The sequence below is a fragment of the Brachybacterium massiliense genome (genome assembly GCF_900184245.1).
Lineage (GTDB): Bacteria > Actinomycetota > Actinomycetes > Actinomycetales > Dermabacteraceae > Brachybacterium > Brachybacterium massiliense.
Map to the genome: position 1 here is coordinate 171,174 of NZ_FXXB01000005.1, position 55,883 is coordinate 227,056.

At 72.2% G+C, this 55,883-nt stretch carries 49 protein-coding genes, 1 tRNA gene and 1 pseudogene (2 of these 51 cut by a window edge); 24 read left to right on the forward strand and 27 right to left on the reverse strand.

Annotation, left to right across the window (positions count from 1 at the left end; translation table 11 throughout):
- Window positions 1–880 carry the 5' portion of a hypothetical protein gene (locus tag BN4251_RS03750; protein WP_087483798.1) on the reverse strand. Its footprint begins 50 nt before the window's first position, so 880 of the gene's 930 nt are visible here — the first part of the coding sequence; it begins with the start codon at window positions 878–880; the stop codon falls past the left edge of the window.
- Window positions 881–926: 46 nt separating this feature from the next.
- On the opposite strand from BN4251_RS03750, the gene BN4251_RS03755 reads away from it, so the two are divergent.
- The gene (locus tag BN4251_RS03755) at window positions 927–1,490 is read left to right on the forward strand and encodes a DUF421 domain-containing protein (protein ID WP_087483799.1); all 564 of its coding nucleotides are present in this window, start codon (window positions 927–929) and stop codon (window positions 1,488–1,490) included.
- A 134-nt stretch (window positions 1,491–1,624) separates the two neighbouring features.
- Here BN4251_RS03755 and BN4251_RS03760 read toward each other — a convergent pair whose 3' ends face one another.
- Window positions 1,625–3,556, reverse strand: coding sequence for a solute carrier family 23 protein (locus BN4251_RS03760; RefSeq protein WP_087483800.1), 1,932 nt, complete (start codon window positions 3,554–3,556; stop codon window positions 1,625–1,627).
- 179 nt (window positions 3,557–3,735) lie between these two features.
- Here BN4251_RS03760 and BN4251_RS03765 point away from each other — a divergent pair, with 179 nt between their 5' ends.
- From BN4251_RS03765 to BN4251_RS03775, 3 genes are read left to right on the forward strand one after another with little or no spacing between them, the layout of a single operon-like run.
- Window positions 3,736–4,974 carry an MFS transporter gene (locus BN4251_RS03765; RefSeq protein ID WP_140398382.1) on the forward strand — a complete coding sequence of 413 codons (1,239 nt, stop codon included), beginning with the start codon at window positions 3,736–3,738 and terminating at the stop codon, window positions 4,972–4,974.
- 43 nt (window positions 4,975–5,017) lie between these two features.
- Entirely contained in the window at window positions 5,018–5,848 is an 831-nt protein-coding gene (locus tag BN4251_RS03770; RefSeq protein ID WP_087483801.1) for an alpha/beta hydrolase, read from the forward strand.
- Window positions 5,849–5,876: 28 nt separating this feature from the next.
- Window positions 5,877–6,428: a hypothetical protein gene (locus BN4251_RS03775; RefSeq protein ID WP_140398383.1), complete on the forward strand. Its 552-nt coding sequence runs from the start codon at window positions 5,877–5,879 to the stop codon at window positions 6,426–6,428.
- A gap of 57 nt (window positions 6,429–6,485) precedes the next feature.
- On the opposite strand, the gene BN4251_RS03780 is transcribed toward BN4251_RS03775, so the two are convergent.
- A complete protein-coding gene (locus tag BN4251_RS03780) occupies window positions 6,486–7,760 on the reverse strand; it encodes a phosphodiesterase (RefSeq protein ID WP_087483803.1) in 1,275 nt (424 codons plus the stop codon).
- 167 nt (window positions 7,761–7,927) lie between these two features.
- Window positions 7,928–8,263 carry a hypothetical protein gene (locus tag BN4251_RS03785; RefSeq protein ID WP_245810183.1) on the reverse strand — a complete coding sequence of 112 codons (336 nt, stop codon included), beginning with the start codon at window positions 8,261–8,263 and terminating at the stop codon, window positions 7,928–7,930.
- Window positions 8,264–8,301: 38 nt separating this feature from the next.
- On the opposite strand from BN4251_RS03785, the gene BN4251_RS03790 reads away from it, so the two are divergent.
- Entirely contained in the window at window positions 8,302–9,639 is a 1,338-nt protein-coding gene (locus BN4251_RS03790; protein ID WP_087483804.1) for a serine/threonine-protein kinase, read from the forward strand.
- Between the two features lie 52 nt (window positions 9,640–9,691).
- Here the strand turns inward: BN4251_RS03790 and BN4251_RS03795 are convergent, their stop codons facing one another.
- The 4 genes from BN4251_RS03795 to BN4251_RS03810 form a co-directional block, all read right to left on the reverse strand.
- Entirely contained in the window at window positions 9,692–11,245 is a 1,554-nt protein-coding gene (locus tag BN4251_RS03795) for a serine hydrolase domain-containing protein (RefSeq protein ID WP_087483805.1), read from the reverse strand.
- Window positions 11,246–11,250: 5 nt separating this feature from the next.
- A complete protein-coding gene (locus tag BN4251_RS03800; RefSeq protein WP_087483806.1) occupies window positions 11,251–12,006 on the reverse strand; it encodes an SWIM zinc finger family protein in 756 nt (251 codons plus the stop codon).
- Between the two features lie 105 nt (window positions 12,007–12,111).
- Window positions 12,112–15,144, reverse strand: coding sequence for a DEAD/DEAH box helicase (locus BN4251_RS03805; protein WP_087483807.1), 3,033 nt, complete (start codon window positions 15,142–15,144; stop codon window positions 12,112–12,114).
- A 29-nt stretch (window positions 15,145–15,173) separates the two neighbouring features.
- Window positions 15,174–16,940 carry a MinD/ParA family ATP-binding protein gene (locus tag BN4251_RS03810; protein WP_087483808.1) on the reverse strand — a complete coding sequence of 589 codons (1,767 nt, stop codon included), beginning with the start codon at window positions 16,938–16,940 and terminating at the stop codon, window positions 15,174–15,176.
- A gap of 116 nt (window positions 16,941–17,056) precedes the next feature.
- Here BN4251_RS03810 and BN4251_RS03815 point away from each other — a divergent pair, with 116 nt between their 5' ends.
- Window positions 17,057–17,815 carry a protein phosphatase 2C domain-containing protein gene (locus BN4251_RS03815; protein WP_087483809.1) on the forward strand — a complete coding sequence of 253 codons (759 nt, stop codon included), beginning with the start codon at window positions 17,057–17,059 and terminating at the stop codon, window positions 17,813–17,815.
- Window positions 17,816–18,623: 808 nt separating this feature from the next.
- Here the strand turns inward: BN4251_RS03815 and BN4251_RS03820 are convergent.
- Window positions 18,624–19,403, reverse strand: coding sequence for a winged helix-turn-helix domain-containing protein (locus tag BN4251_RS03820; protein WP_087483810.1), 780 nt, complete (start codon window positions 19,401–19,403; stop codon window positions 18,624–18,626).
- A 405-nt stretch (window positions 19,404–19,808) separates the two neighbouring features.
- Window positions 19,809–20,447, reverse strand: coding sequence for a uracil phosphoribosyltransferase (gene upp / locus BN4251_RS03825; RefSeq protein WP_087483811.1), 639 nt, complete (start codon window positions 20,445–20,447; stop codon window positions 19,809–19,811).
- Between the two features lie 92 nt (window positions 20,448–20,539).
- On the opposite strand from upp, the gene tadA reads away from it, so the two are divergent.
- The 4 genes from tadA (at window position 20,540) to BN4251_RS03845 (ending at window position 23,803) form a co-directional block, all read left to right on the forward strand.
- The gene (tadA, locus tag BN4251_RS03830; protein WP_087483812.1) at window positions 20,540–21,007 is read left to right on the forward strand and encodes a tRNA adenosine(34) deaminase TadA; all 468 of its coding nucleotides are present in this window, start codon (window positions 20,540–20,542) and stop codon (window positions 21,005–21,007) included.
- Window positions 21,008–21,079: 72 nt separating this feature from the next.
- Window positions 21,080–21,868, forward strand: coding sequence for an ABC transporter ATP-binding protein (locus BN4251_RS03835; protein WP_087483813.1), 789 nt, complete (start codon window positions 21,080–21,082; stop codon window positions 21,866–21,868).
- Window positions 21,865–22,710: an ABC transporter permease gene (locus BN4251_RS03840; protein ID WP_087483814.1), complete on the forward strand. Its 846-nt coding sequence runs from the start codon at window positions 21,865–21,867 to the stop codon at window positions 22,708–22,710. The genes BN4251_RS03835 and BN4251_RS03840 overlap by 4 nt, the downstream gene beginning before the upstream one ends.
- 67 nt (window positions 22,711–22,777) lie before the next feature.
- Entirely contained in the window at window positions 22,778–23,803 is a 1,026-nt protein-coding gene (locus BN4251_RS03845; RefSeq protein ID WP_087483815.1) for an ABC transporter substrate-binding protein, read from the forward strand.
- A 3-nt stretch (window positions 23,804–23,806) separates the two neighbouring features.
- On the opposite strand, the pseudogene BN4251_RS03850 reads toward BN4251_RS03845, so the two are convergent.
- Window positions 23,807–24,196 (reverse strand): annotated as a pseudogene (locus BN4251_RS03850) (response regulator transcription factor); the annotation flags it as partial.
- A gap of 173 nt (window positions 24,197–24,369) precedes the next feature.
- Between BN4251_RS03850 and BN4251_RS03855 the strand changes: the two are divergent.
- The 3 genes from BN4251_RS03855 to BN4251_RS03865 are packed head-to-tail and all read left to right on the forward strand — an operon-like array spanning window position 24,370 to window position 26,957.
- Window positions 24,370–25,386, forward strand: coding sequence for a methionine ABC transporter ATP-binding protein (locus BN4251_RS03855; protein ID WP_170931817.1), 1,017 nt, complete (start codon window positions 24,370–24,372; stop codon window positions 25,384–25,386).
- Window positions 25,386–26,078: a methionine ABC transporter permease gene (locus tag BN4251_RS03860; protein WP_087483817.1), complete on the forward strand. Its 693-nt coding sequence runs from the start codon at window positions 25,386–25,388 to the stop codon at window positions 26,076–26,078. The genes BN4251_RS03855 and BN4251_RS03860 overlap by 1 nt, the downstream gene beginning before the upstream one ends.
- Window positions 26,079–26,111: 33 nt before the next feature.
- A complete protein-coding gene (locus tag BN4251_RS03865; RefSeq protein WP_087483818.1) occupies window positions 26,112–26,957 on the forward strand; it encodes a MetQ/NlpA family ABC transporter substrate-binding protein in 846 nt (281 codons plus the stop codon).
- Between the two features lie 212 nt (window positions 26,958–27,169).
- Here BN4251_RS03865 and BN4251_RS03870 read toward each other — a convergent pair whose 3' ends face one another.
- Complete coding sequence (locus BN4251_RS03870) at window positions 27,170–29,281, reverse strand: S9 family peptidase (RefSeq protein WP_087483819.1); 2,112 nt, start codon at window positions 29,279–29,281, stop codon at window positions 27,170–27,172.
- Complete coding sequence (locus BN4251_RS03875; RefSeq protein WP_245810184.1) at window positions 29,278–29,934, reverse strand: prolyl oligopeptidase family serine peptidase; 657 nt, start codon at window positions 29,932–29,934, stop codon at window positions 29,278–29,280. Before BN4251_RS03875 ends, BN4251_RS03870 begins: the two co-directional genes overlap by 4 nt.
- 102 nt (window positions 29,935–30,036) lie before the next feature.
- Here BN4251_RS03875 and BN4251_RS03880 point away from each other — a divergent pair, with 102 nt between their 5' ends.
- Both BN4251_RS03880 and BN4251_RS03885 read left to right on the forward strand, forming a co-directional pair.
- Window positions 30,037–30,897, forward strand: coding sequence for a universal stress protein (locus BN4251_RS03880; protein WP_087483820.1), 861 nt, complete (start codon window positions 30,037–30,039; stop codon window positions 30,895–30,897).
- 64 nt (window positions 30,898–30,961) lie between these two features.
- Window positions 30,962–31,047, forward strand: a tRNA-Ser gene (locus BN4251_RS03885).
- 104 nt (window positions 31,048–31,151) lie between these two features.
- Here BN4251_RS03885 and BN4251_RS03890 read toward each other — a convergent pair.
- Window positions 31,152–31,433, reverse strand: coding sequence for an HPr family phosphocarrier protein (locus BN4251_RS03890; protein ID WP_087483821.1), 282 nt, complete (start codon window positions 31,431–31,433; stop codon window positions 31,152–31,154).
- A gap of 211 nt (window positions 31,434–31,644) precedes the next feature.
- On the reverse strand, window positions 31,645–32,499 hold the full coding sequence (locus BN4251_RS03895) for a hypothetical protein (RefSeq protein WP_087483822.1): 855 nt from the start codon (window positions 32,497–32,499) through the stop codon (window positions 31,645–31,647).
- A gap of 72 nt (window positions 32,500–32,571) precedes the next feature.
- On the opposite strand from BN4251_RS03895, the gene BN4251_RS03900 reads away from it, so the two are divergent.
- Window positions 32,572–33,255: a TetR/AcrR family transcriptional regulator gene (locus BN4251_RS03900; RefSeq protein WP_087483823.1), complete on the forward strand. Its 684-nt coding sequence runs from the start codon at window positions 32,572–32,574 to the stop codon at window positions 33,253–33,255.
- A gap of 49 nt (window positions 33,256–33,304) precedes the next feature.
- On the opposite strand, the gene BN4251_RS03905 is transcribed toward BN4251_RS03900, so the two are convergent.
- The gene (locus BN4251_RS03905) at window positions 33,305–34,663 is read right to left on the reverse strand and encodes a M20/M25/M40 family metallo-hydrolase (RefSeq protein WP_087483824.1); all 1,359 of its coding nucleotides are present in this window, start codon (window positions 34,661–34,663) and stop codon (window positions 33,305–33,307) included.
- Between the two features lie 95 nt (window positions 34,664–34,758).
- The gene (gene dps, locus BN4251_RS03910) at window positions 34,759–35,241 is read right to left on the reverse strand and encodes a DNA starvation/stationary phase protection protein Dps (RefSeq protein ID WP_087483825.1); all 483 of its coding nucleotides are present in this window, start codon (window positions 35,239–35,241) and stop codon (window positions 34,759–34,761) included.
- Window positions 35,242–35,472: 231 nt separating this feature from the next.
- Here dps and BN4251_RS03915 point away from each other — a divergent pair, with 231 nt between their 5' ends.
- Window positions 35,473–36,309 (forward strand): hypothetical protein, encoded by an 837-nt coding sequence (locus tag BN4251_RS03915; RefSeq protein WP_087483826.1) that lies wholly within the window; start codon window positions 35,473–35,475, stop codon window positions 36,307–36,309.
- An 85-nt stretch (window positions 36,310–36,394) separates the two neighbouring features.
- Here BN4251_RS03915 and BN4251_RS03920 read toward each other — a convergent pair whose 3' ends face one another.
- The gene (locus tag BN4251_RS03920) at window positions 36,395–36,841 is read right to left on the reverse strand and encodes a SufE family protein (protein WP_087483827.1); all 447 of its coding nucleotides are present in this window, start codon (window positions 36,839–36,841) and stop codon (window positions 36,395–36,397) included.
- Window positions 36,838–37,752, reverse strand: coding sequence for a sulfurtransferase (locus BN4251_RS03925; RefSeq protein WP_087483828.1), 915 nt, complete (start codon window positions 37,750–37,752; stop codon window positions 36,838–36,840). Before BN4251_RS03925 ends, BN4251_RS03920 begins: the two co-directional genes overlap by 4 nt.
- 144 nt (window positions 37,753–37,896) lie before the next feature.
- Here BN4251_RS03925 and BN4251_RS03930 point away from each other — a divergent pair, with 144 nt between their 5' ends.
- Together BN4251_RS03930 and BN4251_RS03935 are read left to right on the forward strand one after the other, a co-directional pair.
- Window positions 37,897–38,319 (forward strand): VOC family protein, encoded by a 423-nt coding sequence (locus tag BN4251_RS03930; RefSeq protein ID WP_087483829.1) that lies wholly within the window; start codon window positions 37,897–37,899, stop codon window positions 38,317–38,319.
- 150 nt (window positions 38,320–38,469) lie between these two features.
- Window positions 38,470–39,816: an alkaline phosphatase family protein gene (locus BN4251_RS03935; protein WP_087483830.1), complete on the forward strand. Its 1,347-nt coding sequence runs from the start codon at window positions 38,470–38,472 to the stop codon at window positions 39,814–39,816.
- On the opposite strand, the gene BN4251_RS03940 is transcribed toward BN4251_RS03935, so the two are convergent.
- From BN4251_RS03940 to BN4251_RS03950, 3 genes are read right to left on the reverse strand one after another with little or no spacing between them, the layout of a single operon-like run.
- Window positions 39,804–40,811, reverse strand: coding sequence for an asparaginase (locus BN4251_RS03940; RefSeq protein ID WP_245810185.1), 1,008 nt, complete (start codon window positions 40,809–40,811; stop codon window positions 39,804–39,806). The genes BN4251_RS03935 and BN4251_RS03940 overlap by 13 nt on opposite strands.
- Window positions 40,808–41,440 (reverse strand): SRPBCC domain-containing protein, encoded by a 633-nt coding sequence (locus tag BN4251_RS03945; RefSeq protein WP_087483831.1) that lies wholly within the window; start codon window positions 41,438–41,440, stop codon window positions 40,808–40,810. Before BN4251_RS03945 ends, BN4251_RS03940 begins: the two co-directional genes overlap by 4 nt.
- Before the next feature lie 53 nt (window positions 41,441–41,493).
- Window positions 41,494–42,660: a methyltransferase domain-containing protein gene (locus BN4251_RS03950; protein WP_087483832.1), complete on the reverse strand. Its 1,167-nt coding sequence runs from the start codon at window positions 42,658–42,660 to the stop codon at window positions 41,494–41,496.
- Between the two features lie 92 nt (window positions 42,661–42,752).
- Here BN4251_RS03950 and BN4251_RS03955 point away from each other — a divergent pair, with 92 nt between their 5' ends.
- Window positions 42,753–43,790, forward strand: coding sequence for a hypothetical protein (locus BN4251_RS03955; protein ID WP_087483833.1), 1,038 nt, complete (start codon window positions 42,753–42,755; stop codon window positions 43,788–43,790).
- Between the two features lie 25 nt (window positions 43,791–43,815).
- On the opposite strand, the gene BN4251_RS03960 is transcribed toward BN4251_RS03955, so the two are convergent.
- Window positions 43,816–44,283, reverse strand: a complete 468-nt coding sequence (locus BN4251_RS03960; protein ID WP_087483834.1) for a DUF3817 domain-containing protein — start codon at window positions 44,281–44,283, stop codon at window positions 43,816–43,818.
- Window positions 44,284–44,402: 119 nt separating this feature from the next.
- Here BN4251_RS03960 and BN4251_RS03965 point away from each other — a divergent pair, with 119 nt between their 5' ends.
- Window positions 44,403–45,041 (forward strand): GOLPH3/VPS74 family protein, encoded by a 639-nt coding sequence (locus tag BN4251_RS03965; RefSeq protein WP_087483835.1) that lies wholly within the window; start codon window positions 44,403–44,405, stop codon window positions 45,039–45,041.
- On the opposite strand, the gene hrpB is transcribed toward BN4251_RS03965, so the two are convergent.
- Window positions 45,019–47,640, reverse strand: coding sequence for an ATP-dependent helicase HrpB (gene hrpB / locus BN4251_RS03970; RefSeq protein WP_087483836.1), 2,622 nt, complete (start codon window positions 47,638–47,640; stop codon window positions 45,019–45,021). The genes BN4251_RS03965 and hrpB overlap by 23 nt on opposite strands.
- Before the next feature lie 212 nt (window positions 47,641–47,852).
- Here hrpB and BN4251_RS18860 point away from each other — a divergent pair, with 212 nt between their 5' ends.
- Window positions 47,853–50,420: a lamin tail domain-containing protein gene (locus BN4251_RS18860; protein ID WP_170931818.1), complete on the forward strand. Its 2,568-nt coding sequence runs from the start codon at window positions 47,853–47,855 to the stop codon at window positions 50,418–50,420.
- Window positions 50,421–50,557: 137 nt separating this feature from the next.
- On the opposite strand, the gene BN4251_RS03980 is transcribed toward BN4251_RS18860, so the two are convergent.
- A complete protein-coding gene (locus BN4251_RS03980) occupies window positions 50,558–51,082 on the reverse strand; it encodes a hypothetical protein (RefSeq protein WP_087483838.1) in 525 nt (174 codons plus the stop codon).
- Window positions 51,083–51,187: 105 nt separating this feature from the next.
- Here BN4251_RS03980 and BN4251_RS03985 point away from each other — a divergent pair, with 105 nt between their 5' ends.
- On the forward strand, window positions 51,188–51,955 hold the full coding sequence (locus BN4251_RS03985; protein ID WP_087483839.1) for a hypothetical protein: 768 nt from the start codon (window positions 51,188–51,190) through the stop codon (window positions 51,953–51,955).
- 287 nt (window positions 51,956–52,242) lie between these two features.
- Here the strand turns inward: BN4251_RS03985 and BN4251_RS03990 are convergent, their stop codons facing one another.
- A complete protein-coding gene (locus tag BN4251_RS03990) occupies window positions 52,243–52,929 on the reverse strand; it encodes a DUF4352 domain-containing protein (RefSeq protein WP_087483840.1) in 687 nt (228 codons plus the stop codon).
- Between the two features lie 194 nt (window positions 52,930–53,123).
- Between BN4251_RS03990 and BN4251_RS03995 the strand changes: the two genes are divergently transcribed.
- On the forward strand, window positions 53,124–54,923 hold the full coding sequence (locus BN4251_RS03995; RefSeq protein WP_087483841.1) for a BCCT family transporter: 1,800 nt from the start codon (window positions 53,124–53,126) through the stop codon (window positions 54,921–54,923).
- Window positions 54,924–55,021: 98 nt separating this feature from the next.
- Here BN4251_RS03995 and BN4251_RS04000 read toward each other — a convergent pair whose 3' ends face one another.
- A protein-coding gene (locus BN4251_RS04000) for a bile acid:sodium symporter family protein (protein ID WP_087483842.1) crosses the window boundary here: on the reverse strand, window positions 55,022–55,883 show its 3' portion. The gene runs 143 nt beyond the window's last position; the window shows 862 of its 1,005 coding nt (coding positions 144–1,005); its start codon lies off the right edge, out of view — the gene reads right to left on this strand; it ends in the stop codon at window positions 55,022–55,024.

The window sequence follows — 55,883 nt, forward strand, 5'->3', positions numbered from 1 at the left end:
CGATGATCTGCTGCTCCACGGCCGACGGCGCCGGGCCCGTGCTCGCGAGCAGTCGGCACACCGCCACCTCCGAGGAGGCCTTCCGGTAGCGCTCCACCCAGGCGCGGTGCACCTCGTCCGCTGCGGTGCGGGTGCCGAGGTCCTCGAAGCGGTCCACCTCGATCCGCCACGGCTTCGGAGTCAGGCGCGCCCGGTAGGTGTCATGGACCCGGCACAGGATCATGTACAGCTCATCGCTGTGCACCTGCCCCATCAGCTCGCGCGCCCGCTGGCTCGCGGGACCGGCCCCGGTGCCTGTGATGATCAGGCGGAAGCCGTTGCGCGTGCGGTAGGTGCGCACCCCGAGTTCCGGGTGGCGGGCGGTGAAGTCGTCGATCAGGGCGAGGGTGCGGGCATGGTGCTCGCCGCGTCGTCCCGGGGAGCGCAGACCGAAGGCATCCGGGTCCCGTTCCTGCTCGCCGAGCTCCGCGCCGCGGCCGCCGCCGAACAGACGCGAGAGCAGCCCGCCGCCCGCGGTGACCACATCCTGCGGTGACGGGGCGACCAGGTCGACATCGCTGATCAGCACCGCATCGGTGTTCAGCACCGCGACTCCGTAGCGGTTGCGGGTGATCGCCGCGACCAGCGCGCCGTCGGGAGAGCGCACCTCCTCGAGCAGCTCCTCGGGCAGTCGCCGCAGCGGGTAGTACTCCAGCCCGCTGCGGCGCAGCTGCTCGGGACCGCCCGCCGCGATCAGTCGCTCCATGCGCTGCTCGGCGTCGCGCTGCGCCTCCTGCACGGAGATATCCGAGGCGCCGTGGATCGTCAGCGCGTACTCCTTCGTCTGCGGGAAGGAGACGGTGCGGCGAACGGTGGCCCAGTAGCGGGGGAGCGGCTGCATGCACCGACCGTAGCCTGCCCGCCTTCCGTGCGAGACACTGGGACGTATGACGTTCTGGGAAGGGCTGTGGTGGCAGATCGGCCTCGACCTGCCCGGAGCCGTCGGCGTGCTGCTCGCCTCGATCGTTCTCTACCTGGTTTTCACCACCATCCTGCAGGTGGCCGGGCAGCGGCTGAGTGCGAACCCCTCGGTGCTCTCGGTCGCCGTGATGGCGCTGCTGGGCGCGCTCACCGCCCGCGCGATCCTCGGCAACTCACCCACCCTGGTGGGCGGCCTGATCGCGGTGGCGACGCTGCTGGTGATGGAGTACGCGCTGGGCAGTGTGCGCTTCGGCGCCACCCGCCGCTTCGCGCTGCGCGGCCCGCGCCCCACCGTGGTGATGGTCCACGGGCACATGCTCACCTGGCAGCTGCGCCACGTGGGACTGCTGGAGGTCCAGCTGCTGGCCCAGCTGCGCCGGGCCGGGGTGCGCCACGTGGCGGACGCGGACCTGGTGATCATGGAGCCGCGCGGCGGCCTCACCATCGTGCGCCGCGGGGAGACCATCGACCGGCGCATGGTGCGGGACGTGCGCGGGATCGGGATCGTGCCGCGCTCGATCCTGCGCTGACGCGGTCCGGTCGCGTCGGCCATGCCTTCGCGCCAGGGCCGGCTCCGGCCCTCAACAGCCCGCTCGCGACCCACTTCCCGCGCGAATCTGGTTCGTGAGCAGGCTGTTGCGTGGGGACGGCCGGCGGGGCCCGACTACTGCAGCGACTCGAACTTGCGGATCCAGGCGGAGCCGACGGGGTTCGCGTCGGCCACCATGATCCCGAAGCGGTCCTCGGCGATCTCGGCGACCTCGGTCAGGGCCACGCGCCGCTCGTGCGCGGGGGAGTGGTCCAGGCGACGCACGCCGTCTGCGATGACCTTCGCGAAGGTGTCGGTGCGGCCCAGGAACGCCACGAACGGCATCCCGAACTTCTCCTGGTAGCGGGCGGAGAGGTCGCGCACCGCCTCGAGGTCCTCGTCGGTGAGGTTGTCCAGCGCGAAGGAACCCACGTCCTGGCTGATCGAGCCGGCCTGCTCCTCGTCGGCCGTGAGCAGGGTGGCCATGTCGGGGTAGGCGCGCACCAGGGAGTCCTGCTCGGCCCGCTCGGCGGTCAGCACCGCGTCCTCGATCGCGGCACGCAGGGAGGGGGCGTCGGCGAAAGGTCGCGCCTCCCATGCCCGCTCGAGCGGCCAGGTCGCGCCGTTGAACAGCGAGCCGAAGGTGGCCACGAAGGTCTCGCGGTCCATCTCGCCCACCTCCTCGATGCCGATCCGCTCGCCGCCCGCCGTGGTGGTGACCATCGCGCCGCGCTGACGGCCCAGGTGGAAGAACACCAGGTTCAGCCCGATCGCGCTGATCGCGCCCACGGTCACACCGGAGGAGACGAACACCTGCGCCCAGGAGGGGAACACCCCGGCGATGTCCGGCTTGAAGCTGACGAGCATCGCCAGGCCCAGCGAGGTGCCCACGATGACCGAGTTGCGGTTGTCGGTCAGGTCCACCTTGGACAGGGTCTGGATGCCCACCAGCGCCACCGAGGCGAACAGCGCGAGCGAGGCGCCGCCGAGCACGGGCGAGGGGATCGCGGCGACCACGGCCCCCGCCTTGGGCAGCACGCCGAGCACGATCATGATCACGCCCGCACCGGCGACCACCCAGCGGGACTTCACGCGGGTCAGGCGCACCAGGCCGATGTTCTGTGCGAAGCAGGTGTAGGGGAAGGAGTTGAGCACACCGCCCAGCAGGGTCGAGAGGCCGTCGGCCCGGATCGCCTCGGAGATGTTCTTGGGGCGGATCCGCTTGCCCACGATCTCGCCCGCGGCGAAGACGTCACCGGTGGTCTCCACCATCGTGATCAGCATGACGATGCACATCGAGATGATCGCGGTCAGCGAGAAGGTGGGCACGCCGAAGTAGAACGGGGTGGTGACCCCCAAGGCGGAGGCCTCGGTGACGCCGCTGAAGGAGGTGTCGCCCAGCAGCACCGCCACGCCCGTGCCGATCACCAGGCCCAGCAGCACCGCGATCGTGCCCAGGAAGCCGCGGAAGAACCGCTGCACCAGCACGATGATCGCGAGCGTGCCCAGCGCGTACAGGATGTCGCGCGTGGCGGGGGTGCCCTCGGCGTAGTTGGTGATGTCCCCGGCGGAGACGCCCAGCAGGGTGATGCCCATCGTGGTCAGCACGGTGCCGATCACCACCGGCGGGAAGAACCGCAGGATCTTCGCGAAGTAGGGGGCGACCAGGAAGGTCAGCAGGCCCGCCACGATGATCGAGCCGTAGATCATCGGCAGGCCCTCGGCGCCGCCCTCGCCGCCGGTGGCCGCCAGGCCGATCGCGATGATGGGGCTGACCGCGGTGGTGGTCACGCCCTGGATGATCGGCAGGCGCACGCCCACCTTCCAGAATCCCACCGACTGGATCAGCGTCGCGATGCCGCAGGTGAACAGGTCCGCGTTGATCAGGTGGATGGTCTGCTCGGGAGTGAGGTTCAGCCCTCCCGCGATCAGCAGCGGAACGATCACCGCCCCGGCGTAGAAGGCCAGCACGTGCTGGATCGAGAGCACGCTGAGCTTCCCGGCGGGAGGCACCTGGTCGACGGGGTGCTTGCGAGGTGCGTCGAGCGCGGGGGAGGCGGTGGTCATGGAGGTCCTTGGGATGCGTCGGGCGCGGGGCGCCGACGGGGGTGAGGAGGAGGGGCCGACGAGCGGTCCGCGCACCAGGGTAGGCCTCTGCGGTGCGGCGCGAGCACCCCGTCCCTGCGTGAGATGGGACAAGATGGCAACAGGTGGAATCCGTGCGGAGGACGGGGTAGAAGGGGAGCGTGACCGCTTCCCCTCCTCGTGACCACACGCCCACGCGCGTCCCTGCCCGCACCACGGCGATCGGCACGGCGCTCGCCGTGCTCGCGATCGCCACCATCGCCCTGAACCTCCGCCCCGGCGCGACCAGCGTCGGCCCGCTGATGGAGGATCTGGTCGCCGCCTACGGGCAGGGCGCCTTTGCCGCGGGGCTGCTGACCGCGCTGCCGTGCCTGGCCTTCGGCGTGCTGGGCCTGCTGGCCGTGCCGATCTCGAGCCGCGTGGGCCTGACCGGTGCGCTGGTCGCCTCGTTCGTGCTGGTCGCGATCGCGCTGCTGCTGCGCCCCGTCTCCGGGGTGTTCTCGGTGTTCGTGGCCCTGTCGGTGCTCGCGCTGCTGGGACCGGCCCTCGGCAATGTGCTGGTGCCGGCCTGGATCAAGCTGCACGGCGGCGCCCGCACGGTGGGCCTGATGACGCTGTACAGCGTGATGCTCGCGATCGGCGGGTCGGCGGGATCGGCCCTCGCGGTGCCGCTCGCGGGCGGCGTGGCCGACGGCTGGCAGGACTCCCTGCGCTTCTGGGGGATCGTGGCGGTGGTGCCGGTGCTTGTGTGGGCGGTGGTGCTCACCCGCACCGGGCACGACTTCCCGCCCGCCCCGCCCAAGGGCGAGCTGAGCGGCTCCCTGCTGCGCTCGCCCACCGCGATCGCGCTGATGCTGACCTTCTCGATGCAGTCGCTGAACGCGTACACGCAGTTCGGGATGCTCCCGCAGATCCTCACCGATGCGGGAGTCACCCCGGCGCGGGCGGGGGTGCTGGTCGCCATCATCGCCGGCTGGGGCCTGGTGGGCGGTCTGGTGATGCCCAGCGTCATCGCGAAGGTCCGCCAGCTGCGCTGGATCGTGGCCGGCTTCGGTCTGCTCACCACGGCCGGGTACGTCGGCCTGCTGCTCGCGCCCGAGGTGAGCCCGCTGCTGTGGGCGTGCGTGCTCGGCATCGCCGGATTCGTGTTCCCCACCTCGATCGCGCTGCTGCCCGCCCGCACCCGGAACCCGCTGGTCACCGCGCGGCTGTCCGGGATGGCGCAGCCCTACGGCTACATCCTCGCCGCGGCGGGACCGATCGTGGCCGGTGCCCTGCTCGGCGCCACCGGGTCCACGGACGTGGTGCTGTGGTTCCTCGCCGGGACGGGCCTGGTGATGGCGGTCTCGGGCTACCGTGCGGCGCTGCCGCGGATGGTGGACGACGAGATCTCCGCCTGATCCTCACCCCTGCGTGCCCGGGGTTCCGTGGCAGGATGCTCCCATGAGCCTCGTCCGCACCCTGCGCATCCTGGCCTCCCAGCGGCCCACCACGCCCCCGCGCTCCGTCGCGGCACCCGCGCGCGTCCAGCGCCCCCGCCACGGCCACGTGCCGGTCACCTGGATCGATCGGGAGCTCTCGGGTGCCGGGACGATCGTCCACCTGCACGGAGGCTCCTACCTCAGTGGTGAGAGCCCGCAGTCCTGGGGCTGGCTCGAGGAGGTCGCTCGGCGCTCCGGCGCGGCGGGCGCGATGATCCACTACCGCCTCGCCCCGCGCCACCCCTTCCCGGCCGCGATCGAGGACGTGCTGCGCGCCCTGGACGCGCTCACCACCGCGGCGCAGCTGCGGCCCGGCCGCTGGGTGCTCTCGGGGGAGGGCGCCGGTGCGGGTCTCGCCCTCGCGGTCGCGCAGGTCCTCGCCGACGAGGCGCTGGACTCCCCGGCCGCGCTGCTGCTGGAGTCCCCGTGGGCCGATCTGAGCCGTGAGGACCACGGTCGCGAGGAGCTGCTCACCGCCGCTCGGCTGTACGCCGGGCCGGTGCCGCGCACGGAGCCGCGGCTCAGCCCCCTTCACGGCGACCTCTCCGCGCTGCCGCCCGTGCACCTGGTCAGCGGCGCGCTGGACGCGATGACCGGGGACGCCCGGCGACTGTCCTCGGCGCTGACCGCGGCGGGCGCCGAGCACGACCACCTCGAGATCCCCGGAACGGGCGGCGCGGTGGCCACGAACGAGCAGGGGCCCGGCTCCCAGCAGGCGCGGCGCTTCCAGATCGCCGCGGTCCGCACGACCCTCGGCCTCGACGATCCCGCCCCTGCCCCCGCCGCTCACTGAACCCAGCCTCGAGCGTTATTCTGACCCCATGGAGCGCAGTGAGCCTGTGACCTGGGACGGAACGTCCCCGGCGGTGGAGTCGATCCGTGATGCGGTGATCGAGCACAGCGCCGCTGGTGCACTGCGGTTGGTGCTGCAGCGCCTGACGCTGCACCGGGAAGGACGCCCCGCAGGTACCCACGAGGTGATCGACGCGATCGTCGACGTGGGCGGGAACCTCGTGGTGATGCCCCTGGCCGAGACGGTGCGCGCCGATCCGGCGTCCTCCTCCGCCCTGGATGCGGGATTCGCCCGGCTGCGGGCGGATCTCGAGGCGGATCTGGGCACCACGGTGGACTCCCTCGAGGTGATCACCAACGCCGACGGCACCCGTCAGGTGCGGTTCGTGCTCTCGGTCGAGGTCTCCCCCGAGGAGGTCACCGGCAGGCCGCCGCACCCCGCCGTGCATGACGGCCGCCACCACATCTCCCATCACGCCCCGGCCCTGGACGATCTGCGCGACCGCATGGCGGGCCCGCCGCCCGGCCTGCTGCAGCGGCTGCGCGACCGGCTCGCCGGCCTCCGGCGCACCTCAAGCTGAGCATCAGGCTGAGCAGAGCCGGCCGATTCTGCGCGGAGCCGCAGTGGCCCCGAGCCGCTATCTTTCCGCGACCGCCGGCGCGGGCCGCATCCCGTCGGCCGTCGCGCCCGGCAGCTCGACCCCGATCGCCGTCGCGAGAGTCACCCCGAGATCCGCCCATGAGCCCGCCACCGGCGCGGCGGGCAGGCCCGGCCCGCGGGCGAGCGCCACGGCGGCGGCCGACGGGTCCGAGACCATCGCCGGGCCTGCGTAGTACGGATCGTCCCCCTCGACCAGGGGACGGTGCGTGGCCGAGAGCCCGAAGACGGTGCCGGGGCTCCCCTCGAGCACCGCGATCACGTCGGTCTGCTCGGTGGCCCCCACCCCGTCGTCGACCGGACGCAGGGTCAGCCGCACGTGCGCGGCCAGCTCGCGCAGCGCGGTGATCGTCATCTCCCGCAGCGCCACGCCCTCCTCACGGCGCACATGGACCACGCCGCGCGGACCGTCGGGCCACACCAGCGCCCGGAAGTCCGCGAGCCGCGGGCCGTCTGTGCGCAGCAGCCCGTGCGCCGCGAGCGCCGCATTGGGATGCACCAGCAGCGCCGTGGGGACCAGCGGCCGGCCGGGCACCAGCAGCACCCGGTCCTGGTCGGTGGGGCGGAAGGCGGTGACGATCTGCTCGAGCGCATCGGCGCTGTCGAGCATCGCCCGCTGCACCGCGCCGGTCTGCGCTTCCTGCGCACGCTGGACGGCGCCCAGGCCCGTCAGCCGCGCCGCGAGCAGGTCGATGGGTCCGTTCTCGAGGGCCTCCGCCGCGATCTCGGCGACCAGGTCATCGGGCGGGACCTGGGAGAGCTGCACTCCGGCCTCGCGGCGCGGCTCCAGATGCTCGCGCACCATCCGTGGGGAGCTGGTGGACAGCGCCATGTCCCAGCGGTTGCGGTAGTGGCGCAGATCCTCCACCAGGGGCAGGCACAGGTCGATCTCGGCGCCCGCGGTGGCGGGCCACTGCAGCGCCGCTGCCACACCGCCCTGTGCGCGCAGACCGTCGAACAGGGTGGGGGCGGCCATCGAGCGCGCATACCAGGTGGAGCGGCTCTCGGGGCTCTCGGGCGGTAGGGGATCGGCGGTGGCGACGCCGGTGTGAGCCACCGACGCGCCCGTGACCAGGCTCGCCAGCGCCGGCGGCGGCTCCGACGGGCCGCCGGGGTGGATCGTCAGCGGGGTCGCGTCGGCCAGCGAGGTGCACACCAGCAGCGGATGGGGTGCGCCCTCGCCGTCGGGAGAGGCCTGCAGCGCGGCGGTGTCGAGACCGTCGATGGCCAGCAGCAGGGTGCGGCCGGGTTCCATGGCGCTCCTCCTGGGTGGTCTCGACGTCGGTCAGAGCACCGTAGTGAGGGCGACTGGCCGGGGTGCGAGATCGCGGTGAGCACCGGGTCGACGCGAGATGAACAGCCTGTGCGCACGGCCGGTCGGCGCCGCGGGCGTTCGTGGGGGAGTCGCGTCGCGGGGAGGGGTCAACGCAGCTCGGGCTCGGTGGGATCGGCGCGACCGGTCTCCGCATCCAGGCGGCGCCGGATCGTGGCGGCGCTGTCGCGGTCCTGCCGGGTGGCCTTGTCCACCAGCGGCCCCGTGTCCAGATCCGGCTCCTCGGGCTGGAGCACCAGCCACACCACCGCCCCGATCGTCAGCAGCAGGAAGACCGCTCCGAGGATCAGCAACAGCGGCCAGGAGAAGGGGACCGGATCCCAGAAGGGATCGCCGACGAACGCCAGCAGCTGCACGGGCCCTCCCTCCGGATGCGCGGCACGGTCCCGGCCGAGCGCCGGGGCCGCAGAGATCCACGTCAGCATAACGCCGTCCCGGATCCTGCGGTTATGCTGGGAAAATCATGGCTGACGTTATAGTCGGGCGCTTCGCGCTCATCGACCTGATCGCCAAGGGCGGTTCCGGGTCCGTCTGGCGTGCCTGGGACTCCAAGGCCCAGGAGCTGTGCGCCGCGAAGGTGCTGCGCCAGCGCGACTCCGCCGACCTCATGCGCTTCGTGCGCGAGAAGGGCGTCAGCTTCGACCACCCGCATCTGCTGACCCCCTACGGCTGGGGCGCCGAGGACGAGCACGTGGTGATCGCGATGCCGCTGGTCTCGGGCGGCACCCTCGAATCCGTGGTGCGCAAGCGCGGAAAGCTCGCCGAGCCCGCCGTGGTGGTCATCCTCGACCAGCTGCTGGACGGTCTCGCCCATGTGCACGCCGAGGGCTGGATCCACCGCGACGTGAAGCCCGCGAACATCATGTTCGAGCCGCGCGGCGGCGCCCATCCCGCCTCCCGCCTCGCGGACTTCGGCATCGCAGTCCACGAGTCCGATGTGCGCTTCACCCACGTCGGCATGGTCAACGGCACCCCCGGCTACATGGCCCCCGAGCTGTTCTCGATGGCCGAGCCCGCCCCCTCCCACGACCTCTACGCGGCCGGGGTGGTGGCCCTGGTGGCGCTCAACGGGCCGATCAAGCTCCATGACGGCGCCTTCCGCCCCGACGAGCTCAGCCAGTACCTGCGCGGTGTCACCCCGAAGCTCTCCGCGGTGATCCGCCGGCTGGTCGCCGCCCAGCCGGAGGACCGCTACCAGGACGCCGCCGCGGTGCGACGGGACCTGCCGCGCGTGCCGCAGGGCTACCCCCTCACCCACGCCGACGGCGCGCCGCTCGAGTTCCACGACACTCTCGAGCCGCTGCCCGAGAACGCTCCCGGCGCCGCCCGTCCCGAGCGTCCCGCGCCCCAGGTCGCGCCCTCCTCGCTCGAGGCGATCCGGGCCGGGCAGGTGCAGCAGGGCTTCAGCTCCGGCTCCCCCTCTCCGCAGACGGGACCGCAGTGGGCCCGCCAGACCCCGCCCGGCGGTCCCGTGCACTCCGGGCCGCAGTTCTCCCCGCATCCCGCCACCGCCACGCAGACCTCGACGGGTCCCACCGGCGGCAGCGGCGCGGGACACCGCAGCACGCTGATCGCGGTGGGGCTCGGGGTGGTCGCCGCGGTGGTGCTCGGCGCGATCACGGCGGCCGTGCTGCTGATGATCTTCGGTGACGGCAGCGGCGCGTCGGCGTCGGCCGCGAGCGTCCCGCCCGCGAGCGCGCCGACCACGCACAGCCTGGTGCTCGAGCACCAGCCTGCGGCGCTCACCGAGCCGGCGATGCCCGCGAGCGACGCTGTGCCCGCAGGACCCGGCGCCGTCTGAGCCAGCCCGTCGATCGGCCCCGTCCGCTGGCTGCGCGGTCCGGCCGCCCGCCTCAGCGGGGGGCGACCGCGGTGGTCTCGAGCGCCTGCAGCAGGGCGCGCCGCCGCGGATCCATCAGCAGATCGATCCGCAGCGAGGCCGCGCCCTCGCCCCGTCCCGGCAGCGTCCAGCGCAGCTGGGCACGGCTGAGCACCTGCGCGTCCTGGACCCGAAGAGTCTCGAGCGCGCCCCTGTCCAGTCCCGCGCGCTCCAGGGCGGAGGCCAGGCGCCGACGGCGCTCCGCGCGCGGCACATCGAGGTCCATGTTGTCCGCGAACCACGCGTCGGCGATCGCGGGATCCTCCGTGCGCAGCCAGTCCAGCGCCGCCTGCGCCGCCTCGAGGGTGCGGGGTGCGGCCTGCTTCGGCCGGCGCGCCAGCAGGGCGGGGACCTCGCGTTGGAGCAGGCGCAGTGTCTGCATCGACAGCGGGGTGGCCGGGGCGTACTTCGAGTTCGCCAGCGCCACCACGCCCACCCCGGAGTCGCGGTGCCACACCATGAACGATCCGTATCCGGGGTAGCCGCCCGAGTGGGAGATGACCTGGCCGAGATCGGGGAAATGCTCGATCACCAGGCCGAAGCCGTAGCCGCGCACCCGGTCGAAACCGGGGGAGGTGCGCGCGGGGTCATCGAGATCCACCGGCAGGGGCGCGAGGGCCTGGTGGCGGTAGAGCTGCTGCATCTCGCGACGGGACGCGATGGCCAGCGGGCCGGCCTCGCGCTCAGCGGCGTCGGGCGCATCCGCCGCGGCGAGGAAGCGCACCCAGGCGGCGACATCGTCGACGGTGGAGAACAGTCCGGCCATCGCGCCGTACACCCCGGGGGAGTCCAGCGGCACCGGTTCGAAACGGGTGGCGTCGCTGCGATCGGCCAGGCGGTGCCCGGTCGCGAGGTAGGCGGTGTCGATCTCCTCGGCGGACCAGCCGGTGCTGCCCAGCCCCAGCGGCTCGAGGAAGCGGCGGCGGATCTCGGCGGCGTAGTCGGAGCCGGTGACCTCGTCGATCACGCGGCCGATCAGAGCGTAGCCGGTGTTGGAGTACTCGAAGCCGGTGCCCACCCGGTGCACATGGCCGAGACCCTCGCGCAGCGTCGCGGCGAACTCCTCGCGGGTCATGGTCTCCTGACGGTCGCCCCAGGGATTGTCCGTCACCAGGCCCGCGCTCATGGTGAGCAGCTCGCGCAGAGTGGGCTCGCGCTCATCGGCCCCGAGATCGAAGGCACCCGCGGCCTCGGGCACGTAGGTCGAGACGGGCTCCTCCAGGCGCACCCGGCCCTCGTCCCGCAGGGCGAGCAGCGTCGCGGCGGTGAAGGACTTGGTCATCGAGGCGATGCGGGAGATGGTCGCCCGGTCCATCGGCGCGCCGCTCGCCGGGGGTGCGCCGCCGTCGAGCTTCCGGTGCCCGGCCGCGCCGTGGGCGAGGATCGCCTGCTCGTGATCATGGCCGCCGATGATCGCCCAGGTCACCCCGGAGGTCTTGTGCTCGTCGACGGCGGAGTCGAACAGGGCTGCGACGGCGGAGTGCACGGCATCGGGCAGGACGGGGGAGGAAGGACTGGTCTCAGGCATGAGGGTCACTGTAGAGGGTGCGAGTAGAAGCGGTGGATGACCGCCGCGACGTCCTCGCCGAGCACCTCGGCGAGCTTCGCGGGATCGGTGTGCGCGGGGTCCCAGGCACCGCGCGCCGCGGCGGGCGGTAGGGACTCCCCGTCACCGGCTCCCTCGGCGCTGTCGGCTCCGTCAGCCCTGTCGGCGCCCCCGGGCCCGTCGGCCCCCGAGCCTGCGGGCGGCGTCGCGGGCTCGCGCGGGGACACCAGGTCCTCGAGAGCGAGGCCGCGCAGAGTCAGCAGCAGCACCGGCTGCTCGTCCACTGCCTCGACCAGCACGTACAGCAGCGCCGCCACGTGACGGCAGGGTCCGGGCCAGTCCAGGCAGGAGCAGTCGTGGGAGAGCTCGGTGGCGTCCCGCGGCAGCAGCGAGACCTCCGAGCGTGCGAGCTCCGCCTCGATCTCCTGCGGGTACGTGCCGCCGGCCATCCGCGCCGGCAGCTCCGGGCGGGCCCGCGCGACCTGCAGGAACGCCTCACGATCCCCCTCCCGGAAGGCGGGCAGCTCGAGCCGGGCCTGGTACAGCTCGCCGTCGGCATCCAGCACGTCACCGCGGGCCAGGCCCGCCTCGACATCCAGCCACTGCACCTTCCCGGCGCGGGCGTCCGACTTCCCGCGACCCACCCGGGAGGCGCCCAGCAGCCGCTCCGCCCCGTCCCGCAGAGCGACCGCGTGCCAGCCCTTCCCGATCGGGCCGCGACGGGAGATCAGCTCAATGCTCATCAGCTATCTCCTCCCGCTCGTTCCTCGCAGTTCGTCGACCAGCTCGATTCCCATCAGCTCATCTCCTCCCGCTCGTGCCTCGCAGTTCGTCGACCAGCTCTAGACTCACAGCCCGTCCTCCTCATCCAGGGAGAGCAGCGACAGCAGGCGGTCGTCGTCGAGGGAGGCCAGCCAGTCCTCGCCGGGGCCGACGGTGAGATCCGCGAGGGCCTGCTTGTCGTCCAGCACGGTGTCGATCTTCTCCTCCACTGTGCCTGCGCTGACCAGCTTGTTCACCGAGACGTCGCGGCGCTGACCGATGCGGAAGGCACGGTCGGTGGCCTGGTTCTCCACCGCCGGGTTCCACCAGCGATCGAGATGGACCACGTGATTGGCGGCGGTGAGGGTGAGCCCGGTGCCGCCCGCGCGCAGGCTCAGCAGCATCAGGCCCGGCCGGTCGCGGTCCTCCTGGAACTCGGCGACCATCTGGTCCCGGTCCCGTTTGGAGACCCCGCCGTGCAGGAACGGCACGGAGGTCACCCCGAGATCCGCGAAGCGCTCCTGCCAGTAGGGCACCAGCAGCTGCCCGAAGGTCGTGAACTGGGTGAACAGCAGAGCCTTCTGCCCCTTCTCGAAGGCGGCGCCCAGCAGGTCATCGACCATCTCGAGCTTGCCCGAGCGGTGCTCGCCGTCGCGCACCAGGGGCGAGCCGTCGCCGAGGTAGTGGGCGGGGTGGTTGCACACCTGCTTCAGCCGGGTGATCGCGGAGACCACCAGGGTGCGGCGGGTCTTCTTCTCCGCCCCGTCGATCTGCACCATCAGGTCCTGCACGATCGCCTCGTAGAGGCCGGCCTGCTCGGGGGTCAGGTTCACCACGCGGGTCAGCTCGATCTTCTCCGGCAGATCCTTGATGATCGAGCGGTCCGTCTTCAGGCGTCGCTGGATGAACGGCGCGGTGATCAGCCGCAGCCGGCTGATCGCGCCGCCGTCGCCCTCCTCCTCGATCGGGGTCGCCACCCGTTCTTGGAAGCTCGCGGCGCTGCCCAGCAGCCCCGGGTTCACCACCTCCATCAGGGCGTGCAGATCCGCCAGGCGGTTCTCGACCGGGGTGCCGGTCAGCGCCAGGCGGTGCGGGGCCTGCAATGCTCGGGCCGCGCGCGTGACCTGGGTGCCGGGCGTCTTGACGTGCTGCGCCTCATCGAGCACCAGGCGGTGCCAGGGCACGGCCGAGAGCACCGGCAGATCCCGGGCCAGCAGCGAATAGGTGGTGATCACCAGGTCCGCATCCTGCGTGCCGGCCACGAAGGACTCGCCCCGCAGCCGGTCCCCGCCGTGGTGGACGTGCACCCGCAGATCGGGCGCGAACTTCGCCGCCTCGCGCTGCCAGGCCCCCACCACCGACATCGGGCACACCAGCAGGGTGGGGCCGATGGTCTCCGGCGCCTCCTGCCCGTACACGCCCTCACGCTCCCGGCACAGCAGCGCGAGCACCTGCATGGTCTTGCCCAGCCCCATGTCGTCGGCGAGGATCCCGCCGAGGCCCTGCCGGTGCAGCGCCCACATCCAGTCCACGCCCTCGAGTTGATAGGGCCGCAGCGTGGCCTGCAGCGAGCGCGGCTGCGGATAGGGCTGCGGGCCCTGCGCGCCGGGCAGCAGTCGTGCCAGGCCGTTGCTGCCTCCCGCGATCAGGGCGGCGAGCCCGAAATCGACGTCGGCCGCCTCCGGCGAGAGGATCAGGGAGAACATCTCCATCCACGGCGCGCGCCCCGCCACCTCCGCCGGCTCCGGCACGGGCGGCGGCTGCTCGGCGGGCGGTGCGGTGCGGGCCGGGCGCGGGGGAGCGGTTCCGGTGCGCTCGGCGCGGGTGCGGGCCCCGAAGGCGTCCAGGAACCGTTCGGCGGCGCGCAGCGTGGAGGCATCCAGGCGCACCCACTGCCCGCGCAGCTGCACCAGTTCGGACTGCGCCGCGCGGATCTCCTCCATCTCCTCCTCGGTCAGCTCGGTCTCGCCCACCGCGACCCGCCAGCGGAAGGAGACCATCGCCCCCAGGCCCACGCCGGAGCCCTTGCGCTCGCCGGGCTCCTCGTCGACCTCCTGGGGGCGCAGGGTCGTCTTCTGCTTCGTCCACTCGCGCGGCAGCAGCACCGTCACCCCGGCCTCCTCGAGCGAGGGGGTGTCGCGGGAGAGGAACTCGGAGGCCTCCGCCGTGGTCAGCAGCCAGTCCACCCCGGTCTCGTCCACCGCCGCGCCGCGCACCGTGGGCGCCAGGCGCATCACCGCGGCGGAGGCCTCGGCCGCGCCGGCCGTGGTGAGATCCCCCACGGCCCGCAGATCCGCGACCGGATGCACGGTCCCATCGGGCTCGCGCAGGCAGGTCTGCAGCGGCCAGGCCGTGCCCAGCGGCGGTTCGAACAGACGCACCACCAGCTCGCTGTCCCCGGAGCTGAGCTTCACGCCGGGGCGGCCGGAGTCCACGAAGGCGTCCATCGCCGCGGTGATGCGGCGCTGGGTGGGCAGGTCGGCGCGCAGCTCGCCCTCGTCGGCCAGGGCCCACAGCACTCCGTGACGGTCCTCGGCCGGGGCCGGGATGGTGCGCAGGTGGGCGGCGAAGGCCTGCCGGGCGTGACCGTCCACGAGCGCGTGCAGCAGCGGCGGGGAGTCCTGCGCCGGGGCGCGCCACTGCATGACGGGGCGGCCGTACCGCTCCACGGCGCGGGCGCGCAGGTGACGCTCCTCCACCAGGGAGCGGGCCCGCAGGTCCAGCACCACCGCGACCACCAGATCGGGCATCGCGATCAGCTCGTCGCTCAGCCGCGCAGCGGCGCCGTCGGCGAGCAGGGACGCCAGATGCTCGTGCAGCTCCTCCCCGAAGCGCTCGGCGAGCAGCTCACCGACCGCGCCCACGAAGGAGGTCAGCGCCGCACCCTCGAGCGGCAGCGCGGGCACCCTGCGGTCCCCGTCGCGGCCCGGGATCCGCACCCGGTGACGCAGCAGGTCCGGAGCATCCTCGAGCGCCGTGCCGAGGAGGCCCGGGGCCTCGCCTCGCAGGGTGGTGAGGCTCTCGAGCGCTCGAGAACGGCCGGGACCCGTCTGCTCGCGCGCCCACAGCGCCGGGCCCAGGTCGTCATCGACGACGAGGTGGAGACGACGCAGCGGCATGGTCCCAGACTAGAAGAGGGCTGCGACGCTCAGAGACCGTCGATGATCAGAGCGGTCGCGTCGAGCCAGGCCTCCTTGGTCTTCGGGGACACCCGTGACCAGTCCAGATGGCTGCCGTCCACGAAGTGCTCCTCGTAGGGCACCTCGGTGACCGCGCGGGTGTGCGCCCCGAAGTGGGCCAGCAGACGGCCGCGCAGGGTCGAGTCGAACTTCCCCTTGGAGGAATGGGACAGGATCGTCACCGCATGATCGACCTGCTCGGCCAGGCCCGTGGCCCGCAGCTCGTCGATCATCCAGGCGGCGGCGTTGAAGGTGTCCTCGCGCACGGTCGAGATGATCACCAGCTGATCGGCGCTCTCCACGGCGGCGAGCCAGTTCGAGGCGCGCACGTTGTTGCCGGTGTCGATGACCTTGATCCGGTAGAAGCGCGAGAGCGCGTCGTTGAGATCGGCGAAGGCCGCATCATCGATCGAGGCAGCCGAGCCCGGGTCCTCGTCCGAGGCGAGGATGTCGAAGCGCATCTCGCCCTGGGGGCGCACGTACGGGTCCAGATCCGCGCTGCTCGCGCGCGGGGCGCGCAACGTCTCGATGTCGTGCAGCAGGTCCACCGCGGTGCGGTGGTGGTCGGTGGGGATGCCGCGCCAGCCCAGCGTGCCGCGGGTCTCGTTGTTGTCCCAGGCCAGCACATTGCCGCCGCGGGTCACGCCCAGAGTCGCGGCGATCATCAGCGAGGCGGTGGTCTTGTGGGCGCCGCCCTTGAGGTTCACCACCGCGATGTTGCGCGGACCCTCGAGCGGCCGACGGATCCGCTCCAGTCGCTCCGTCTCGCGCCGCTCACGACGGTTCGGGCGCGGGGAGATCACGCCGCCGGTGACCCGGGTGATGAAGCCCGGGAAACCGAGGGTGGCCTTCACCTTCTCCGGACGCCTGGTGGAGGACTGCAGATCCTGGAGCGTGGGACGGGAGGGATCGCTCTCGGGCACCGTTCGTGCCGGCAGCGGGCGCTTGCGCACGGGCGTCTCGCGCGCGTCGGGGGCCACGGCGGGCGAGGCCGCCGACGGAGCCGACGGCGCGGACGACGCTGACGGGGCGGAGGTGGCGGACTGCGCCGACGGGGTGGACTTCGCCGACGGAGCCGACGGAGCCGACGGAGCGGACGGTGCGGATGCGGCCGACGAGGCCGACGGGGCGGAGGTCGCGGACGTCGCCGACGAAGCCGAGGCCGCGGACGCGCCGGAGCCCGCGGCGGTTCGGGTCGTCGGGGCGATGGATCCGGTGGAGGCGCTCGAGGTCGCGGGGCTGGCGGAGGGCGTCGGCGCTCCGGCAGGAGCCTCCGCGACACGTCGGCGGCGGGCGCCGTGCGCGCGCACCGTCGGCAGCTCGCCGGTCGCGGGAGAACCGATCGCGGCGTGCTCACCGGTGGCGGCCGAGCCGATCGCGGCGTGCTCGCCGGTGGCTGGGCCGCGCAGCGCGCGCCGATCGATGCCGCTGAGGTCGACGGTGTCGTCGCTGGGCGGTGCGATCAGCGGCTCGTCGATCGAGGGGCCGTACAGGGGGCGGTCATCCTCCTCGCGACCGGTGATCCGGCCGCTCGGCTCCACCCGCAGGTGATGCTGGACGTGCGGCTCGACGATCACCACGTCGACGTCGTGCCCGGCGCTCTTCGCGGCGGCGATGAAGCTTTGCTTCACCCGGTCCCGGATCGCCGGCAGATCCGCACCGGAGACCTCGATGGTCTCCTCGGCGAGATGCACGGTGGCAGTCGTGTCGGAGGTGATCCGCGCCTGCGCGATCATCTGGGTTCCTTCCGCGTCCTGAGCGCCGCCGCGTCCGGGGACGGGCGGCATGGTCCGGGTCCACTCTACGGCCGTGAGCGACCCGGCCAGGGTCGAAGCCCGCCTACAGTGGCGGCGTGCACACCACCACGTTCACCGCCCCCGCCGTTCCCGATGCCGACGAGGACGCCGCCGGAGTGCTCGGCGAGGTCGCGGTGGTGCTCGACGGGGCCGGGGTGCCGCAGCGCTTCCGCGCCGGCTGCCACCACAGCGTCGCCTGGTACTCCCACACCCTGGCCGCGCATCTGCTGGGCCGCGCCCAGGACCCTGCCGTCGGCCTGCGCGACGCGCTCGCCGCGGCGATCACCGAGGTCAGCGCCCTGCATGCGGGGGAGTGCGACCTCGCAGCCGGCGGACCCTCCGCGACGGTGGTCGCGGTGCGCCGCACGCACGATCATCTCGAGCACCTGGTGCTGTGCGACTCCTCCCTGCTGCTGTGCGGGATCGACGGCACGGTCTCGCGGATCAGCGATGCCCGCGTGGAGGACGTGGTCCGCGCCGAGACCTCCGCGGAGGTGATCGAGTCCCACCGCAACGCGCCCGGGGGCTTCTGGGTGGCGCGTCACGAGCCCGAGGCCGCGGCGCAGGCGCTCGTGGGCCGCACCCCGTTGTCCCAGCTCAGCGGCGCCCACCTCGTCTCGGATGGGATCACGCGAGCCGTGGACCTGCTGGGCCTGCATGACGATGCCTCGCTCGCCCGTGCCGCGGGAGAGGACCCGGCCGAACTGGTGCGCGCCCTTCGCGAGGCCGAGCGCGGCCTGCCGATCGGTCAGCGACCCCGCAAACTCCACGACGACGCCACCGTGCTCACCGTCCACCTCGGCGATCTCGCCTGAGCAGGACGGCACGCCTGAACGGGCCGGCAGCGATGGTCTGCTGTGCCGCGCAGGCGGCGCGCGTGCGGTGTGCAGTCGGCTCGCGCGGCGGCTCCTGCGCGGGTTCCTGCGGCGGCCGGCCCGCCGACGTCGCCAGCCGATGTTCAGGACCACGCAAACCTTCGGCAAACCTGAGTAGAACCTGCATGCCACCTGCAGTAACGCTCAGTCGTGCTGCGTTTACAGACCGGCGCGGAAGGCCTATGCTCGACCTCAGGACGCATACTCCGAAAGAGTGTCCCGCCCGACATTCCGTGGTGGTGCGTCAGCCAGTTTCGACTGGTATTGTTCGAAGAGTCGTAAGACGTTGAAAACTTTACAGATGTGCCGTTCCTCAAGACCCCCCTCATGGGGAGCGGCCAGACGGGCAACATGCCAGGTTCCCCCACCTATGGCGCCCGTCCGCCTGTTCGCCCGCACCCACCCCTGACGGACGACAGGCTCTGACGAGCGGTCCGTGAGCCCCCGACACTGTCGGTTGAGCGCTCCGGGCCGCTCGTCGCATTCCGCCCCACCCGCGCGCAGCTCAGCCCGCTGCCGCAGCTCCGGACGTCGGCGCCGCTCCGCCCGCGAACAGCCCGCTGAGCCGCAACGGTTCGCCCCGCCCGAGAACAGCCCGCTGGCGATCCACTTTCAGGGCAGAAGTGGTTCGTCAGTGGGCTGTTCGTGGGGGCTGCTCGTCAGCGGGCTGTGCGATGGAGCGGCGGGACGACGGGTCGACGGAGCACCGGGCATCCGACACCGCGCGACGACCGCCGACGGACGCTGCTCAGCAGCCGAGGATGACGACGTCGCTGCCCGGGTCCAGGCGGTAGCCAGCGCCGCGCACGGTCGAGATCAGGCGGCGGTAGCGGCCCAGCTTGGTGCGCACGCGGCGCACGTGCACGTCCACCGTGCGCTCACCGGTGTCCTCGGGCGACTCGGCCCACACCGTCTCCATGAGCTCGGTGCGCCCGATGGTGCGGCGCGCGTTCTTCGCGAGCTCGGCGAGCAGCTCGAACTCCTTGTAGGTGAAGTCCACGTCCTGTCCGTCGATCCGCACACGGCGACCGAACAGGTCGATCACCAGGCTGTCCGACGGAGCGGACGACGGGCTGGAGGGGCTCACCGCAGTGGCCTGCAGGGTGCGACGGCGGGCGAGCTCGGCGTCCCGGCGGGCGGGGGCGTTGGGCGAGACCACGCCGGTGCGGCGCGGACGCAGCGGGCTCACCGGGGCGACGGCCTGTGCCCGCGGGGGCAGCGGACGGGCTGCCGAGCGGCGCGCGGCGGCGAAGGTGTTGGGGCTGTTGACCGCGACCGTGGTGCGGCCGTTGCGCGAGGCGACCTGACGCTGGGCGTGGGTGCGCAGCTCGTCGGCGACCAGTGCGGCCTCGACGTCGCCGGTGCCGGCGGGGAGGGTGACGGACACGGTGATGGTCACGGTGTCCTCGGCGACCTGTTGGCGCGGGGCGGTGCCACGAGGGGCGGTGCCGCCCACGCGGTAGAGCGCGCGGGCAGAGCCGGTGCGGGCGGCGGAGTAGGTGGTGGGGCGATCCAGGGCGATGGTCATGATGCGAGTTCTCCGAGGTGCGGCGCGTGAGGCGCGGCGGGTGGTGGACCCGGGATCCCTGGGAGATCGACGCCGTCAGGCGGATCGGTGAGGGGTGTGCTCCCGGTAGCACCTGGAGCCCGCGCCTTCCGGCCGGCTCCTGTCAGCCGACCTCGGAGGTGTCGTGAGCGCTCAGAGGCTCGGCTGACGATGCATCATCGGCATCATCATCATGAACATCATCGAACGCATGGCGCGGGAGACCACCCGGCGGGTGGTCTCGCGGAGCGCGGCGTTCGTGGTCATGGATCGATAGTGCACCCCCTCGCCATCCGGTGCAAGGGGGTGTTCACACTGTGAAACGACGCCGGCCCCGGAGATGCTCCGGGGCCGGCGTCGAGTTCAGTGAGTCCGCTGATCAGTCGCTCAGTCGACGACCCCGAAGAGACGGTCGCCCGCATCGCCGAGGCCCGGCACGATGTAGCCGTTCTCGTCGAGCTTCTCGTCGATCGCGGCGGTGACGATGGTCAGATCGATCGAGGGGTCGATCCGCTCCTCCATCGCCTTGAGGCCCTCGGGGGCGGCCAGCAGCGTCACGCAGGTGATGTCGCGGGCGCCGCGCTCGTGGAGGTACTCGCAGGACGCGATCAGGGTGTGGCCGGTGGCCAGCATCGGGTCCAGCACGAAGCACTGGCGGCCGGTGAGGTCATCGGGCAGGCGGTTCGCGTAGGTGGTGACCTCGAGGGTCTCGTCGTTGCGCACCATGCCCAGGAAGCCCACCTCGGCGGTGGGCAGCAGGCGGGTGAGGCCGTCGAGCATGCCGAGGCCCGCGCGCAGGATCGGCACCACCATCGGCTTGGGGTTGGTCAGGCGGGTGCCGGTCATCGTGGTCACCGGGGTCTCGATCTCCACGGGTGCGACGGCGACGTTGCGGGTCGCCTCGTAGGCCAGCAGCGTCACCAGCTCATCGGCGAGCTGACGGAACACCGAGGAGTGGGTGGCACGATTGCGCAGCACCGACAGCTTGTGGGCGACGAGCGGGTGGTCGATCTGGAGAACGCGCATGCGTCGAATCTACCGGAGTGCCGCGGCGTGCACGTGCGATCCGGAGGTCGGGCTGGAGTGAGGCGCACCTCGTCAGAGGCGAGAATGTCTCCATGACCGATGACGAGCTGATGGGACTGGCGATCGACGAGGCGCGGGCGGCCGCCGCCCGGGAGCCGGCCGACGTCCCGATCGGCGCGGTCGTCGTCGGCCCCGACGGCGCCGTGCTCGCCTCCGCCGGGAACCGGCGCGAGGCCGACGAGGACCCCACCGCCCACGCCGAGATCCTTGCCCTGCGCCGCGCCGCGCAGGTCACCGGGCGCTGGAACCTCACCGGCTGCACGCTGGTGGTGACCCTCGAGCCGTGCACCATGTGTGCGGGCGCTATCGTGCTGGCGCGCACGCAGCGCGTCGTCGTCGGCGCGATGGATCCCAAGGCCGGTGCCGCCGGCTCCCTCTACGACCTGGTGCGCGAACCCCGCCTGAACCACCGCGTCGAGCTCACCACGGGCGTGCGCGCGCAGGAGTGCGGGGACCTGCTGCGGGAGTTCTTCCGTGCCCGGCGGGCCCGCCGCCCCTGAGTGCCCTGACCGTCCTGTCCGAAAGGCGGGCGTTCCGTCTCACCATTCGAACGTACTCGATACAGTGGCTGGATGAGCATCGCAGGCGCACAGTCGGCCGTCGTCGCCGAGGACGTCTCGAAGGTCTTCTTCTCCGGGCGCGACCCGGTATGGGCCCTCGAGAACTTCTCGCTGACCCTCGAGCCCGGGTCCTTCACCTGCATCGTCGGCCCCTCCGGCTGCGGCAAGTCCACCTTCCTGCGGATCCTCGGCGGGCTCGAGGAGCGCACCGTGGGCACCGTGACCATCCCCGACGAGGGCCAGCGGATCCCCGCCGCCTTCGTGTTCCAGGAGCACGGCGTCTTCCCCTGGATGACGGTGCTGGACAACATCGCCTTCGGACTGCGCATGAGCGGCGTGGGCAGGGCCGAGCGCACCCGCATCGCCCGTGACTGGATCGAGCGGGTGCGGCTCGGGGACTTCGCCGACGCCTACCCCCACCAGCTCTCCGGCGGCATGCGCCAGCGCGTCGCGATCGCCCGCGCCTTCGCCACCGGCTCCCCGCTGCTGCTGATGGACGAGCCGCTCGGCGCGCTCGACGCCCAGACCCGCATGCTCATGCAGGAGGAGCTCACCGCTCTGTGGGAGGCCGAGCGCAAGACCGTCCTGATGGTCACCCACGACATCGACGAGGCGCTCATCCTCTCCGACCGCGTGATCGTGATGTCCGGCCGCCCCGGCACCCTGCGCGAGGACATCACCGTCCCCTTCGCGCGCCCCCGCTCCTTCGACATCGAGCGCACCCCCGAGTTCACCGAGCTTCGCTCGCGCATCTGGCACCTGCTGCGCGAGGACGCACTCACCGCCGAGGAGAACGCATGAGCACCACCGGCTCCTCCCTGCAGGACGATCGTGAGCAGCGCACCCTCGTCGCCGCCCGCGCGCAGCGTGCCAAGGAGCGCTCGCTGGCCACCCGCGACCTGGTGCTGTCGATCTCCACCCCGATCCTGCTGCTGCTCCTGTGGGAGGTGACCGCCCGGGTCGAGATCATCGACCCGCGCTTCTTCCCACCGCCCACCCAGATCGTCACCGCCGCCTACGAGATGATCCTCGACGGTGAGCTGTGGGAGCACACCGCGCCCACGCTGATGCGCCTGTTCGTGGGCGGAGGGCTCGGCGCGCTCGCCGGCATCGTCGTGGGACTGCTGATGGGTTCCTCCCGCGCGCTGAACGCGGCGCTCGGCCCGCTGTTCTCGGCGCTCTACCCGCTGCCCAAGATCGCGATCTTCCCGATCCTGCTGATGATCTTCGGCCCCACCGAGGTGCCCAAGGTCATCGCGGTCTTCATCACCACCTTCTTCATCATGCAGATCAACACCGTTTCCGGCGTGTGGGCGATCGACCGCAAGCTGCTCGAGGCCGGTGCCGCGTACGGCGCCCGCGGCTTCGACCGCTTCCGCTTCGTGGTGCTGCCCGGTGCGATGCCCTTCGTGTTCTCGGGCCTGAAGACCGCCACCGGCACCGCCGTGGTGGTGGTGACCGCCGTCGAGTTCACCGGCGCGACCACGACGGGCCTGGGCTACCTGATCTGGAACTCCTGGCAGCTGTTCATCCCCGAGAAGCTCTACGTGGGCCTGGTGGTCATCGGCATCATCGGCGCCACCGTCACCACACTGTTGAGCCGCTCGGAGAAGCTGCTGCTGCCCTGGCGCCGAGAGCGCTGACCCCCGACCTCATCCGAGACCCGTCCACCCGGACCTCCGCCTCAAGACCCCTGCATAGGAGCATGTCATGCGTCGTCGTACCCTTCTCTCCCTCGCCTCCGCGACCGCCCTGGGCGGCGCCCTCGCCGCCTGCGGCTCCGCCGTGACCGGCGAGGATTCCGGCTCCGGCGGTGACGCCGGCTCGGGCACTGTGCGTGTGGGCCACCTGCCCTCCGCGCTGTTCTCGCCGCTGTACGTGGCGGACTCGATGGGCTTCTTCGAGGAGGAGGGCATCACGATCGAGCTCACTCCGCTGAAGTCCGGTCAGGACGGCATCCCGATGCTGTCCAACGACCAGCTCGACGTGATGATCGCCGGCTTCAGCGCCGGCATGTTCAACGCGCTCGAGCAGGGCCTGGCCTTCAAGGTCGTCGGCTCCATGGGCATCTCCCCAGGCGACCCCGAGAACTCGCCCACTGCCCTCGAGGTGCGCCAGGACCTCGTCGACGACGGCTCGGTCACCTCGGTCGCGGACCTCAAGGGCCGCACCATCGGCGTGGCCGGCGGCCCCGGTGCGACCGGCGGCTACCTGCTCGCGGCGATGCTCGAGGAGGGCGGGCTGACCCTCGCCGACGTCGAGATCTCCAACCTCTCCACCCCCGACCAGGAGCCGGCGCTGACCAACGGCTCGATCGATGCGGCCACCCCGTCGGCCCCGTTCTCCAGCGCGATGGAGGAGGCGGGCGTCGCCTCGCCGATCGCGGTCCCCGCGGAGGGCACCACCGGCACCGGCGTCATCTACTCCGAGAAGTTCCTGGGCTCCGAGCTCGCGCAGTCCTTCTTCACCGCGCTGACCCGCGGCGCCCAGGAGCTCGCCACGGACGGCGTCCAGACCGACGAGGTCTACCAGATCCTCGCCGACACGCTGGGCCAGGAGATCGACGTGCTCAAGGCCTCGCCGATGTACAGCTACCTGCCGGACCTCGCCCCGCAGCCTGATCAGCTCGAGGCGATGCAGGAGGCGTGGATCGCGGCGGAGCAGATCACGTACACCGACCCGCTCGACGTGGCTGGGATCGTCGACTCGAGCTTCGCGGAGGGCGCCGGCGCCTGAGCCTCAGATCCAGCCCTGGCGGCGCGCGATCGCGACGGCCTCGTGCCGGTTCGCGGCCTGCAGCTTCGCCTGTGCGCTCGAGAGGTAGTTGCGCACCGTGCCCTCGGCGAGATGGGCACGGCGCGCGATCTGCTCGATCGGGGCGCCGTCGGCGGCGAACTCGAGCACGTCCGCTTCCCTCGGCGTGAGCGGGGAGTCCCCTGAGGAGATGGTCTCCGCCGCGAGCTCGGGATCGATCACGCGACGCCCGGCCGCCACCGCCCGCACCGCGCGGGCCAGCTGATCGGCGGAGGTGGTCTTGGGCAGGAAGCCCAGCACGCCCTGAGCGAGGGCCCGCTTGAGGTAGCCGGGGCGGGCATGCGAGGTGAGGATCAGGCAGCGGGTGGCGGGGGAGAGGTGCAGTCCTCACGCCCCACCCGTGACGAATGTCAGCATGGGAGCGCGAGAGCGCGCCGATGCGCTGCGACGTGACCCCGTGCACACACGGACCTGCAGGTCTGTGAGGTTTGTTTCGCACTGTGACGCGATGCTTCGGGGGAGGCGGGCGCGGGTGCTTCACTGCCCTGGTGATCACTCTCGACAGCCTCACGAAGGTCTTCCCCGCGCCCGGCGGCGGAGACCCCGTCGTCGCGCTCGGCGGGATCGACCTCCACCTCGAGCCCGGCCGCGTGCACGGCATCGTGGGCCGCTCCGGCGCTGGCAAGTCGACCCTCATCCGCTGCCTGACGGGGCTCGAGAAGCCCACCTCGGGGCGCGTCGAGGTGGACGGCACCGACATCGCCGCCCTCGAGGGGAAGGCGCTGCGTGCCGCTCGGCGCAACATCGGGATGGTCTTCCAGCACGCGAACCTGCTGGACTCCCGCACCGCCGCCCAGAACATCGCCCACCCGCTAGAGATCGCCGGGGTGCCCCGCGCGCAGCGGGAGAAGCGCGTGGCGGAGCTGGTCGAGCTGGTGGGCCTCAGCGGCCGCGAGCACAACTATCCCGCGCAGCTCTCGGGCGGGCAGATCCAGCGTGTGGGCATCGCCCGCGGCCTCGCCGCCGAGCCGAAGGTGCTGCTGTGCGACGAGCCCACCAGCGCGCTCGACGGCGGCACCACCCGCCAGATCCTCGGCCTGCTGCGTGACCTGCGCGAGCGGCTCGGCATCACCATCGTGATCATCACCCACGAGATGGGCGTGGTGCGCGAGGTCTGCGACACCGTGACCCTGCTGCAGGACGGGACGATCACCCAGAGCGGTGACCTGCTCGACGTCGCTGCGGACCCCCACGGCCCGCTGAGCGCCGAGCTGATCCCGCTGCCGCCCGCCCCCACCGGCATCGAGGCGCTGGTGGTCAACTGCGACTACGGCGACTCCGAGCGGTTCCGCACCACCGATGACCTGATCCACCTGGCCGAGACCTACGAGGCCGAGGCGACCCTGGTCGCGGGCACCATCGAGACCATCAGCGGTCGTCAGGTGGGACGCGTCCAGCTCGCTCTGCGCAATCGGTCCGGGCAGCCGATCTCCCGGGAGGGCCTGGACGCCTTCCTCACCGAGCTCGAGGCGGCCGGCGTGGTCGCAACGGAGGTGACGGCCTGATGGAGTGGCTCGACAACCCCGTGTTCACGACCTGGGACTCCAACACGTCCCTGTGGTCCAACACCCTGATCACCCTGTACATGACCGCGGGGACCATGCTGTTCTCCACCCTCATCGGGGTCCCGCTAGGCCTGCTGCTGTTCGAGACCTCCGGGGCTTCGGGCCGTCTCGCCCGCTGGACGAACCGCGTGGTGGGCTTCGTGGTGAACGTGGGCAGGTCCTTCCCGTTCATCATCCTGATCATCGCGCTGATCCCTGTGACCCGCTTCGTGGTGGGTCGCGTGACCGGGCCGAACGCTGCGATGTTCGCCCTGGTCATCTCCGCGATCCCGTTCCTGGCCCGGCTGATCGAGATCAACCTGCGCGAGATCTCCGCCGGCAAGGTCGAGGCGGTGCAGATGATGGGCGCCTCGCGCGGCCAGATCATCCGCCAGGTGCTGCTGCCCGAGGCGCTGCCCGGCATCATCGGCTCGCTCACCACCACCGCGATCGCGGTGATCGGCTACACCGCGATGGCCGGGACCGTGGGCGGCAAGGGGCTCGGCGACCTCGCCATCCGCAACGGCTACCAGAGCTACGACAACGTCGTGATGATCGCGACGGTGGTGGTGCTGGTGGTCATCGTGATCGCCGTCCAGGCGTTCGGCTCTGCCCTGTCCCGCGCCGTCGACCACCGGGCCTCCGCCCGCTGACCTGCACCATCACTACTCTCCAAGGAGAACCCCATGGCAATGATCTCTCGCCGCACCACCCTGCTCGCCTCGGGCACCGGCCTCGCCGCGCTCGCCCTCGCCGCCTGCGGTGCCGGCGGCACCGAGGGGCCGACGGAGGAGGGTGGCGTGACCACCATCCGGATCGGCGCCTCCCCGGCCCCGCACGCGGGGATCCTCCAGTTCGTGCAGGACAACCTCGCCGCCGACGCCGGCCTCGAGCTCGACATCACCGAGTACACGGACTACCAGATCCCCAACCAGGCCCTCAGCGACGGCGACCTGGACGCGAACTTCTACCAGACCCCCGCCTTCCTCGAGGGGCAGATGGAGGAGAAGGGCTTCGACTTCTTCGGCTTCGAGGGCGTGCACGTGGAGCCGCTGGGCATCTACTCCGAGAGCATCGCCAGCCTGGACGAGCTGCAGGACGGGGACGAGGTGGCGATCGCGAACGACCCCACCAACCGCGGCCGCGGCCTGGACCTGCTCGCCGCGAACGGCGTGATCACCCTCGCCGAGGGCATCGCCCCCACCTCGGCCACCACCGGCGACATCGCCGAGAACCCGAAGAACCTGCAGTTCGTCGAGCTCGAGGCCGCGCAGATCCCGCGGTCGCTGGCCGACTTCGCCGCCGGCGTCATCAACGGCAACTACGCCCTCGAGGCGGGCCTGAACCCCGCCGAGGAGTCGATCGTGCTCGAGGAGGGTGAGGGCAACCCGAACGCGAACATGATGGTGGTGCGTGCGGCGGACCAGGAGAACGAGGCGCTGGTGGCGCTCGACGGTCTGCTCCACAGCGATGAGGTGCGCGCCTACATCGAGGAGACCTACACCAACGGCGCGGTCATCCCCGCCTTCTGAGCCGCCCGCCCTGCCGGTCGCGTGGGCCGGGTCCGGGGTCGGTCGCCGGTGTCGTGGCCGGGCCTATGGTGAGGTGAACTGGCAATATTGCCAGTACACCTCACCATCGGCCATCACGGGACAAGTCGGCCCGGTCCAGCCCGGCCCGCGCCGCCCGGTCCAGCCCGGCCCGCGCCGCCCGCTCCGATCCCGCCCGGCCGGATCCGGCCCGCTCAGAGCAGCTCGGTCGCCCCCAGCTGGTCCAGCAGCCAGGCCAGCTCGTCGGCCCGCTGCTCCCACTTGCGGTAGCGGCCCGAGCGACCGCCGTGCCCGGCGACCATCTCGCAGCGGAACACGATCGGGCGCTCGGCCTGGTCCGAGGTGACGGTCTCGCGCAGGCGCGCCACCCACTTCGCGGGCTCGACGAAGAACACGCGCGTGTCGTTCAGCGAGGTCGAGGCGAAGATCGCGGGGTACTCGACGGCGCGGATGTTCTCGTAGGGGGTGTACTCGCGCATGTATTCGTACACCGCCGGATCGTGCAGCGGGTTCCCCCACTCCTCCCATTCGCCCACCGTGAGCGGCAGGGACGGGTCCAGGATCGTGGTCAGGGCGTCCACGAAGGGCACCCCGGCGATCACCGCGCGGAAGCGCTCGGGGGCGAGGTTCGCGATGCCGCCCATCAGCAGCCCTCCCGCGCTGCGGCCCTCGGCGCCCAGGCGCCCCTCGGCCACCAGGCCCGTGCTCATCAGGTGCTCGGCCGCGGCCACGAAGTCGCTGAAGGAGTTCTTCTTCTCCAGCAGCCTGCCGTGCTCGTACCAGTCACGGCCCATCTCGCCGCCGCCGCGCACGTGCGCGATCGCGATCACCACTCCGCGGTGCAGCAGGGACAGGCGGGTGGGCACGAAGGAGGGATCCACCGACACCTCGTAGGAGCCGTAGCCGTAGAGGTAGCCGGGGGCGGTGCCGTCGGCGGGCACGTCGCGGTGGGCGACGATGCTCAGTGGGATCGCGGTCCCGTCGGCCGCCTGCGCCCATTCGCGGCGCTCGACGTACAGCGAGGGGTCGTAGTTCGGCACGGGGGTGACGCGCAGGACGGTGGTGGTGCCGCTCGAGATCTCGCGCTCGGCGATCGTGGGCGGGGTGAGCATGCTGGTCAGCTCGTAGCGCACCGAGGTCTGGTCCCAGTTGGGGTTCGCATCCAGCTCGACGGTGTCCAGCTCGCCGCCGTGGCTGATGTCCGCGGCCTGCTCGAGCAGCAGCGACCCGTCGGCCGCCCGTGGGATCACCCGCACGCTCGCGAGCCCGCCGCTGCGCAGCTCGAGCGCGACGAAGCCGGCGAAGGCCTCGACGGCGAGCAGGCGCTCGCCCTCGCCGGCGACCAGCAGTTCCTCCCACGCCTCGGGCGCGGTGAGCGGGGCCTGGGCGAGCGCGAAGCCCCGGTGGCCGTCGTTGTGCACGATCAGCAGGCGGTCGCCCGCGTGCTCGACGCCGTAGTCCACGCCGTCGCGTCGGCCGCCGGCGGGCACAGGCGCGGAGGTGGGGTCTGCGAGGTCCAGCAGCCAGGCCTCGGAGGTCGAGGTGGAGCCGGCCTGGATCACCAGGGTCGAGCCGTCGCGGGAGCGGTCGAAGCCGATCATGAAGCGCTCATCGGGCTCCTCGATCACCATTTCGTCTTCGCTCATGGCGGTGCCCAGGCGGTGGCGCCAGATCTGGTGCTGGCGCCATGCCTCGTCCACGCGGGCGTAGAACAGCCACTGCTGATCGCTCGAGAAGGCCAGGCCGTAGCCGGCGCCGGTGACGGCCTGATCGAGGATCTCTCCGCTGGCGATGTCCTTGACCACGAGGGTGAAGCGCTCATCGCCCGTAGTGTCCACGGCGTAGGCGAGCAGGGTGTGATCGGGGGAGGGGGCGAGGCCGCCCAGCGAGTAGAACTCGGCGTCGGCCGCCTCGGCCTGCGCATCCAGCAGCATCTGCTCGCCCTCGAGCATCACGCCGGGCTCGACCTGCGGCATCGCGCCGGCATCCGCGACGCGCGTGAAGGCCGGGTAGTCGTTCCCGGCGGTGGTGCGGGTGATGTACCACCACGCGTCGCGCCGCACCGGCACGCCGAGGTCGGTCTCCTGGGTGTGGCCCACGAACTCCTCGACCAGCGTGCCGCGCAGCTGCTCGAGGTGGGCGGTGCGGGCGTCGGCGTAGGCGTTCTCGGCCTCGAGGTGCGCGATCACCTCGGGGTCGGTCTTGTCGCGCATCCACTCGTACGGGTCGACGACGGTGTCGCCGTGGAAGGTCCGCTCGGTGGGGCGGTGCGCGGGGACGGGGGCTTCAGGACGGTGCTCGGTCATTCCCCGAGGGTAACCGCGCCCAGCTGCTCGAGGATCCAGGCCATGCTCTCGATCTTCGGCCCGGCGGAGGCTGCCAGTGACGGGACGGAGCGCAGCAGGATCGGCCGCTGGGTGGGATCGGAGGTGACGCGGTCCCGCAGCTGCGCGACCCAGATCGCGGCGCAGGCCGCCGGGGCGTCGGGTCCTTCCTGCGCGGTCCACGCGTAGATCGCGGGGTACTCGGTCTCGCGGATGTTCTCCGCCGGGCTGTAGCTGCGCATCGCGTGGTAGTTCGCTTCGTCGCCGACGGGATCACCCCACTCGATCCACTGCTCGAGGGTGAGCATCACGTCCTCGTCCTGGAGCGTCTCGAGCGGGTCCACCAGCGGTGTCCCCGCCACCAGCGCCCGGAACCGCTCGGGGGCACGGTTGGCCGCGGCCCCGACCAGCAGCGCGCCCGCGCCGAGGCCCACCGCGCCGAGCCGGTCCTCGGCCGCCCATCCTGTCGAGACCAGGTGGTCCGCGCAGGCCACGAAGTCGTCGAGGGAGTTCGCCTTCGACAGCCCCCGGCCGGTCTGCGGTGGGCGTGGGAGAACCTCACCGACGAGGACCTCGAGGATCTCGAGGCGGACGACCCGGGGCTCTGAACGCCGCCCGGCGCCGCAGCCCGCCACGGCTGCCCGGCACGGCAACGGAGGGACCTGTGCCTCCTCGCCGTCTCCGATCCGGCGTATCCTGGGATCACTTCTGCAGGGCCGCACGGGGAGGTGTGGACCATGGACCTGAACGGTTCCCGCATCGTGGTGGGCTATGACGACACCAGCGCGGCGACGGCCGCCGTGCGCTGGGCCGCCGAGCTCGCCCAGGACGCCGGGGCGGGCGTGCACCTCGTCCACGCCTGGACCTGGCCGCTGATCGGACAGGGAGTCTCCGGGATCCCCGTGATCGATCCCGCCGGCCCCCGCAACCAGGCCAGCCGCCTGCTCGAGGACGCCGCGGAGCGCGTCACCCACCAGTACCCCGACCTGATGGTCAGCTCCGAGCTGTTGCCCGGCATGCCGCGCGAGGTCCTCGAGGAGATCTCCGGCCAGACCGAGCTGCTGGTGGTGGGAACGCGCGGCCTCGGCGCGGTGATGGGCGTGCTGCTGGGCTCGGTCAGCCGCGGCATCCTCCACGACGCCGGCTGCCCGGTCGCGGTGATCCGCTCCGATCAGCATCGCGCGGGCCCCGTGCTCGTCGCCTACGACGGCTCCGACGCGGCAGGGGAGGCGGTGGACCGGGCCGCGGATCTCTCCGCCCTCTGGGGGACGCCGCTGCGGGTGGTGCATGTGCGCGTCGGTGCGCACGCCCCCTACGACAGCGGTGCCGAGGCATGGGGCGCCGGCCGCCGCTCCCGCGACCTGCTCGAGCAGGGAGCGGCCAGGGCCGCCGAGCGCCAGGACGGCCTCGAGGTGCAGGTTCGGATGCTCGAGGACCGCTCCGTGGCCGAGGGTCTGCTCGCCGCGGCCGCCGGTGCACGCCTGCTGGTGCTCGGCCACCGCGGGCTCAGCCGCAGCCGCCTCGGCTCCACCGCGCACGCGACCGTGCTGCACGCGACGGGGAACGTGATGGTGGTCCGCCGCCCCGAGGGCACGTGATGTGACTCGCGTCCTGCGGCAGGAAGTTTGGAGGCTCGGCGGCGCGACCGTTAAGCTGTTCGACGGTAGCGTGTCCGAGCGGCCGAAGGTGCATCACTCGAAATGATGTGTGGTTAATAGCCACCGCGGGTTCAAATCCCGCCGCTACCGCCCATGACCTGGACTTATACCGGGTCGAGAAGGCCCCCGTCGGAATCCGACGGGGGCCTTCTCGTATGCCGGCGGCGAGGTGCCGGCAGGGCGCGCTCGCGAGGTCAGCGCTCGCGGAAGTCCTCGTCGAGATTCCTCTCGAGCAGGGAGGCGAGAGCGTCGAGGGACTGCTCGGCCTGCTCCCCGTCGGCGCGCAGCGTCACCTCGTCGCCGTGGCCGACGTTCAGCGTCAGCAGCATGAGGATGCTCGAGGCCTTCACCGGGCCGGCATCGGCCGTCTCGATCGTGACGGCGACGGGCTGCTCGCTCGCGGCCTGGGAGAAGATCGCGGCGGGGCGAGCATGCAGGCCGCTGCTGCTCGCGACCTTCACGGTTCGTGCTGGCATCTGGACGCCTTTCTCGACGTTGGGGGCGACCCACAGCGTAACGCCGCTCACCTGGTGATGCGGACTCGGCCGGTGTTCGTCTCCCGTTCACCTGCTCGTGAGGTTACCGGAGAGAATCCTTACAGCAGACCAGAACCCCTGGCTGGGGCGCCTGCGAGCTGAGTAGTGTGGACCGGCCGTCAGGGGTGACGGGTGGAGCGCCGGCGAGGGGTCACCGGAAGCCGCCGACCACGCCGGGGGAGTCGTAGCCCGACATCCCCGGCGGCATGGTCAGCTCGCTGCGGGGCCCCAGCGCCTCCCGGCCGGCGCGGGTGAGCTCGAACCAGGCGATCATGTCCGGTCCGGGGGTGCGCCCGCCGAGCGCGGTCCAGGTGGTGCCGATGTGCTCGACCACCTCCGCGAGAGGCATGTCCCAGGCGCGGAAGCGGCCCGCGGTGACGAAACCGGCGCGCAGCTCCCCGCGGGCCAGCATCCGCGCGAGCAGCACAGGTCCGCGCCGCTCGAACTCCTCGTCCTCGAGCGCTCCCGCGTTCGCGAGCACCGTCACCACGTGCCCCGGGTGCAGCCACTCGTCCCGCCCCTGCGCCAGCAGGCGATCCTCGATCCCGCTGCGGGCGGAGGCGGCATGCTCGGCCAGCTGGTCCGGGGCGGCGTGCACCGGCGGACCCGGCGGGAGCTGCGAGATCTCCCCGCGCTCCTCGGCGCGCAGCAGCGCACCGCGCGGCCCCTCCAGCTGCCAGCGCGGCACCGTGCTCAGTCGCAGCGGCCCCGCCGCGCCCTGCAGGAACAGGTGCAGCTGACCATCGGGCAGCAGCTCGGCGCCCTGCAGCGCCGCCCCCACCAGGCGCGGATCGCGCAGGCCCACGGCCGACGCGGCGATCCCGTCCCGGCCCGGCCCCTCCACCTGCTGGATCCGCGAATGCAGCACCCATCCGCGCGCGGTGACCGTCCAGGTGCCGCGCGCGGCGACACGCGTGTGCAGGATCGTCTGCCCGCGCAGCTCCTCGAGCAGCGCAGGGCGCCGACCCTGGTGGTGCCCGGAGAGCCCGGACAGGAAGGAGCGCATGCCCTCATCCTGCCGCACGCCCCGTGGCAAACACACAGGCCCGCGTGATCTTGTCGGGGCTACCATGGGCAGATGCCCAGCACGAGTGACCGCGCTCAGGACCCCCGCCCGGCACGGACCAGAGCGGCGATCTTCACCGCCGCCCGTGACCTCACCTCCGCCGACGGAGAGGTCACCGTCAATGCGCTCGCGAAACGGGCCGGGGTCAGCCGAGCCGCCTTCTACAGCCACTTCTCCGGTCTCGACGACCTGATGGGCGCGATGCTCCAGCAGATGTTCGACGCCGCCTGGGAACGGGGCGGCCTGTTCGCCGCGCAGGGGTACGGCCTCCACGAGGCGGTGCGGTTCGGCTTCGGGATGTTCGCGGCCTACGTCGAGCGCCACCACACCTTCCTCCGCGGAGCGCTGGACTGGAAGTTCTCCCACCGCACGTACATGATCCTCGTCGACACGTTGACGCGTCTCCACGGCGAGGCGCTGGCCCGTCTGGGCGATCAGGTCCCGGCCCGCCTGCAGGGCGAATCGGCCGGCCGCAGCATCGCCGGGTCGGCCCTCGCACTGGCCGCGCAGTGGCTGGTCGAGACCGAGCAGCAGTCCCTCGAGGGCCAGGAGCTCGACGCCACGGAGCTGCTCGAGAAGATCCTGCTGTTCGCCCCCGGTTGGTACACGGGACTCGGCCCGGAGGATCCGATCCCCGCCTCCGAGGTCCTCGCGATGTGCCGTGCCCACTCCTCGGAGGGCACGGCCGAGGCCTGAGCGCGGGCCCGTCGGGCGCGGCGCTGCGGGCTCAGCCCCGCGGGCCGGCTCAGCAGTCGCTCACCAGGCGCAGCAGCACGCGCGCACCGAAGCGCACCGCCTCGACCGGCACCCGTTCGTCCACACCGTGGAACAGCGGGGCGAAGTCGAGATCGGGCGGCAGCTGCAGCGGTGCGAACCCGTACCCGGTGATCCCCAGTGCGCTCAACGGCTTGTTGTCCGTCCCGGCGCTCAGGCAGTAGGGGAGCACCCGCGAGCCCGGATCCTCCGCCTGGATCGCCGCGGTCATCGCCTCCACCAGCGGGCCCTCGCGCGGGGAGTCCACCGAGACGCCGATGTGGTCCATGATCACCTCGACGTGCTCCCCGGTGAGCTCGTCCAGCAGCTCCAGCAGCTGCTCCTGGTGCCCGGGCAGGAAGCGGCAGTCGATGCCGGCCTCGGCCGTCTGCGGGATGACGTTGACCTTGTAGCCGCTCGAGAGCATCGTCAGGTTCGCCGAGTCCCGCAGCGTGCCGGTGACGAAGTGGCGGGCCCCGCCGGTCAGCGGCAGGAAGGAGGCGATGTCCTCCTCGTCCCAGCCCTGCCCGGTGATCTCGGTGATCCCGTCGAACAGGGCGCGTACGCTCGCGATGAACTCGACGGGGAACTCGTGCTCGTCGATCGCGGTGATCGCCCGGGCCAGGCGCACGATCGCGTTCTCGTCGTTGGGGACCGAGCCGTGCCCGGCCCGGCCGTGGGCGCGCAGGCGCCCCCAGGCGATCCCCTTCTCGGCGGTCTGCACCAGGTAGGCGCGCACGTCCTTCCCGGTGTCCTTCTCCGGCAGGGTGATCGAGTAGCCGCCCACCTCGCTGATCGCCTCGGTCATGCCGTCGAACAGCTCGGGATGGTTCTCCACCAGCCACTGCGCGCCCCAGACGCTGCCGTTCTCCTCGTCGGCGAAGAAGGCGAACATCAGATCGCGCGGAGGGGTCTGCCCGGAGCGGGCGAGATGGCGGGCGATCGCGAGGATCATCCCCACCATGTCCTTCATGTCCACGGCGCCGCGGCCGTAGATCATCCCGTCGATGAGCTCCGCACCGAAGGGATCCACCGACCAGTCCTCCGCCTTCGCGGGGACCACGTCCAGGTGGCCGTGCAGGATCAGGCCGCCGCGGGAGCGATCCTCGCCCGGGATCGTGACCATCACGCTGGGACGGCCCGGCGCGGACTCGACCACGACCGGCTCGAGGCCCACCTCGCGCAGCAGGCCGACGACGTGCTCGGCGGCCTCGCTCTCGCCGTTGCCCCAGGTGGTGGGATCGTTGCCGCCGAAGTTGGTGGTGTCGATTCGGATCAGCTCACGGGTGAAGCGCACCGCCTCGTCCTGCAGCAGGGCGAGCTCATCGGCGGTGGGGGCGGCGATCGGCATACCGGGATCCTCCTGGGGGTCGGGTGCACTCACCGTACTCGGCGGGACCCGACCCCCGAAGGAGTGCTCAGCCTGCTGCGTTCGGCCTGCTGTGCTCAGCCCTCCAGGTGGGCGCGCATGAACCACTGGAACTTCTCGAGCTCCGCGGTCTGACCGATCAGCATGTCCTCGGTGATGGGGTCCAGCTCGCCGGCGAGGGTGATCGACTTGCGGTTGGAGGCGATCACGCCGTTGTAGACCTCGTCGAGCGCCTTGAGGTGCTCCTGCGCATCAGCCTTGCCGAGCGTGTAGTCGGACCAGCCGCGGTCCGAGACCAGGCGGCCAGGGGTGCCCACCGGGGAGGCGCCCAGCTGGGCGATCCGCTCGGCCAGGTCATCGGCGTAGCCGCGCACCAGCTCCACCTGGGGGTCGAGCATCTCGTGCACCGCGATGAAGCGGGAGCCGGTGACGTTCCAGTGCGCGTGCTTGAGGGTCAGGTGGAGGTCGTTCATCGCGTGGAGCCGGTCCTGCAGGGACTCCACCAGGCGCACGGAGTCGTCCGTGCCGAGTCCGGGAACGGTGTAGGCGAGGTCAGCCATGTCATCTCCTCTGTCGGGGTTCGGAAGTCTTGTCTCCAAGTCTCGTCCATCACAACGGACGAGGGAAGGAACTTGTTCCTGCAGGTCATGATCCCTCCCTCACGCAGGTGAGGCTCACCTGCATGGATGGCCGGTCCCTGCCCGGGCGCGGGCTCCAGTCGATCGATCGGTCGATCAGCCGCCTCCCCTCCGTACGATGGGGGCACCCGCCCCATCCCGCAGGAGGCTCCCGTGGTGCAGATCTTCACTCTCCGAGAGCGGCTGGCGATGCTGCCGGGCACGGTGCGACGCCGCGCCGCGTCCACGCAGGCGCGCCTGTCGGTGATCGCCGACGCCCGGGCCGTGGCCCCGGAGATCCCGCGCGATGCGGAGGCCGGGCATCTCGAGCGCGCGGCGCGCCGCCTGCTGCGCCGCGCCGCGCAGGACGAGTTCGCGCGCGAAGGCGTGACCCGCGTGAACCTCCCCGAGGAGGCGGGGCGGGCCGATCTGCGCCGCGCCGACGTGGCCGGGGATGCGAGCTTCCACGCCTTCGTCGAGGACGTGCTCAGCGCCGTCGACATCGCCCCCAGCCTGCTCGAACGCGACGACGCGGTGGACCTGCGCGCGGCGCGCGGCTCCTCCGATGCCTACGGGCTTTCCCCGGAGGTCGCCTCGGACCTCGCCTCCTATCTGCTCAGCCGGGCGTTCACGCTGCACGACGGCACCGGCGCGGAGGCGGACGCATCCGATGCGCTCGAGGCCTACCTGGCGGAGCAGGCGGCGCTGATCCGGCAGGACATACGCGAGGCGCTGGTGCGCCAGGTGCGGGTGCCGCTCGAGCTGCAGGTGGCCCGCGAACGGCACGAGCGCATCGAGGCCCTCGGCCCGGGGGCGGGCTTCCTCCCGGACGCCGACGGCGCAGGGCCGGCGGACGCCGAGGACTCCCACTTCCCGCAGCGCGCCCGCGCGGCCTTCGAGTTCGCGCAGAACGAGGCCGGGCGCGCCGCCTTCGGCGCGCTGCGCACCGGGGCAGCGAAGGCCTACGAGCGGTACGGCATCCCGCGCAACCCGCCCCCGCCGCCGCGCTGAGCCGAGCCGGTCGGGAGAACATCGCGGCGCCGCCCCCGCAGAGGGAACGGCGCCGCGGCGCAGGAGAGACGAAGGGGGCCGACGCTCAGGCGCCCGCCTTCTCCGCCAGCTGACGCTTGATCCGGGCGAGCATGCCCGCCATCCCGTTCAGCCGCAGCGGGCTGACCACCTCGGCCAGCCCCAGCTCTCCGGTGACCGTCTCGGGGGTGTCGAGCACCTCGCCGACGGTGCGCCCGTCGAGCGCCTCCGCGAGGATCGAGGCGAAGCCGCGGGTCGTCGGCGCCTCCGGCGGGGCGGAGAAGAACAGCCGCGCCGTCGCCTCCCGGCCGCTGCCCTCCACCTCCGTGATCAGGAAGATCGGGGACTGGCACTCGGGCACGGGCTCGAGCAGCTCCGGATGCTCGGCGTAGCGCTCGGGCAGCGCGGGCAGATCGTTCGCGAAGTCCAGCAGCAGCTGCAGCCGGTCCCGGCCGGTCAGGGCGTGGAAGTCGTCGGCGATCTCGGCGAAGGCGCCGGGCAGTGCGTCGCTCATCGTGCGGGGACCTCGCCCGGCTCGGTGCCATGGGTGATCGGCAGGCGCACGCCGTTGCCCCACTCGGTCCACGAGCCGTCGTAGTTGCGCACGCTCTCGAAGCCCAGCAGGTAGGTCAGCACGAACCAGGTGTGCGCCGAGCGCTCGCCGATGCGGCAGTACACGATCGTGGGGGTCTGGGGCTCGAAGCCGAGCTCGCCGCGGTAGATCTCCTCGAGCTCCGCACGGGACTTGAAGCGGCCATCCTCGGCGGCGGCGCGGGCCCACGGCACCGACCGCGCGGTGGGGATGTGCCCGCCGCGCACGGTGCCCTCCTGCGGGTAGTCCGGCATGTGGGTGCGCTCGCCGGAGTACTCCTGCGGGGAGCGCACGTCGATCAGCGGACCGCCCAGGAAGTCGAGCACGTCCTCGCGGTAGGCGCGGATCGGGGCATCCTTCCGCTTCACCACCGGGTAGCCGGTGGTGGCGGCGGGGCGGCCCTCGTCGGAGGTGGTCATCTCGCGGCCCTCCGCCTGCCAGGCGGCGCGGCCGCCGTCGAGCAGGCGCACGTCCTGGTGGCCGAAGAGCTCGAACACCCACAGCGCATAGGCCGCCCACCAGTTCGACTTGTCGCCGTAGAGCACCACGGTGGTCTCACGCGTGATGCCGGAGGCGTCCATGAGCTTCGCGAAGCCCTCGCCGTCGACGTAGTCGCGGGTGACGGGATCGTTGAGGTCCAGGTGCCAGTCGATCTTCACCGCGCCGGGGATGTGCCCGGTCTCGTACAGCAGCACGTCCTCATCGGACTCGACCACGACCAGGTTCTCCGGACGGCCTGCGGCGAGCTGATCGGCGAGCCACTGCGTGGTCACGAGCTTCTCGGGGCGGGCGTACTCCTGCAGCGCAGGGGTGGGGTCAGCAGGAACGGTCATCAGTTCACCTTTCGACGGTCGATGGCTCGCGAGGATGCCCCCAGTCTGTCACCGCGGCGTGCGGCGTGGCATCCGGGAGACTTCGCCCTGGGCGGACAGTCGTGTCGCCTTCCGCTGGACCCTCGCGGCTCCTACGGTGAGCACATGGAGAACATGGAGCAGGAACCCGCGATCCCCGTCCTCGATGTGACCGTTCTCGATTGCCCCGACGCGCTGCAGCTCGCGACCTTCTACGCCCAGCTCCTGGGCTGGCGCCTCGAGGAGGGGAGCGACGCCGACTGGGCCGAGCTGCTCCCTCCGGGAGGACGGGTCTCGGCCGGCGAGCCCGGCGGACAGGCTTCCCTCGCCTTCCAGCGGATCGACGACTACCAGCGTCCCACCTGGCCCGATGGCGAGCACCCCCAGCAGTTCCACCTCGACTTCTCGGTCACGGACATCGACGCCGCCGAACCGCGCGCCCTCGCGCTCGGTGCGATCGTGCACGAGCACCAGCCCTCCGCCTCGGGCAGCTTCCGGGTGTACGTCGATCCGGCCGGTCACCCGTTCTGCTTCTGCCGCTCAGCCTGAGCGTGAGGCCCTGGCACAGGCGGCGCCGGGTCGAGCATGAACAGATCCCGGCGACCTGTTCGGGCAGCGTTCACCGCTCCGTCCCTGGCCCGTGACCAGCACCTCCTAGCGTGGGAGCGCTTCCACCAGCGCCCCTGACGAGGAGTTTCCATGACCGACGCCGCCCAGCTCGTACGCCCCGCACCTGCCGTCGACGGCGAGCGCCGGCGCCTCGTGGTGCTCTCGATCGACGCGATGAGCGATGTCGACGTGCCCTTCGCCCGCACCCTGCCGCACTTCGCCCGCATCCTCGACGGGGCCTGGGGCAGCGCCCAGGCGATCTACCCGACCGTCACCTACCCCAACCACACCTCCCAGACCACCGGCCGCACCGCGGCGGGCCACGGCATCTACGCCAACGAGAAGGTCTCCCCGGGCGTGCGCCTGCCGAGCTGGTTCTGGGACGCGCGCGACATCGCGTGCCCGACGATCTTCGATCTCGCGAAGGAGAAGGGGCTGACCAGCGCGTCCGTGGGCTGGCCGGTGACGGGCTGGTCCCCGTCGATCGACATCGCCGTGCCCGAGATCTGGGACCGCGCCGGTCTCGAGCAGACCCTCGCGATCCTGCGCGAGGCCTCCTCGCCGCGCGGCCTGGAATACGTGGACCGTCACGCGCACGAGATCAGCTGGACGAAGAAGCACGTCTTCGGCCGCTTCAACACCTCCGTCGCCACCGACATCATCCGCACCGAGACGCCCGACGTGCTGTTCGTGCACCTGGTGGACGTGGACTCCGCCCGCCACTCCACCGGCCGCTTCACCCCCGAGGTGAAGCAGGCCTTCGAGCGGGTCGACGGGTGGATCGGCGAGATCCTCACCGCCCTCGAGGACGCCGGCATCGCCGAGGAGACCAACGTCGCGATCGTCTCCGATCACGGCCACGTCGAGGTGGGGCGCTGCTTCCGCGCCAACCGCGTGCTGGTCGAGAACGGGCTGGTGCGCCTGGACGAGGCCGGCGAGGTGAGCAGCTGGGACGCCTGGGTGCACGGCTGCGGCCTCACCGGGCAGCTGCATCTGCACCCCGAGGCGGACGACGCCGCGCGCGAGAAGGTGCTCGCGGTGGTCCAGGAATGGGTCGAGGATCCCGAGGTGCCCGTCGCGGCCTTCCACCCGCTCGCGGACATGCGCGAGGACTACGGCTACTCCGGTCCCTTCCTCGGCGTGCTCGAGGGCACCAGCGGCACCAACTTCCAGAACCTCTGGGAGGGCCGCTCGCTCTACGGCCGCTTCGACGAGGACTACACCTTCCTGATCTCCCAGCACGGACACCTGCCCGAGCAGGACATCCAGGCCGTGTTCGCGATGACCGGGCCCGACATCGCCCAGGGCGTACGCTTCACCGGTTGCACCGTCTCCGACGAGGCGGTCACCTTCGCGCACCTTCTGGGCCTCGAGCTGCCCGACGCCGACGGCGCCGTGGTCAGCGAGACGCTCCGGGTGCCGGCTCAGCTCGCGTAGGCCGCGAAGGACTCGCGGATCCGGTCCGGGGTCGCGCCGTCGGCGAGCAGCACCTGCAGCAGCAGGCGTGCCTTCGCCGGCGGCAGGACCCCGGCCATCCCCGCGCCCGCCTCGAGCAGGTCCACCTCGCTGCCCGGATAGGCATAGTGGTGGGTCGAGGTGCCGCCCGCGGCGATGCGGGTCGCGACCACCACAGGGATGCCCTCTCCGAGGAGGCGGCGCAGGCGCGGCATCGCGGCGGGGGAGACGTGCCCCATCCCGACCCCGGCGATGACCACTCCCGCCAGGTGCTCGGGGCCCAGGGCGTCGAGCAGGGCGAAGTCCTCGTCGAGCCCCGCGGTGAGCAGCGGGACCGGCGCGAAGCGCTCCGGCAGCGAGCCCGCCTGCGGTGCAGGTCGGGGCAGGGGACGGTGCAGCAGCCGCACCTGGCCCGCATCGATCATGCCCACCGCCCCGGACGGCGCCGAGGCGAAGGCCGAGACCGAGCGGGAGGACGCCTTGGTGACCTGGTCCGCGAGGTGGACCTCTCCGTCGAACACCACCAGCACGCCCAGCCCCCGGGCCGACGGGGAGACCGCCGCGTGCACGGCGCCCGCGAGGTTCGCGGGCCCGTCGGCGCCCAGCGCGCTCGCCGGACGCATCGCGCCGGTCACCACGAGCGGCGCCTGCCGGTCCCAGAACCGGTTCAGCAGGAACGCCGTCTCCTCGAGGGTGTCGGTGCCGTGGGTGAGCACCACCCCGTCGGCACCCTCATCGACCGCCGCGCGGGCCTGCTCGAGCACCTCGCGCAGGTGGTGGGGCCGCACATCGGAGGAGGAGATGTTCGCGATCCCCCGGGCGGTGAGCTCCACCCCGTCCACGAGGGTGGCGTGCAGGCGCTCCGCGGCGGCGGCGTCCGGCACCGCGTGGCCATCGCCCGAGCCCTGGGCCATGAAGATGGTGCCGCCCAGGGTCAGCAGGGTGACGGCGGGCACCGCCTCGGACGTGCCGGTCACGACAGCTCCGGCTCCTCGCCGAGGTAGAAAGCGGCCGTGCGCAGGGACGCCTTGCGGGCCGGCTTCCTGCTCTCGCCCGCGGCGACATGCGCCTCGGACCAGGCCTCGGCCGTGGCGTGGGTGAACTCCTCGCCCTCGGCGGAGCCGGCGAAGTCGCCGAGGCGTCGGATCAGATCCGCGGCCGGGTCCTCGAGGTGAAGGGCGAGGGCGTAGAGCGCGGCGTCCCAGCCGCAGCCCGTCGCCGCGGGACCGAAGGTCTTCCAGTGCGCATCGGTGGGGACGGTGTGGCGCAGCGTGAAGCGGGAGGCGTCCTCGACGGGCTCGACCAGCAGTTCCATCTCGCTGCGGCTGCCGCCCTGGTTCCAGCTCAGCTGCAGGCTGCGCGGCTCCTCGACGGCGAGCACCTCGCCGCGGGTCTCCATGTCCGGCAGCTCGAAGCGGCCGCCCTGCACCACCTCACCGGTGGCACGGCCGAACCATGCCTCCAGGTGCGAGCCGATCGTGAGCGCGGACCACAGCTCCTCGGGATGCACGGGGAAGGTCTGCTCGAGCGCCACGGCGGCGCGGTCATGGGTGAGGGTGACGGTGCGGGTGACGTCGGTCAGCTGGGCGGCAGGAGAGGCGGTCATGGGGCTCCTTCGGAGGCGGGGTGATGGCACCACTGTGTCAGGTGGGAGCGCCGTCAGGTGGGATCGCTGCGGCGCAGCCGCACGATCACCTCGGCGTGCTGGGTGTGGGGGAACATGTCCACGAAGCGCCCCGCGGTGATCCGCAGGGAGGGCATCGAGGCCAGATCCGTCGCGAGGGTCGCGGGGTTGCAGCTGGAGTAGAGGACATCGCGCACCCCGGAGCCCTCGAGCCAGGTGGCCAGGCGCTCGCCGAGCCCGCGACGGGGCGGGTTCACGATCACGATCTCGGGCGGGCCCTCGGCGCCCGCGGCCTCCTCGATCGCCCAGCTGGTCGCATCCGCGGCGAGGAAGCGCGCCTCGAGATGCTGGGCCGCAGCGGCCTCGCGAGCCCCGTCGATGGCCTCCGGGGAGACCTCCACTCCGGTGACCTGCGCGGTGGGTGCGGCCAGCGCCGCATGCAGCGCGAAACCGCCCAGCCCGCAGTAGAGGTCCCACAGCCGCGGAGCACCGCCCTGCTCGGCGACGATCTCCGCGACCCAGGACGCGGCCTGGCGGTACAGCTGACCGGCCACCTCGGTGTGGGTCTGCAGGAAGGAGCGGGGACGGGCGAACAGGGGCACGTCCCCGGTGCGCACCGCGATCGAGGCGGCCCCGGCCAGCGGGATCTCGTGATCTCCCTCGACGGCGGTGGTGTGCTCGGGGTGGATGTTCGCCGAGACCGAGACCACCGAGGGATGGGCTGCGAGCAGGGCGGGCAGGTGCTCGCGCACCCGGTCCAGCGCCTTCTCGCTGCGCAGCACCAGACGGAGCACATGCTCCCCGTCAGGTGAGGCGGTGACCAGCACGTTCTTGATCTCACCGCGGCGGCGGGCGACGTCATACGGGGGCACCTGCGCTCGACGGATCAGCGCCTTCGCACCCTCGAGCACGGACTCGACGCCCGGCGGGTAGAGCGGGCAGCCGCACAGATCGGCGCCCGCGGCCTGGCCGGGAAGGGTGAGCCGCGGCTCCTGCGCGGTACCGGCCACGGCCATCTTGCCGCGTGCACGGAACCCGGACTCCGCACCGACGAGCGGCGCTGACCATTCCGCGCCCGGGGCGAGGAAGGGCTCCAGCAGCTGCTCGATGCGCGCACGGCCCTCGGCGACCTGCCGGGGGCGGGGGAGGTCCAGCAGCGTGCAGGACCTGCACGCGCCGGAGTCGAAATGGTGGCACCGCACCCCAGGAGTCTACGAGGCCCGCACAGGCCGCGGCGCCGATGGCGTTCGTCTGTCGGACCCCGCCGTTAGCGTCGGCGGCGGAGGTGGAGAGCATGCATGTGCCGGAGGATCCCTGGGCCGTGACCTGGCGGGATCAGCTGATCGAGCTGGACCTGCCGGGCGTGGGCCCGATCACCGCGAGCGCGGCGCCGGCCCTGTTCGAGGACGAGCAGGGACTGGCGGCAGCGCACGAGGCCGAGGAGGAGGCGGAGCTCGAGCATCATCGACGCCAGCCCACCGGCCCGCCCGAGGCGGGGACGGTGCATGCCACGCTGCGGGATCGCCCGCCGCTCGAACTCGCCCACTCCTGGCTGGTGGTGCCCGCGCTCGGGCCGGTGCTGCCCACCCTCGCCCCCGAGGGGCCGATCATCGCGGATGTCAGCGGGGCGGTGGCCCCGTTCGAGGTGCGCACGGACAGGGATCCGGAGCTCTCCCGCCCGAGCCGCGAGGGCGTGCGGGCCGGCGCATTCGTCGAGGGAGCGCCGCAACGGGTGCGTCCCCCGGCGCGCAGCTGGTTCCGCCGTCCTGCCGTGGCCGGGGCGCTGCGCCGTCGCGGCGGACCGGTCGCGCTGGGAGCCCTCGTCGGCCCGCGGCGCGACTGGTTCGAACCGGCCGCCGCCGCACGGGAGGATCTCCTGGCCCCGCACCCGGATCAGGCGCTCGAGCGGGCGCTGCTGATCGCGGTCGAGCACGGGCAGGGCGCCGTGCTGAGGATCGGGCCCGGAGGCCTGGACGTGGTGCCCACGGGCTCCGATCCCCGGATCCCCGAGCTCGAGGGGATCGAGCTGCTGGTCACCGCCCGGCCGGCCCAGTGCCCCCTGCACGGGCGGGACGGGGAAGGCCCGTGCCGTCCTGTCGGCGGGCCGTGGATCCGCCGAGCCCATGCCGCGCAGGTGGACTGGGAGGCGCGCCGCTCCCAGGCGCTCTCCGTGCAGGGATGCGGGGTGTGCTTCGGGGAGGCGCTGCCGCCCGAACCGGATCAGCCGCAGGTGCCGCGGCTCGCGCCGAGGACCCCCGTCGTCGAGATCGACCGGCTCCACCTGCGCGACGGCGAGGTGGTGCGCATCGATCCGATCGCGCCGCCGCGCTGAGGCGGGATGCTCGGGTGTGCTGGGATCAGGCGAACCACTCGGTGGGCGGGCCCAGCGACAGCATCACCGCGAACACCACCGACACCCCCACGATCGTCAGCAGCGCCGCGGGGAGCGGATGGCGCAGCGCGAGCGCCACCACCTTCTGCGGTGCGGAGGCCGGCTCCTCCTCACGCAGGCGCCACGACTGGCCGAGCAGGCCCCTGCGCAGCGCCGAGCGCTCGAAGGGCACCGTGAGATACGGGATCACCGCAGAGCCGATCCCCAGCAACAGATCCTTCAGGATCCAGCGCTGATCCACTGCCACCAGCACCGTCACGGCGACGTAGGCGATGAAGGTGAAGCCGTGCAGCCCGCCGCCGATCCGCACCAGCAGCTCGGTGGACTGCAGCACGTACTTCAGGAACATGCCGGCCAGCAGCAGGGTCCAGGTGACGACCTCGGCCAGGGCGAGCACTCGATACAGACGAGAGGGGGTGGAGAGCAGGCGCATGGGCACGATGGTGCCAGGCGGTGCTCGACGGACGCTGGGTGCACGGGCCGACGAAAGACGTCACCGCCGGTGGACCATCAGAGGTGACCAGCCGGCGTGGGCACGCTCACACTGGAGCCATGACGACGCACACCATCCCCGGACAGCTGTTCCTGCTCCTGACCAACGATGCGGGCCGTCAGGACTCCACCTCGTACCGTCGCCAGGCGCTCGCCGCCGCGGCGATCACCGAGCTGATGCTCTACGAGCGCCTCACCCTCACCGAGGAGCGCTCCCCGAAGATCACCGTGCGGGACCGCACCCCGCTGGACCTGCCGGTGCTCGACCAGGCGCTCGGCGCGCTCGAGGAGCTGCAGGGCAAGGCGCTCGGCTCCGTGATCGGGCACCGGTCGATGGATCTCACCGAGGTGATCGGGGAGGGCTTCGCGGCCGTCGGGGCGGTGCAGCGCAAGGACGGCTGGTTCACCACCAGCTGGCCCACCCACGACGACACCTACGAGACCTCCCTGCGCGCCCGGATCGCGGGCGCCGTGCGCGACCCGGGCACCGCGAGCCTGCAGGACCGGATCCTGCTGGACCTGCTGCGCGCCCTCGGCATCGCGCACCGCATCCTCCGCGACGACCTGCCCGAGCTCTCCCGCAGGGAGCTCGATCAGCGGATCAGGGCGCTCGAGGTCCAGCATCCCGCCGCTCGCGCCGTGAAGAAGCTGATGGACGACATGACCGCGGTGATGATCACGACCTCCGTGGCGACCTGAGCGCACCCCGCGTGGTCCGCGCGGTGGCCGGAGCGGTCCACGGATCCTCCGGCCAGGGATGCTTCGGGTAACGGCCCCGCATCTCCTTGCGCACCTCCCGATACGGCCCGTCCCAGAAGGAGCGCAGGTCATCGGTGATCGCGAGCGGCCGACGGGCCGGAGAGAGCAGATGGAACAGCACCGGTACCCTGCCCTGCACCAGGCGCGGGGTCTCGGCCAGGCCGAACAGCTCCTGCAGCTTGACCGCCACCACCGGCCGGCCGTCCTCCGCACCGGGGACGGGATACTCGATCCGGGCGGTGCCGCCCGAGGGCACCGCGAGGCGCTGCGGCACCAGCTCCTCGAGCGCGGCCGCCTCCGGCCAGGGCAGCAGCAGGCGCAGCCCCGCGGTCACGTCGATCCGGTCCAGGCGCGTGGTGCGCGCCGAGAGCTGCGGGGCCAGCCACGTTTCCGCCTCTTCCAGCAGCGTTGCCTCGTCCATCGCCGGCCAGGGCGCCCCGAGCTCGCGATGCACCAGGGCCAGACGTGCCCGCAGCTCCCGGGCGGCATCGTGCATGCCGAGCGCCTCGAGCCCGCGCTCGCGCACATGGGAGAGCACGGCGGGCACGGTGTCCTCCGCGGTCGCCGCGACGGGGGTGGAGGTGAGCTCGATCGCGCCGAGCGCCCTGCGCTCCCGGGCCCGCACCGTCCCGTCCTCGAGCACGGCGGTGCGGCCCTGCACCATCAGGCCCGCCCCGCAGCGCAGCGCATCCTCCTCATGCAGCGGGGCCGCGGCACGGATCACCGCTCCCGTGCCGTCGGCCGCGCGGCCCGCTGCCCGCTGCACCTCCCAGACCGTCAGCCACTGCTGCCCTAGCAGACCGCTGCCCTCGGGCAGGGCGGCGCGGGTGCCGGAGGCCAGCAGGTAGGTGCGGGAGCCCTGCGCGGTGCGGCGCGCGATCCGCTCCGGCCGGGCCAGCGCGAGCACGGCCCCGGCCTGCTCGGCAGGATCATCGGCCCGGATCGCGGTGCCCTGCTGCGCGGCACCGGGGGAGCCGGGCCCGCCGTGCCCACCGTGAGTGCCGTCGGAAGCGACGTCGGCGGCGATGCGGGTCAGCCGTGACACCTCCCGCCGCCAGCGGTCCGCACCGGGCGCCCGGGAGGAGCGCAGATCGGCGAGCAGGCGGGGCAGGTCCGCGCCGGTGGGCCGGTGATCATCGGAGACCGCGGCGACCACCTCGGCCGCGCGGCGGGCGCCGTCACCGCCGGGCAGGCTGCGGGCCCCGTCCCGCAGCGCCCGCGCCTCCCGCACCCCCACCGGCATCCGCGCCACCTGCGTGCCCAGCGCGGTGGGCAGTCCCTGCCCGTCCACCAGCTCCATGGCCTGCAGCGATCGCTCGGCCGCTGTGATCTCCGTGCGCGGTGGCGGGGTGAGCAGCGCGAGACCCTCCCCGCGGGGTGTGCCCCAGCAGGCCAGCCACAGCGCCGCATCGGTGAGATCCGCGCTGCTGATCTCCGGCGGGGACTGGGCGGGCATCCCGGCCAGATCCGCCTCGGCGAACACCCGCACCGCCCGGCCCGGGCCGAGCCGTGCCGCACGACCGGCCCGTTGCTCCGCCGCCGCCCGTGATGCGCTCACCGTGACCAGGCCCGACATGTCCCGCCCGCGGTCTCGCCGCACCTCGCGGGACAGGCCCGCATCGATCACCAGATGCACCCCGGGCACGGTCAGCGAGCTCTCCGCGATCGCGGTGGAGACCACGATCCGGGGGCGCTCGCCGGGACGTCGGCCGCCAGTGGCCCGATCCTGCGCGGCCGCGGGCAGCCGGCCGTGCAGGGCCAGCACCTCGATCTCGTCCCCGACCAGGCCCTGCAGGCGGGAGACCACCTCGTCGACCTCCCGCGCGCCGGGCAGGAACACCAGCGCATCGCTGTCCCCGGCGGCCTGCCGCGCCGCCGCCGCGGTGCGCGCGAGGTGATCGAGGTGCTCGCGGGTCACGCCGCGGGCATCCAGACGGGGCGCCCGGGAGGGGGAGTGCTCGATGGTCAGCGGGTGCAGGGGACTGGGCACGTCCACGATCGCGGCGTCCTCGAGCACGGCGGCGACCGCCTGCGCATCGAGCGTCGCGGACATCGCCCCCACCACCAGGTCCTCGCGCAGCTGGCGGGCCTCGGCGAGCATACCCAGCAGCAGGTCCGTCTCGAGCGACCGCTCATGGACCTCGTCCAGCAGCACCGCCCCGACCCCGTCGAGCCCGGGGTCGGCCAGCAGCCGGCGCAGCAGCACGCCTGGCGTCAGCATCTCCACGCGGGTGTCCGCGCTCATCTCGCGCTGGCCGCGCACGGTGAACCCGACCGGGCCGCCCAGGCGCGAACCGTCCAGGGCCGCGATCCGACGGGCCGCCGCCCGCACCGCCACCCGGCGCGGCTGGGTGACCAGGGTGAGGCCGGTGACCTGGTTCGCGACCAGCGGCGGCAGCAGCGTCGTCTTGCCGGTGCCGGGCGGCGCGGTGACCACCAGCGCTCCGCTGTGCACCGCCGCCTCGAGCTCGCTGCGCGAAGCGGCAACGGGCAGGCCCGCCCCGATGGCATCCAGGTCGAAGCGGTGGGCAGAGCTCATCACCCCATCATCGCGCACCCGCGCACGGGCCCGAGGCGACTGTTCCGCACTCCGCCATCCCCCCGGCACGACGCGTTCACCCGTCGGCGGATTCCGTTCACCCGTCGGTGATGGAGTCGGCCCATCCCCGCCCCGGTGGGCACAGCAGTCATGCCCGCCGGCTCATCCCGCCACTCCCGTCTGGAGATCCCATGCCTCCTCTCATCCCTGCCGTGAGCGCCTCCTCGCCGGACCTGAGCCGCACGCGCCGCCTCGGCGCGCTGGCTGCGACCTGCGCGCTCGCCGCCCCGCTCGGCGCTGTGGCCGTGCTCGGCACCGCCGGCCCCGCCCACGCCGCCCCGACCGATGTCGCGATCTCGGAGGTGCAGTCCGACGGCGACGTCGACTGGGTCGAGCTGACCAACACCGGCACCGAGGCCGTGGACCTCTCCGGCTGGTACCTCAAGGATGATGACGACGCCCGCGACTGGACCGTCCCCGCCGGCACCGTGATCGCCCCCGGCGAGCACCTCGTGATCGAGCACGAGGACGCCGGCACCGGCGGCTTCGACTTCGGCCTGGGCAACGGCGACCAGGTGCGCCTGTTCCTCGAGGACAACGCCACCCTGATCGACGGCATCACCTACGACCAGCACCCGCTGACCAGCTGGATCGTGGTCGACGGAGAGGTGGTGCTCTCCGCCGAGGAGACCAAGGGCGCCCCCAACTCCGGGGTGTACGTGCCGCCTCCGCCCGCCGAGGAGCACGCGGACGCGGATGCGCTGCGCCTCTCGGAGGTCTCCTCCGACAACCCGATCGGCGAGGACTGGGTGGAGATCCTCAACGTCTCCGACCGCCCGATCGAGCTGGCCGGCTGGTACCTGCTGGACAACAAGGACACCGAGACCCCCGCCGAGCTGCCCGCAGGCGAGCTCGCCCCCGGCGAGCGGATCGTCCTCGCCGGCGACGCGGGCCTCGGCTTCGGCCTCGGCAAGGGCGCCCCCGCCCGCCTCTTCGCCCCTAACGGTTACCTGGTCGATTCGGTGACCTGGACCGAGGGTGAGCATGCGACCCCGTCGTGGCAGCGCGCCGAGTTCCCCGACGGCGAGTTCGCCCCCAGCTACGTCGCCACCCAGGGCGAGGCCAACATCCTCGGCCCCGTGATCATCCACGAGACCAACTCCCAGGGCGATGACTTCGTGGAGCTGAAGAACTTCTCCGACGCCGCCGTGGACCTCTCCGGCTACCGGATCCTCGACTCCGAGGACGACCACGTCCACACCCTCCCCGCCGGCACCACCCTCGGTGCGGGTGAGCTGCTGCTGATCACCGGCGGCGACCAGGGCGACCTCGGCTACGGTCTGGGCGGCAACGACGAGGTGCGCCTGTTCGACGCCTCCGGCCTGCTGCTGGGCAGGACCGCCTGGGAGGGCCACCGGAACCCCTCCAACGCGTTCTGCGGCGACGTCCACACCGGCACCTACGTCGAGTCCGGCTCGGCCACCCCCGGCGAGGAGAACGACTGCGCCACGGTCGAGGCCCCGGCCGGCCTCGAGCTGCCCACCACCGGCCCGGCGACCGTCGCCGATGAGGCGGCCGAGTTCGGCGAGGACCTCTCGGGCCTGGACCTGCAGACCCTCGAGGACGGCTCCCAGGTGCTGTGGGGCGTGAACAACGACGCCGGCCAGATCTCGCGGCTGGTCCAGAACGCCGAGGGCACCTGGGTGCAGTCGGAGGGATGGCCCACCGGTGGCCAGTTCACCCGCTTCGCCGACGGCACCGGCACCCCCGACGGCGAGGGCATCTCGGTGGGCCTGGACGGCCGGATCTACCTTGCGGTGGAGCGTGACAACTCCGCCTCCGGCACCTCCCGCAACACTGTGCTCGCCGTCGACACCTCCTCCGGCGCCTCCGAGCTGGTGGCCGCGGCGGAGTGGAACCTGACCCCCCTGCTGCCCGCGACCGGCGCGAACTCCGGCCTCGAGGGCATCGAGATCGTCCCCGCGAGCGCCTTCGCCCACCTCGGCGCGGAGGTCCCGGCCGCCGAGGCCTACGCCTTCGTGGTGCTCGAGGCCACCGGAGACGTCTACGCCGTGGCCCTGCAGACGGGCGGCGAGGCGCAGGTGGTCGCCACCATGCCCTCCCCGCTGCCCGGCTTGATGGCGCTGGACTTCGACACCGCCACGAACACCCTGTGGGCCTTCGCCGATGACGCCCATGATGGGCAGTCGGTGCGCTACGACCTCTCCGCCGAGACGGTCACCGCCTCCGAGCTGAACGCGGCGCCGACGGGCCTGCCGGGCGTGGCCAACGAGGGCGTGGCCCTCGAGCCCACGGAACTCTGCGCCGACGGCGTTCGCCAGGCCTGGTTCTCCGATGACAACGACACCGACGGTCACGCCCTGCGCGGCATCGAGCTCGTGGTCCCCGCCTGCGACGGCGGGGTCGATGAGGAGGACGGCACCGGCGGCGGCGAGGACGAGCCCGGCGAGGACGATCCCGGCCAGGAGGACGGCACCGGTGAGGACGACGCTGTCGAGGACGGCACCGGTGAGGGCGACCAGGCCGCTCCCGCGCCGTCCGACGGCGGGGGCGCCGGTGACGACGCCACGGGCTCCAGCACCGGCGCCGGCACGGGCTCCGGCGGTGCCGGGGACTCCCGCGGCGCGCAGAGCTCGTCCGGCACCGCGGGTCAGGGCTCCCTGGCCCGCACCGGCGCCGAGGTGATCGGCCTGCTCGCCGCCGCGGCGGCCGCGGTCACCGGCGGGGCATGGATGGTGCGTCGCTCCCGCGAGGCCTGATCCGCCCCTCCCCGGCGCGATCCGCGCCGACAGAGGAGTGCGATCCGCGCTGACAGAGGAGCGCGACCCGCACTGACAGACGAGAGGGGCCCGGCTGATGCCGGGCCCCTCCGCTGTTATGGATCAGTCGATGCGGATCAGTCGATCAGGTCGAACTCCACCTGCTCGCTGTCCTCGCACACGCTGGTCACCGAGATCGTCCACAGGTCGATCGTGGTGGTCTCGCCGAGGGTGAGCGGCTCGACCTCACGGGGCATGCCCTCGCCGAGGGTGGCGGTCAGCTGCGCCTCCGCGCCGTCGATGCCGGTGACCTCGATGGTCAGCGTCTCCCCGGCGCGCTCGGGAAGGTCGGGGGTCGCGGTGCCGCCCACCTCCGCGAAGTAGGCGCCCTCACCGGAGCACGGGTCCGGGGCCTCGAAGTCGTCGGGCGCGGGGGTGGCGGGGTAGGGGTCCTGCGGCACGCCGGCCACGGACTGCCCGCCGCCGTCGGAGGGCTCGGCGGCCTCGGAGGCGCCGCCGCCGTCGGAGGCCGCGGAGGAGGAGGTGGTGGCCTCCGGGGCGGGGTCCTCACCACCGCATCCGGCGGCGAGCAGGGTCAGGGCCAGCATCACGCCGACGAGGCGGGCTGCGGAGGGGCGGGATGGAGCGGTGCGAGCGGACACGGGTTCCTCACGGCTGGAAGCGTCGACGACGAACGCCACGCTAGCGGACCGCCCGCTCGTGCCACCATCTGTGGGTACCGATCGGCGGCGAGGAGAGGAGAAGCGATGAGCGCAGGGCGTGCTCCGCGGCCCACCCCGAAGGCGATGGGAGGGCGCACCGATCCCGCGAAGCGGGTCCGTCCGGTGGACTGGTCCGCCGTACCCCGTCGGCCTGCGCCGGAGCCCGCATCTCGCCCCGACGAGGAGGACTCGAGCCCCTCGGCGCGGCTTCCGCGCCGCCGGCCCCGCACGCTCGAGCTGCCGCGTCCGCTGCCCGCCGCGCCCGAGGACGCCGTGCACACGCTCAGCGCCGAGGACCCGCGGCCCCTGCCGCGCCCGCTGCGCATTCGTGACGAGGACCTGCGCACCGTGGGCGTGCGCGGCACGAGCACCGAGCAGATCGTGCAGACGGTCGCCGATCCCGAGGACGCCTGGACCGCGGATGCCGGGGTGAGCGACCACTTCCTGCGCGGCGCGCTGGTGGCGCAGGTCAGGCGTGCGGACAACACCGTGATCGGCCTGTTCTCCCGCGGCTACGCGCTGTCGGTACGGCCGGAGGAGTACGAGCCGGCGCTCGATGTCGCCGAGGACGCGGCCGGGCCGAGCGCCCGCGGCGGTCAGGGCACCCGCCATCCCACCTCGCGCCGGGAGCTGCTGCGCCGCATGGAGGGCGCGGGATTCGTGGTGACCCCCGGCGCGACGCACGGCCGGGTCACCCATCCGGAGCATCCGGGGCTCGTGCTGCCCTTCGCCTCGACCCCCTCGGATCGGCGCTTCACGCGGCATGCGGTGGCGCAGATCCGGCGTGTGTTCGGTATCGATCTGCGGCGCTGAGCGCGTCAGTGCGCCGTCGGCCCCCTTGCCGCGGTGCGGAGCGCGCCTGCGCAGAAAAGTGCCCCGGCCCGTCCCCACGGGCCGGGGCCATCCCTTCCCCCGCGTCCCGGATCAGTGGAGCCCGCTTCCTCCTCAGTCGGCGGGTCCTCCGGTGACGCGTTGAGAACAGTGAACATGCCCTGTCAGAAGAACCGCTGTGGCGAGGCTGGTCTTTCCCTGAACGTGGCGTCCTGCCTGCGACGACGAATCCAGGGCCGGCAGGATCAGCGTGCTGACCGAGCGGTCGCTCATCCCACCGGGAAGGTCATCTCCTGACCGTCGGTGCCGACGTCGTCGGTGTAGCTGACCGAGGCGAGCTCCGTGTCCTCGGGGACGTCCGCATAGAGCAGGGCGGTGGCCTCCTCGCCGGGGGTGACCTGCGGCCCCGTGGTGGAGAAGGAGGCGTAGCGCATGGTGTGCTGCCCGCCGTCGGCGTCGTAGAAGCGGAAGCTCTCGCCGGAGAGCCCGATGTCCTGCGAGCCGTTGTTCGTCAGCGTCACCGCCACGCCCACGAACTTCCCCTTCTGGGTCTCGAGCACCTCGTCGTCGTTCGTCTCCAACGTGGTGCCCTCCTCGGGCGCGGAGACATGGATCGTGAACGAGGATCCCTGGTCGCCGCCGGTCTCGGAGGTCGGATCATCGTCAGGATCCTCGCTCGGCGTCTTGATGGGCGCATCAGAGGTGGGGTCCTCCTCAGGATCGTCCGAGTGAGGATCCTCCGAGCGGGAGTCGCTCGTGGTGGGATCGTCGGTGGGATCCGCGGTGGTGTCACCGCTGGAGAACAGCCACAGCCCGGCGCCGACGACGGCGATCAGGAGGGTCGCCAGCAGAAGGCACCCGCAGGCGACGCCGACGTACAGGCCGGTCCGACTCTTCTGCGGCGGGGCCGGCGGCCTCTGCGGCGGTCCGGCCGGCATTCCGTAGGGGGTGCTCATGGTGTTCCTCCGCGTGGATCCTCTGCTCGTCCCACCACGCTATGCGCCCTCGCCGGTGCTGGCGATGGGGAGAACTCCCCCGACATCTGCCCAGTTCCTGCCATACTGTCCGACACCCGGGCCTCCCGCCGCAGCGGGAGAGCCGGAACGAGCGTCGCTCCGCACGACCTGTCGCATCACGAGGAGACTGGACATTGCTGACGAAACTCCATGACGCGCTGCGTCTGCGCACTTCCCCGGTGATCTTCTTCGGCTCGGCGGCGATCATCATCGCCTTCGTGGTCGCCACGATCGCCTTCACCGAGCCGATGGGGAAGGCGACCGACACCGCCTCCCAGTGGCTGATGACCAACCTCGGCTGGTTCTACATCCTCGGCGTCACCGTGTTCCTGGCCTTCCTGCTGTTCATCGCGGCGGGACGTTTCGGCCGCGTGAAGCTGGGCCCGGACGATGAGCCGCCCGAGCACTCCGGCGGCGCCTGGTTCGCGATGCTCTTCGCGGCCGGCATCGGCTCGATCCTGATGTTCTGGGGCGTCGCCGAGCCGGTCAGCCACTTCGGCGACCCACCGCGCGCGAGCGAGCTCGGCATCGAGGCCGGCACCGTGGAGGCGGCGCGCGACGCCATGAACTTCACGTACTACCACTTCACGCTGCACACCTGGACGATCTTCGCGCTCCCCGCGCTGTGCTTCGCCTACTTCATCCACAAGCGGAACCTGCCGCCGCGCGTCAGCTCGATCTTCCAGCCGCTGCTGGGCGAGGGCATCCACGGCCCCATCGGCAAGACGATCGACATCATCGCCATCATCGGCACCATCTTCGGCATCGCCGTCTCGGTGGGCCTGGGCACGCTGCAGATCAACGGCGGCCTGAACCAGCTGTTCGGGATCCCCGAGAACGCGGGCTGGAACCTCATCATCATCGGCGTGGTGTGCGGGCTCGCCCTGATCTCGGTCTCGGCCGGCCTGGAGAAGGGCATCAAGCTGCTCTCCAACTTCAACATCGTGGTGGCCGTGCTGCTGATGATCTTCGTGCTGGTCGCCGGCGGATCGACCCTGTACATCCTCAAGGGCACCTTCGAGTCCTTCGGCAACTACCTGGTGGCGCTGCCCGAGCTGGCACTGTGGAACGACACCTTCGCCGACACCGGCTGGCAGAACACCTGGACGGTCTTCTACTGGGCCTGGACCATCACCTGGTCGCCCTTCGTGGGCATCTTCATCGCCCGCATCTCCCGTGGCCGCACCGTGCGCCAGTTCGTCTCCGGCGTGCTCGCGGTGCCGGCGGGCTTCTCCGTGATCTGGTTCGGCGTGTTCGGCTACGCGAGCTTCGACATCGAGCTGCGCGGCGAGGGCGGACTGGTCGAGCGCGTGGTCGAGGAGGGCGACATCCCGGGTGCGCTGTTCGGCCTGCTGGACAACTATCCCGCGGCCTTCTTCGTCTCAGCGGTCGCCATCGTCCTGGTGATCATCTTCTTCGTGACCTCGGTGGACTCCGCCGCCCTGATCACGGATTCGATGGCCAACGGCCACGAGGACTTCAACCCGCTCGGCCAACGCATCTTCTGGGGAGTGGCGATCGCGCTGGTCACCGCGGCGCTGCTGGTGTTCTCCGGCTCCGACGGCCTCACGGCGCTGCAGTCCACGATCATCCTGGTGGGCCTGCCGTTCTTCGTGATGGGCTGGTTCCAGATGTACGCGCTGCTGCGCGCGCTCAAGGAGGACGCCGGCGAGCTGCCGCCCATCCGCACCCGCGAGTGGGCCCAGGTGCTGCCGCCCGAGGAGTACGAGCGCCGCGAGGAGGACGAGGAGTACGACGCCGACGACTACGTGGTCGAGCCGACCTTCACCACCGAGGTGCCGGTGCTCACCGATCCCTACGAGGAGATCGCGGACGTCGACCTGGACTACCAGCCGGAGCAGGGCACCCTGCCCTCCCGCACCGGCAGCTCCAAGGCGGATCTGCCTGAGGGAGGCCGCAACCAGTCCCACTGACCCGTCCCGAACGGGGCAGGACGGACAGAAGGGCCGACGCCCGCGGAAGCGGTGCGTCGGCCCTTCTGCGTCGGCCCCGCGGAGTGAGGCGGCGAGCCTCAGGCGGGATCGACCTGATGCGCCTCGCCGCGGCGGCGGTAGTACACCGCCAGCACCGCGCCGGAGAGGTTGTGCCAGATCGAGAAGATCGCGGCCGGCAGCACCGCCGCAGGTGCGAAGGCGCTCGCGGCGAGCGTCGCGGCCAGGCCCGAGTTCTGCATCCCCACCTCGATCGAGGTGGTGCGCGCGGCGCGCTCGCCCTGGCGCAGCAGACGCGCCACCCAGTAGCCCAGCAGGTAGCCGATTGCGTTGTGCAGCACCACGGCCAGCAGCACCAGCGCACCGGCGGAGACGATCGCCTCGGTCGAGCCGCTGACCACCGCGATCACCACCAGCGAGATGCCGGCGACGCTCACCCACGGCAGTGCCGGCAGGATGCGGTCCACAAGGCGCCCGGCGAGCAGGCGGATCACCAGGCCGCCGATCACCGGGATCAGCACCATCTGCACGATCGACATCGCCATCGAGCCCGCATCCACAGGGAGGTAGGAGCCGGCGAGCCACAGCGTCAGCAGCGGGGTCAGCAGCGGGGCCAGCAGGGTCGAGATCGAGGTCATCGTCACCGACAGTGCGGTGTCCGCCTTGGCCAGGTAGCTGATCACGTTCGAGCTGGTGCCGCCCGGCGCCGAGCCCACCAGGATCACGCCCACCGCGAGCTCGGGCGGGAGCTGCAGCAGCACCGCGACGCCGAGGCCCACCAGCGGCATGATCACGTACTGCGCGACCACGCCGATCAGGATCGGCAGCGGCCTGCACGCCACCAGCGCGAAGTCCGGGATGGTGAGAGTCAGGCCCATCGCGAACATGATGATGCCCAGGTAGATGCTGGTGAACTGCGCGAGGGACTGGCCGACGCTGGGC

Excerpts from the sequence above, each read along its gene's own strand:
- BN4251_RS03755 (WP_087483799.1), top strand. The coding sequence starts at position 927 with ATGACGTTCTGGGAAGGGCTGTGGTGGCAGATCGGCCTCGACCTGCCC.
- BN4251_RS03760 (WP_087483800.1), bottom strand. The coding sequence starts at position 3,556 with ATGACCACCGCCTCCCCCGCGCTCGACGCACCTCGCAAGCACCCCGTC.
- BN4251_RS03770 (WP_087483801.1), top strand. The coding sequence starts at position 5,018 with ATGAGCCTCGTCCGCACCCTGCGCATCCTGGCCTCCCAGCGGCCCACC.
- BN4251_RS03775 (WP_140398383.1), top strand. The coding sequence starts at position 5,877 with ATGGAGCGCAGTGAGCCTGTGACCTGGGACGGAACGTCCCCGGCGGTG.
- BN4251_RS03780 (WP_087483803.1), bottom strand. The coding sequence starts at position 7,760 with ATGGAACCCGGCCGCACCCTGCTGCTGGCCATCGACGGTCTCGACACC.
- BN4251_RS03785 (WP_245810183.1), bottom strand. The coding sequence starts at position 8,263 with ATGCTGACGTGGATCTCTGCGGCCCCGGCGCTCGGCCGGGACCGTGCC.
- BN4251_RS03790 (WP_087483804.1), top strand. The coding sequence starts at position 8,302 with ATGGCTGACGTTATAGTCGGGCGCTTCGCGCTCATCGACCTGATCGCC.
- BN4251_RS03795 (WP_087483805.1), bottom strand. The coding sequence starts at position 11,245 with ATGCCTGAGACCAGTCCTTCCTCCCCCGTCCTGCCCGATGCCGTGCAC.
- BN4251_RS03800 (WP_087483806.1), bottom strand. The coding sequence starts at position 12,006 with ATGAGCATTGAGCTGATCTCCCGTCGCGGCCCGATCGGGAAGGGCTGG.
- BN4251_RS03805 (WP_087483807.1), bottom strand. The coding sequence starts at position 15,144 with ATGCCGCTGCGTCGTCTCCACCTCGTCGTCGATGACGACCTGGGCCCG.
- BN4251_RS03810 (WP_087483808.1), bottom strand. The coding sequence starts at position 16,940 with ATGATCGCGCAGGCGCGGATCACCTCCGACACGACTGCCACCGTGCAT.
- BN4251_RS03820 (WP_087483810.1), bottom strand. The coding sequence starts at position 19,403 with ATGACCATCGCCCTGGATCGCCCCACCACCTACTCCGCCGCCCGCACC.
- upp (WP_087483811.1), bottom strand. The coding sequence starts at position 20,447 with ATGCGCGTTCTCCAGATCGACCACCCGCTCGTCGCCCACAAGCTGTCG.
- tadA (WP_087483812.1), top strand. The coding sequence starts at position 20,540 with ATGACCGATGACGAGCTGATGGGACTGGCGATCGACGAGGCGCGGGCG.
- BN4251_RS03835 (WP_087483813.1), top strand. The coding sequence starts at position 21,080 with ATGAGCATCGCAGGCGCACAGTCGGCCGTCGTCGCCGAGGACGTCTCG.
- BN4251_RS03840 (WP_087483814.1), top strand. The coding sequence starts at position 21,865 with ATGAGCACCACCGGCTCCTCCCTGCAGGACGATCGTGAGCAGCGCACC.
- BN4251_RS03845 (WP_087483815.1), top strand. The coding sequence starts at position 22,778 with ATGCGTCGTCGTACCCTTCTCTCCCTCGCCTCCGCGACCGCCCTGGGC.
- BN4251_RS03860 (WP_087483817.1), top strand. The coding sequence starts at position 25,386 with ATGGAGTGGCTCGACAACCCCGTGTTCACGACCTGGGACTCCAACACG.
- BN4251_RS03865 (WP_087483818.1), top strand. The coding sequence starts at position 26,112 with ATGGCAATGATCTCTCGCCGCACCACCCTGCTCGCCTCGGGCACCGGC.
- BN4251_RS03870 (WP_087483819.1), bottom strand. The coding sequence starts at position 29,281 with ATGACCGAGCACCGTCCTGAAGCCCCCGTCCCCGCGCACCGCCCCACC.
- BN4251_RS03880 (WP_087483820.1), top strand. The coding sequence starts at position 30,037 with ATGGACCTGAACGGTTCCCGCATCGTGGTGGGCTATGACGACACCAGC.
- BN4251_RS03890 (WP_087483821.1), bottom strand. The coding sequence starts at position 31,433 with ATGCCAGCACGAACCGTGAAGGTCGCGAGCAGCAGCGGCCTGCATGCT.
- BN4251_RS03895 (WP_087483822.1), bottom strand. The coding sequence starts at position 32,499 with ATGCGCTCCTTCCTGTCCGGGCTCTCCGGGCACCACCAGGGTCGGCGC.
- BN4251_RS03900 (WP_087483823.1), top strand. The coding sequence starts at position 32,572 with ATGCCCAGCACGAGTGACCGCGCTCAGGACCCCCGCCCGGCACGGACC.
- BN4251_RS03905 (WP_087483824.1), bottom strand. The coding sequence starts at position 34,663 with ATGCCGATCGCCGCCCCCACCGCCGATGAGCTCGCCCTGCTGCAGGAC.
- dps (WP_087483825.1), bottom strand. The coding sequence starts at position 35,241 with ATGGCTGACCTCGCCTACACCGTTCCCGGACTCGGCACGGACGACTCC.
- BN4251_RS03920 (WP_087483827.1), bottom strand. The coding sequence starts at position 36,841 with ATGAGCGACGCACTGCCCGGCGCCTTCGCCGAGATCGCCGACGACTTC.
- BN4251_RS03925 (WP_087483828.1), bottom strand. The coding sequence starts at position 37,752 with ATGACCGTTCCTGCTGACCCCACCCCTGCGCTGCAGGAGTACGCCCGC.
- BN4251_RS03930 (WP_087483829.1), top strand. The coding sequence starts at position 37,897 with ATGGAGAACATGGAGCAGGAACCCGCGATCCCCGTCCTCGATGTGACC.
- BN4251_RS03935 (WP_087483830.1), top strand. The coding sequence starts at position 38,470 with ATGACCGACGCCGCCCAGCTCGTACGCCCCGCACCTGCCGTCGACGGC.
- BN4251_RS03945 (WP_087483831.1), bottom strand. The coding sequence starts at position 41,440 with ATGACCGCCTCTCCTGCCGCCCAGCTGACCGACGTCACCCGCACCGTC.
- BN4251_RS03955 (WP_087483833.1), top strand. The coding sequence starts at position 42,753 with ATGCATGTGCCGGAGGATCCCTGGGCCGTGACCTGGCGGGATCAGCTG.
- BN4251_RS03960 (WP_087483834.1), bottom strand. The coding sequence starts at position 44,283 with ATGCGCCTGCTCTCCACCCCCTCTCGTCTGTATCGAGTGCTCGCCCTG.
- BN4251_RS03965 (WP_087483835.1), top strand. The coding sequence starts at position 44,403 with ATGACGACGCACACCATCCCCGGACAGCTGTTCCTGCTCCTGACCAAC.
- hrpB (WP_087483836.1), bottom strand. The coding sequence starts at position 47,640 with ATGAGCTCTGCCCACCGCTTCGACCTGGATGCCATCGGGGCGGGCCTG.
- BN4251_RS03985 (WP_087483839.1), top strand. The coding sequence starts at position 51,188 with ATGAGCGCAGGGCGTGCTCCGCGGCCCACCCCGAAGGCGATGGGAGGG.
- BN4251_RS03990 (WP_087483840.1), bottom strand. The coding sequence starts at position 52,929 with ATGAGCACCCCCTACGGAATGCCGGCCGGACCGCCGCAGAGGCCGCCG.